At 70.2% G+C, this 57,671-nt stretch carries 46 protein-coding genes and 3 tRNA genes (1 of these 49 running past the window's edge); 19 read left to right on the forward strand and 30 right to left on the reverse strand.

All coding sequences use genetic code 11. The features are described from left to right. Window positions 1-280, reverse strand: a 280-nt coding sequence (locus AB0J39_RS04240; protein WP_363461666.1) for an HTH domain-containing protein, incomplete at its 3' end; no start/stop codon positions are given. Window positions 281-335: 55 nt separating this feature from the next. On the opposite strand from AB0J39_RS04240, the gene AB0J39_RS04245 reads away from it, so the two are divergent. Both AB0J39_RS04245 and AB0J39_RS04250 read left to right on the forward strand, forming a co-directional pair. Next, window positions 336-815 (forward strand): hypothetical protein, encoded by a 480-nt coding sequence (locus tag AB0J39_RS04245; RefSeq protein ID WP_363461668.1) that lies wholly within the window; start codon window positions 336-338, stop codon window positions 813-815. Window positions 816-933: 118 nt separating this feature from the next. Beyond that, entirely contained in the window at window positions 934-2,994 is a 2,061-nt protein-coding gene (locus tag AB0J39_RS04250; protein ID WP_363461670.1) for a cellulose binding domain-containing protein, read from the forward strand. 9 nt (window positions 2,995-3,003) lie between these two features. Here AB0J39_RS04250 and AB0J39_RS04255 read toward each other — a convergent pair whose 3' ends face one another. After that, entirely contained in the window at window positions 3,004-3,780 is a 777-nt protein-coding gene (locus tag AB0J39_RS04255) for a class I SAM-dependent methyltransferase (protein ID WP_363461672.1), read from the reverse strand. Window positions 3,781-4,260: 480 nt separating this feature from the next. Between AB0J39_RS04255 and AB0J39_RS04260 the strand changes: the two genes are divergently transcribed. Beyond that, the gene (locus AB0J39_RS04260) at window positions 4,261-5,625 is read left to right on the forward strand and encodes an MFS transporter (RefSeq protein ID WP_363461674.1); all 1,365 of its coding nucleotides are present in this window, start codon (window positions 4,261-4,263) and stop codon (window positions 5,623-5,625) included. Window positions 5,626-5,646: 21 nt separating this feature from the next. Here AB0J39_RS04260 and AB0J39_RS04265 read toward each other — a convergent pair whose 3' ends face one another. Both AB0J39_RS04265 and AB0J39_RS04270 read right to left on the reverse strand, forming a co-directional pair. After that, window positions 5,647-5,811 carry a hypothetical protein gene (locus AB0J39_RS04265; RefSeq protein ID WP_165900532.1) on the reverse strand — a complete coding sequence of 55 codons (165 nt, stop codon included), beginning with the start codon at window positions 5,809-5,811 and terminating at the stop codon, window positions 5,647-5,649. Window positions 5,812-5,813: 2 nt separating this feature from the next. Beyond that, complete coding sequence (locus AB0J39_RS04270) at window positions 5,814-6,965, reverse strand: glycosyltransferase family 2 protein (protein WP_363461676.1); 1,152 nt, start codon at window positions 6,963-6,965, stop codon at window positions 5,814-5,816. Window positions 6,966-7,186: 221 nt separating this feature from the next. Between AB0J39_RS04270 and AB0J39_RS04275 the strand changes: the two genes are divergently transcribed. Continuing rightward, complete coding sequence (locus tag AB0J39_RS04275) at window positions 7,187-7,852, forward strand: class F sortase (protein ID WP_363461678.1); 666 nt, start codon at window positions 7,187-7,189, stop codon at window positions 7,850-7,852. Window positions 7,853-8,121: 269 nt separating this feature from the next. Here AB0J39_RS04275 and AB0J39_RS04280 read toward each other — a convergent pair whose 3' ends face one another. Continuing rightward, complete coding sequence (locus tag AB0J39_RS04280; RefSeq protein ID WP_363461680.1) at window positions 8,122-8,280, reverse strand: hypothetical protein; 159 nt, start codon at window positions 8,278-8,280, stop codon at window positions 8,122-8,124. A 103-nt stretch (window positions 8,281-8,383) separates the two neighbouring features. Here AB0J39_RS04280 and AB0J39_RS04285 point away from each other — a divergent pair, with 103 nt between their 5' ends. Continuing rightward, window positions 8,384-8,914 (forward strand): SRPBCC family protein, encoded by a 531-nt coding sequence (locus tag AB0J39_RS04285; RefSeq protein WP_363461682.1) that lies wholly within the window; start codon window positions 8,384-8,386, stop codon window positions 8,912-8,914. 39 nt (window positions 8,915-8,953) lie between these two features. On the opposite strand, the gene AB0J39_RS04290 is transcribed toward AB0J39_RS04285, so the two are convergent. The 5 genes from AB0J39_RS04290 to AB0J39_RS04310 form a co-directional block, all read right to left on the reverse strand. Beyond that, a complete protein-coding gene (locus AB0J39_RS04290) occupies window positions 8,954-10,876 on the reverse strand; it encodes an adenylyl cyclase (RefSeq protein ID WP_363461684.1) in 1,923 nt (640 codons plus the stop codon). A 211-nt stretch (window positions 10,877-11,087) separates the two neighbouring features. After that, window positions 11,088-12,029, reverse strand: a complete 942-nt coding sequence (locus AB0J39_RS04295; RefSeq protein ID WP_363461686.1) for a pseudouridine-5'-phosphate glycosidase — start codon at window positions 12,027-12,029, stop codon at window positions 11,088-11,090. A gap of 10 nt (window positions 12,030-12,039) precedes the next feature. After that, entirely contained in the window at window positions 12,040-16,128 is a 4,089-nt protein-coding gene (locus AB0J39_RS04300; RefSeq protein ID WP_363461688.1) for an amino acid adenylation domain-containing protein, read from the reverse strand. Window positions 16,129-16,272: 144 nt separating this feature from the next. Then, a complete protein-coding gene (upp, locus tag AB0J39_RS04305; RefSeq protein ID WP_363461690.1) occupies window positions 16,273-16,956 on the reverse strand; it encodes a uracil phosphoribosyltransferase in 684 nt (227 codons plus the stop codon). Next, entirely contained in the window at window positions 16,953-17,645 is a 693-nt protein-coding gene (locus tag AB0J39_RS04310; RefSeq protein WP_363461692.1) for a phosphoribosylanthranilate isomerase, read from the reverse strand. Before AB0J39_RS04310 ends, upp begins: the two co-directional genes overlap by 4 nt. A 643-nt stretch (window positions 17,646-18,288) precedes the next feature. Between AB0J39_RS04310 and AB0J39_RS04315 the strand changes: the two genes are divergently transcribed. After that, on the forward strand, window positions 18,289-19,479 hold the full coding sequence (locus AB0J39_RS04315; protein ID WP_363461694.1) for an MFS transporter: 1,191 nt from the start codon (window positions 18,289-18,291) through the stop codon (window positions 19,477-19,479). Here the strand turns inward: AB0J39_RS04315 and AB0J39_RS04320 are convergent. Beyond that, window positions 19,476-19,967 (reverse strand): MarR family transcriptional regulator, encoded by a 492-nt coding sequence (locus AB0J39_RS04320; protein WP_363461696.1) that lies wholly within the window; start codon window positions 19,965-19,967, stop codon window positions 19,476-19,478. The genes AB0J39_RS04315 and AB0J39_RS04320 overlap by 4 nt on opposite strands. 51 nt (window positions 19,968-20,018) lie before the next feature. Here AB0J39_RS04320 and AB0J39_RS04325 point away from each other — a divergent pair, with 51 nt between their 5' ends. Continuing rightward, window positions 20,019-20,699 carry an NAD(P)H-binding protein gene (locus AB0J39_RS04325; protein WP_363461698.1) on the forward strand — a complete coding sequence of 227 codons (681 nt, stop codon included), beginning with the start codon at window positions 20,019-20,021 and terminating at the stop codon, window positions 20,697-20,699. A 74-nt stretch (window positions 20,700-20,773) separates the two neighbouring features. Here the strand turns inward: AB0J39_RS04325 and AB0J39_RS04330 are convergent, their stop codons facing one another. After that, window positions 20,774-22,048, reverse strand: coding sequence for a hypothetical protein (locus tag AB0J39_RS04330; RefSeq protein WP_363461700.1), 1,275 nt, complete (start codon window positions 22,046-22,048; stop codon window positions 20,774-20,776). Between the two features lie 162 nt (window positions 22,049-22,210). Between AB0J39_RS04330 and AB0J39_RS04335 the strand changes: the two genes are divergently transcribed. After that, window positions 22,211-23,053 carry a hypothetical protein gene (locus AB0J39_RS04335; protein WP_363461702.1) on the forward strand — a complete coding sequence of 281 codons (843 nt, stop codon included), beginning with the start codon at window positions 22,211-22,213 and terminating at the stop codon, window positions 23,051-23,053. A gap of 37 nt (window positions 23,054-23,090) precedes the next feature. Beyond that, a complete protein-coding gene (locus tag AB0J39_RS04340; RefSeq protein WP_363461704.1) occupies window positions 23,091-23,717 on the forward strand; it encodes a methyltransferase domain-containing protein in 627 nt (208 codons plus the stop codon). Between the two features lie 120 nt (window positions 23,718-23,837). On the opposite strand, the gene AB0J39_RS04345 is transcribed toward AB0J39_RS04340, so the two are convergent. Both AB0J39_RS04345 and AB0J39_RS04350 read right to left on the reverse strand, forming a co-directional pair. After that, window positions 23,838-24,758 carry an LLM class flavin-dependent oxidoreductase gene (locus AB0J39_RS04345; protein ID WP_363461706.1) on the reverse strand — a complete coding sequence of 307 codons (921 nt, stop codon included), beginning with the start codon at window positions 24,756-24,758 and terminating at the stop codon, window positions 23,838-23,840. 189 nt (window positions 24,759-24,947) lie between these two features. Then, window positions 24,948-25,619 (reverse strand): hypothetical protein, encoded by a 672-nt coding sequence (locus tag AB0J39_RS04350; protein ID WP_363461708.1) that lies wholly within the window; start codon window positions 25,617-25,619, stop codon window positions 24,948-24,950. Window positions 25,620-25,785: 166 nt separating this feature from the next. Between AB0J39_RS04350 and AB0J39_RS04355 the strand changes: the two genes are divergently transcribed. The 3 genes from AB0J39_RS04355 (at window position 25,786) to AB0J39_RS04365 (ending at window position 29,825) form a co-directional block, all read left to right on the forward strand. Further along, window positions 25,786-27,018, forward strand: a complete 1,233-nt coding sequence (locus AB0J39_RS04355) for a HupE/UreJ family protein (RefSeq protein WP_363461710.1) — start codon at window positions 25,786-25,788, stop codon at window positions 27,016-27,018. Window positions 27,019-27,129: 111 nt separating this feature from the next. After that, a complete protein-coding gene (locus tag AB0J39_RS04360; RefSeq protein WP_363461712.1) occupies window positions 27,130-28,659 on the forward strand; it encodes a metallophosphoesterase family protein in 1,530 nt (509 codons plus the stop codon). Between the two features lie 128 nt (window positions 28,660-28,787). Next, window positions 28,788-29,825: a hypothetical protein gene (locus AB0J39_RS04365; protein ID WP_363461714.1), complete on the forward strand. Its 1,038-nt coding sequence runs from the start codon at window positions 28,788-28,790 to the stop codon at window positions 29,823-29,825. Here AB0J39_RS04365 and AB0J39_RS04370 read toward each other — a convergent pair. Beyond that, window positions 29,801-31,921, reverse strand: coding sequence for a prolyl oligopeptidase family serine peptidase (locus AB0J39_RS04370; RefSeq protein ID WP_363461716.1), 2,121 nt, complete (start codon window positions 31,919-31,921; stop codon window positions 29,801-29,803). The genes AB0J39_RS04365 and AB0J39_RS04370 overlap by 25 nt on opposite strands. A 476-nt stretch (window positions 31,922-32,397) precedes the next feature. Between AB0J39_RS04370 and AB0J39_RS04375 the strand changes: the two genes are divergently transcribed. Further along, entirely contained in the window at window positions 32,398-33,312 is a 915-nt protein-coding gene (locus tag AB0J39_RS04375; protein WP_363461718.1) for an RNA polymerase sigma-70 factor, read from the forward strand. A 37-nt stretch (window positions 33,313-33,349) separates the two neighbouring features. On the opposite strand, the gene AB0J39_RS04380 is transcribed toward AB0J39_RS04375, so the two are convergent. From AB0J39_RS04380 to AB0J39_RS04390, 3 genes are all read right to left on the reverse strand, one after another. Continuing rightward, the gene (locus AB0J39_RS04380; RefSeq protein ID WP_363461720.1) at window positions 33,350-33,877 is read right to left on the reverse strand and encodes an EF-hand domain-containing protein; all 528 of its coding nucleotides are present in this window, start codon (window positions 33,875-33,877) and stop codon (window positions 33,350-33,352) included. A gap of 158 nt (window positions 33,878-34,035) precedes the next feature. Continuing rightward, the gene (locus tag AB0J39_RS04385) at window positions 34,036-39,588 is read right to left on the reverse strand and encodes a metallophosphoesterase (RefSeq protein ID WP_363461722.1); all 5,553 of its coding nucleotides are present in this window, start codon (window positions 39,586-39,588) and stop codon (window positions 34,036-34,038) included. A gap of 265 nt (window positions 39,589-39,853) precedes the next feature. Next, the gene (locus AB0J39_RS04390) at window positions 39,854-40,597 is read right to left on the reverse strand and encodes a hypothetical protein (protein ID WP_363461724.1); all 744 of its coding nucleotides are present in this window, start codon (window positions 40,595-40,597) and stop codon (window positions 39,854-39,856) included. Between the two features lie 136 nt (window positions 40,598-40,733). Here AB0J39_RS04390 and AB0J39_RS04395 point away from each other — a divergent pair, with 136 nt between their 5' ends. After that, window positions 40,734-41,195, forward strand: coding sequence for a TetR family transcriptional regulator C-terminal domain-containing protein (locus AB0J39_RS04395; protein ID WP_363461726.1), 462 nt, complete (start codon window positions 40,734-40,736; stop codon window positions 41,193-41,195). Window positions 41,196-41,361: 166 nt separating this feature from the next. On the opposite strand, the gene AB0J39_RS04400 is transcribed toward AB0J39_RS04395, so the two are convergent. After that, window positions 41,362-41,694, reverse strand: a complete 333-nt coding sequence (locus tag AB0J39_RS04400) for a hypothetical protein (protein ID WP_363461728.1) — start codon at window positions 41,692-41,694, stop codon at window positions 41,362-41,364. 53 nt (window positions 41,695-41,747) lie between these two features. Then, window positions 41,748-42,254, reverse strand: coding sequence for a redox-sensitive transcriptional activator SoxR (gene soxR / locus AB0J39_RS04405; RefSeq protein ID WP_363461730.1), 507 nt, complete (start codon window positions 42,252-42,254; stop codon window positions 41,748-41,750). 83 nt (window positions 42,255-42,337) lie between these two features. On the opposite strand from soxR, the gene AB0J39_RS04410 reads away from it, so the two are divergent. Beyond that, window positions 42,338-43,225 carry an NmrA/HSCARG family protein gene (locus AB0J39_RS04410; RefSeq protein WP_363461732.1) on the forward strand — a complete coding sequence of 296 codons (888 nt, stop codon included), beginning with the start codon at window positions 42,338-42,340 and terminating at the stop codon, window positions 43,223-43,225. A gap of 269 nt (window positions 43,226-43,494) precedes the next feature. On the opposite strand, the gene cphA is transcribed toward AB0J39_RS04410, so the two are convergent. From cphA to AB0J39_RS04425, 3 genes are all read right to left on the reverse strand, one after another. Next, window positions 43,495-46,227, reverse strand: a complete 2,733-nt coding sequence (gene cphA, locus AB0J39_RS04415) for a cyanophycin synthetase (RefSeq protein WP_363461734.1) — start codon at window positions 46,225-46,227, stop codon at window positions 43,495-43,497. A 44-nt stretch (window positions 46,228-46,271) separates the two neighbouring features. Beyond that, on the reverse strand, window positions 46,272-47,099 hold the full coding sequence (locus AB0J39_RS04420) for a cyanophycinase (RefSeq protein WP_363461736.1): 828 nt from the start codon (window positions 47,097-47,099) through the stop codon (window positions 46,272-46,274). 507 nt (window positions 47,100-47,606) lie between these two features. After that, window positions 47,607-47,768, reverse strand: a complete 162-nt coding sequence (locus AB0J39_RS04425) for an SEC-C metal-binding domain-containing protein (RefSeq protein ID WP_363461738.1) — start codon at window positions 47,766-47,768, stop codon at window positions 47,607-47,609. A 296-nt stretch (window positions 47,769-48,064) separates the two neighbouring features. On the opposite strand from AB0J39_RS04425, the gene AB0J39_RS04430 reads away from it, so the two are divergent. Further along, window positions 48,065-48,859: a hypothetical protein gene (locus AB0J39_RS04430; protein WP_363461740.1), complete on the forward strand. Its 795-nt coding sequence runs from the start codon at window positions 48,065-48,067 to the stop codon at window positions 48,857-48,859. 843 nt (window positions 48,860-49,702) lie between these two features. On the opposite strand, the gene AB0J39_RS04435 is transcribed toward AB0J39_RS04430, so the two are convergent. Next, on the reverse strand, window positions 49,703-51,202 hold the full coding sequence (locus AB0J39_RS04435; RefSeq protein WP_363461742.1) for an Ig-like domain-containing protein: 1,500 nt from the start codon (window positions 51,200-51,202) through the stop codon (window positions 49,703-49,705). Window positions 51,203-51,960: 758 nt separating this feature from the next. Further along, window positions 51,961-52,452: a hypothetical protein gene (locus AB0J39_RS04440; RefSeq protein WP_363461744.1), complete on the reverse strand. Its 492-nt coding sequence runs from the start codon at window positions 52,450-52,452 to the stop codon at window positions 51,961-51,963. Between AB0J39_RS04440 and AB0J39_RS04445 the strand changes: the two genes are divergently transcribed. After that, window positions 52,439-53,050: a tyrosine-type recombinase/integrase gene (locus tag AB0J39_RS04445; RefSeq protein ID WP_363461746.1), complete on the forward strand. Its 612-nt coding sequence runs from the start codon at window positions 52,439-52,441 to the stop codon at window positions 53,048-53,050. The genes AB0J39_RS04440 and AB0J39_RS04445 overlap by 14 nt on opposite strands. 400 nt (window positions 53,051-53,450) lie before the next feature. Here the strand turns inward: AB0J39_RS04445 and AB0J39_RS04450 are convergent. The 5 genes from AB0J39_RS04450 to AB0J39_RS04470 form a co-directional block, all read right to left on the reverse strand. Beyond that, window positions 53,451-53,527 (reverse strand) — tRNA-Phe (locus AB0J39_RS04450). Window positions 53,528-53,547: 20 nt separating this feature from the next. Then, a tRNA-Asp gene (locus tag AB0J39_RS04455) sits at window positions 53,548-53,622 on the reverse strand. A gap of 110 nt (window positions 53,623-53,732) precedes the next feature. Then, window positions 53,733-53,805: transfer RNA gene (locus AB0J39_RS04460), tRNA-Glu, on the reverse strand. Further along, window positions 53,806-55,425, reverse strand: coding sequence for a metallophosphoesterase (locus AB0J39_RS04465; protein WP_363461748.1), 1,620 nt, complete (start codon window positions 55,423-55,425; stop codon window positions 53,806-53,808). Window positions 55,426-55,482: 57 nt separating this feature from the next. Beyond that, entirely contained in the window at window positions 55,483-56,118 is a 636-nt protein-coding gene (locus tag AB0J39_RS04470; protein ID WP_363461750.1) for a TetR/AcrR family transcriptional regulator C-terminal domain-containing protein, read from the reverse strand. 68 nt (window positions 56,119-56,186) lie between these two features. On the opposite strand from AB0J39_RS04470, the gene AB0J39_RS04475 reads away from it, so the two are divergent. Continuing rightward, a complete protein-coding gene (locus AB0J39_RS04475; protein ID WP_363461752.1) occupies window positions 56,187-57,155 on the forward strand; it encodes an ATP-binding cassette domain-containing protein in 969 nt (322 codons plus the stop codon). After that, a protein-coding gene (locus AB0J39_RS04480) for an ABC transporter permease (protein WP_363461754.1) crosses the window boundary here: on the forward strand, window positions 57,152-57,671 show its 5' portion. The gene runs 311 nt beyond the window's last position; only the first 520 of its 831 coding nucleotides appear in the window; it begins with the start codon at window positions 57,152-57,154; the stop codon falls past the right edge of the window. The genes AB0J39_RS04475 and AB0J39_RS04480 overlap by 4 nt, the downstream gene beginning before the upstream one ends.

The following is a 57,671-nucleotide window of genomic DNA, read 5'->3' on the forward strand; positions in this document are numbered from 1 at the left end:
GGCCGAGATCCGCGGCCGGTCCCCGGAGCCCGGCCAGGAACAGCGCGCCCGCCTCCCCCTCGGTCAGGCCGGTTAGCCGGGTGCGGAAGCCGTCCATCAGGCGATAGCCGCCCTCGTGCCCGGCCTCGCCGTACAAGGGGATGCCGGCGGCGTGCAGCGACTCGACGTCCCGGTAGATCGTGCGGACGCTGACCTCCAGCTCGGCGGCGAGCTGCCGGGCCGTCAGCCGGCCGCGCGACTGCAGCAACAGGAGGATCGACAGCAACCGGGACGCGCGCACAGCGCCACGATTCCACTGACGGAAGGTGTCAGTGAAGCGGCCCTACCGTCCCCGCATGGCTTTCGCGGAGAAACTGCTGTTCGTGCCGCCCCCGATTCAGGTGAGCGGCTACCACGTCAAGCGCTACCACGTCACCGCCGACCCGGCCGGCATCGACCCCGAGGTCGAGAAGGCGGCGTACGCCGTCCTGCCCGAGCTGCTGCCCGAACCGGACGGCACGCCCCCGGCCGCCTTCGTCGTCCTCCACAGGGGTGGGGACGACGGGGCCTACATCAACGCCTACACCTGGGCGTGGGACAACGCCCTGCACTACGGCAACGCGGTGGCCGGTCAGCCCGCGCTCGGCTGCCCCGATCGGGATCCCACCCACTTCATCCGGCCGGAACGCCCGCTCATCGGCTGTGTCTGGGAGCTGCCGCCGATCCTGCACGAACGCGACGCGTGGGTGCGGCACGTGCTCGCCCCCGGCCGTCCCGACCTCGGCGCCTATCTCGCCGACACACTGCCCGAGGGCACGACGGGAGACCGCCGATGAAAGAACCATGCGCGCTGATCAGGGGTGATGCACCGCGCACTTGACCCGGGAGATCGTCACGAGTGATCGTCGAGGCCTGACTTCACGAACCGGTCCCCCTTCGACCCCGGAGCGATCGATGCGAACAGCCCTGGCCGTCCCGCTCGCCGCGGTCCTGGCCGCCTCCCTGCTCGCGGCGGCGGACCCCGCCCAGAGTCCGCCGCCCTCGCCGGGAGACGTCGTCGAGGTCTCGGTCGACGCGCACGCCGGGCTCGGCACCGTCCACGAGGCGGCGTACGGCGCGAACGCCGCCGTCTGGGACTCCCACATGAACGACCCGGAGGTGGCGCGGCTGTACAAGCGGGCGCGCATCGCCGCGGTGCGGTACCCCGGCGGGTCGTACGGCGACCTCTACCACTGGGAGACCCACACGGTGCCGGGCGGGACCGTGGCGCCGAACACGGAATTCGACGCGTTCATGGGCACGGTCAGGAAGGCCGGCGCGCAGGCCATCGTGATCGCCAACTACGGCACCGGCACCCCGGAGGAGGCGGCCGGGTGGGTCCGGTACGCCAACGTCACCAAGAAGTACGGCGTGAAGTACTGGGAGATCGGCAACGAGCTCTACGGCAACGGCCACTACGGCGCCACCTGGGAGGCCGACGACCACGCGGACAAGAGCCCCGCGGCGTACGCCCGCAACACCCTGGAGTTCGTCCGCGCGATGAAGGCCGTCGATCCCACGATCAAGATCGGGGCGGTGCTCACGATCCCGGGGAGCTGGCCGGACGGCGTGGTCGCCGCCGGCGACTCGGCGAACTGGAACCACACGGTCATCCCGGTGGTGGCGCCCGAGGTCGACTTCTTCACCGTCCACTGGTATCCGGGCACGAGCATCCCGGACACCACCGGCGACGTCGTCGGGCTGCTGGCCTCTCCGCCCCGGCTGGCCGAGATGCTGGCCCAGGTGCGGGGCGACGTCGCCGCCCTGGGCGGGCGCGACGTCCCGCTCGCGCTGACCGAGGTCGCCTCCAACATCGGGCGCAACACCCACGCGGCCGGGCTGTTCGCCGCCGACACCTACCTGACCGCGCTGGAGAACGGCGTCTTCACCGTGGACTGGTTCGACACCCACAACACACTGGAGAAGGTCAGCACGATCGACGGCGAGACCGACTACCAGGACATCGGCTTCCTGTCGCTCGGCCAGTGCGCCGACGGCGTCTGCGAGCCGCCGCTCAACACGCCGTTCCCCGCCTACCACGGCATCGAGATCCTCCAGACGGCCGCCGGACCGGGAGACAGCCTGGTCAGGGCCGGCTCCAGCCGGCCGAAGGTGGCCGTGCACGCCGTACGGCAGGCCGACGGCGACCTGGCCGTCGTGATGATCAACAAGGATCCGGGCACCGCCTATCCCGTACGGCTCCGCTACACCGGGTTCACCCCCTCCGGCCGGAGCCCGGTGACGCACACCTTCACCCGGGGGGCCACCGCGCTCGTCCGGGCCGAGCAGGGCGACGCGTACACACGGACGCTTCCGCCGTACTCGATCACGACGATGACGGTGCGGGCGGCGAAGGGCCCGAAGCCCGCTCCGGCCCCGGGCACGCCGACGGCGCGCGCCGTTCCCGGCGGCGTCACGGTGAGCTGGCCTGCGACCGGTCCCGCCGCGGACAGGTACGAGGTGTACCGGCAGACGGGCACGGACAGCGTCCCGCTGGGCACGACCCGGGGCACCTCGCTGACGCTGCGCGGCCTGGAGCCCGGCGCCTCCTACACGCTCAACGTGCTGGCCAGGGACCGGGCCGGACGGCTGTCGCGGCCGTCCGCGCCGGTGACCTTCACCGCACCCACGCCGCAGGACAGCGCCTGCGCGGTCCGCTACCGGGTGACGCAGGGATGGGGACGGGGCTTCACCGCCACGGTCACCGTCACCAACCGCGGCGCGGACGACGTGTCCGACTGGACGCTGGCGTTCCGCTTCCCGGCCGCCGGGGAACGCGTCAGCAGCGGGCAGGGCGGCACGTGGACATCAGAGGGGACATCCGAGGGTCAGGATGTGCGGGTCGTGCCCAACGAGCAGACCAGGACGATTCCGGCGGGCGGATCCGTCACCCTCGGATTCGTCGGCGCCAACGAGGGGGCCTACCCCTCCCCCACGGTCTTCCGCCTGAACGGCACGGTCTGCTCGACGCTGTAGCCACCGGTCTCAGCGTGTGACGCGTAGCTTGGACTGCTTGTGCCGAGTCCGCTCCCAGTCGTCCATGAACCTCGCCGTGAGGCCGTACCGCTCGGCGAGGTTCACGAGCGTCTCCGTCCGGTAGTAGAAGTCCTCACGCAGCACGTGGTGCTCGACCTTCTCCGTGCGGTCGAAGGTGAAGTCGAAGAACCCGTCCGGGTGCAGGATGCGGCCGACGTGCCGGAGGCACTCGTCGATCACCTCGATCGGGCTGTGGGAGAACACGCTGTGCGCGTGGATCACGGTGAAGTGCTCGTCGGGGAGGAAGGCGAAGGTGAGGTCGTCCACCACGGTCAGGTGCGGCAGCCGTGACTGCAGCCCGCGCCGGGCGACCGTGTCCGCGGCGGCGAGCAGGATCTCGGGCGAGATGTCGACGCCGTAGTAGTGGCCCGGTTCCAGATACTCGATCAGCCGCCAGCCGAGGCGCAGGTTGCCGCAGCCGATGTCGAGGACGCGGTCGCGCGGCGCGAGGCCGTGTGCGCGCAGGTAGTCGAACTGCATCTTGCCGATCCGCAGCCAGCTCTCCCTGCCGTGGCTGCCGATCGCACCGTCGGCGCTCATCTCCGCGATGTCGGCGCGCATGACCTCGCGGTAGTAGGACACGTGGTCGGCGGTCCTCGCCCTCAGCCGCGCGTCGCGGGTCATCCGCCGCAGGTGCGGCCAGACCTTGCCGGGGTGACGCAGAGCGTAGGTCAGCTGGTAGGAGAGGCGTGACCGCCGCCGTTTCACGTAGGGCTGTCGCTGCATGGCCCCAACCGTAGGGCGGCGCACGCGAGGTCATTCGCATTCACGCGGAGCCTCAAGAAGAATTTGCCCAGACGCGTTTCACCGGAACGGGAGTCCGGCGGTGACGCGTGCGGCCTTTTGTGTGATCAGGGCGGTTTGTTGCACCGGACCGCATCGAGCGTTTGACCTCGGTATGAAAGGCTTCGTGGCAAGCGCCTGCCATGTCAGGCGCAACCCCGCGGCTCATCGCCAGAAAAGCCGCCCGGTGTGGTTACGGCGAAAAACCGCTCGAAGCCCGCCCTCCTCGTCCGTCACGGCGAGGAGGGCGGTGCCCTTTCCGGATACCACTTCGTTCGGCGACTTCCCCTGGGTCATCAGCGGGCGGATGAACGATGAGCAGCACCACACGCCGGACTTATCATCAGATGCCGCTTTCCGGAGCCATCCGGACAGGGCGCGGCGGAAAGGTGGTTCCGGGGTGGTGGGCGTGGACGGCGGCGAGTGCGCCGTGAGACAGGCGAGGACACCCGGCGGGTCCGGACGATGAGCCGCGACCACTCCGGCGGACCGAAGTCCGGCCCGCACGGCATCGGGATCCTCGTCACCGGCAACCTGCTCGGCGGGGTCGCGGTCGCCTCCGGCTTCGCGGTCGGCGGGCTGCTCGTGGAGCGGATCGGCGGCACAGCCGTCGCGGGCCTGGGCCAGGCCGCGGGCGTGCTCGGCGCGGCGGTCGCCGCGGTGCCGCTGGCCGGCGTCGCGGCCCGGCACGGGCGGCGCCGCTCGCTCACCCTGGGGTACGCGATCGCCGTGCTCGGCGGCGTGCTGATCGTCACGGCCGCCGTCGTCTCCCAGCTCGTCGTGCTGCTGGCCGGGCTGGCCATGTTCGGCGTCGGCCAGGCGGTGAACCTGCAGTCCCGGTACGCCGCCGCGGACGGCGCGGCCCCCGGCGCCCGGGCCAGGACGATGTCGATCGTCATCTGGGCCACCACGATCGGGTCCGTGGCCGGCCCCAACCTCAGCGAGGTGGCCGACCGGCTCGGCAGACGGCTCGGACTGCCCGGCCTCGCCGGGCCCTACCTGGTCTCGGTCGTGTCCTTCGCCCTGGCGGGCGCGGTGGTCGCGCTGTTCCTCCGGCCCGCCGTACGGCCGTCCGCGCCGGCCACCGGCCCGGCCACCGACAGCTCCCGCACGGTGGGGGCGGCGACGGCGCTGCGGTGGGCGGCGGCCCATCCCGTGGCGCGATTCGCGGTCGTGCTCGTCGCGGTCGCGCACGCGACCATGGTCATGGTCATGGTGATGACGCCGCTCCACATGCAGCATCACGGCATGTCGCTGCGGCTGGTCGGCGTCGTGATCAGCCTGCACGTGCTCGGCATGTACGCCTTCAGCCCGGTCTTCGGATGGCTGGCCGACCGGCTCGGCGCGGTCCGGACCGCGTGCGCGGGAATGCTGATGCTCGTGGCGGCCGTCGTCCTCGGCTTCGTGGCCGCGTCGGCCCCCGAGGGCAGCGCACTCACCGCGCTCGCGCTGACCGTCCTCGGCATGGGCTGGTCGGCGTCGATGATCTCCGGGTCGGCGCTGCTCACCGGGGCAGCGCCGGACCACGTACGGGTGCCGCTGCAGGGGGCCACCGACGCCGGCATGAACTACGCGGGCGCCGCGGCGGCCGCGCTGGCCGGGCCGATCCTCGCCGCCGGCGGCTTCCACGCGGTCAACGTCGCGGCGGCGGTCATCCTGGTGCCCGCCGTCGCGACGGCCGCCGTCCTCCGCCGAAGCGGCTCCCCCGCCGCCGGCACCGGGACCGGAGTACGGCCCGAGCAGGCCGTGGGTCGCGGCGCCCACCCCGCCGACACCGGCTCCGGCTGACCGGCCGTCCCGCCCGCCGGGTCAGGCCTCCCGCTTCGGGATGATCCGCTTGACCGCCACGGCGGCCGAAACCAGTGTGAACAGGCCAAGGGCGATCCAGAGCGCGTTCCAGCCCATGAACGGGGCGGTCAGCGCCGCGCCGCCGAAGCCCGCTGCGACGCCGCCGATGGGTGGGTTGTTGTACATGTTCACCATTTCCTTTCCCGACGCCATGCGGCGTCCCAGAAGGCTTTCGCCTGTGCTAACTGCAGGAAGACATCGAAGATCATTTCCACGAACAGCAGGGCGGCGACAGCCATCTGCCTGGCGCCCCTGCTGCGGACGGTCACGATCCGCTCGACCATGAAGACGCCCGTGACCGCCAGCCAGAGCGGATGGAAGGTGAGCGTGCCCGTGACCGCGATCGACCAGGCGGTGGCGCCCAGGTACGCGAAGATCACAACGATCCCGACCAGCGACAGGAGCTGGCGGCCCCAGTAGGGCAACGTGACCCGCGTCCAGCCGTAGTCGGTGAGGTTCTCCAGCGCCCCCCGCTTCCATCGCAGCCGCTGCTTGAACAGGTCCTTCCAGGTCTCCATGACCTCGGTGGTGAGCGTGCACTCCGCGGGACACAGGATGCGGAACCTCAGGTGCAGCAGCGCCAGGGTGAGCTCGTTGTCCTCGGTCAGGACACGTACGTCGTACACCTGGTCGCGGCCGGGGAGGCGACCGCCCCGGCGGGCCCTGACGACCTCCTTGAGCGCGATCGCGCGGAAAAGCGTCGCCGTCCCGGTGAGCACCAGCGCCTTCCCGTGCAGCCGCCGCACGTCCCTGGCGTAGCGCGCGTACTCATTGCGCTGGAACATGCCCACCAGGCCGCCGCCCGGCTTGCCGGTGAAGGTGCCTCCCACCGCGGCCAGTGCGCCGGTCGCCAGCCTGAGGACGGCATGGTGGATGAAACCGGGATCGAGCGCCGAGTCCGCGTCCATGACCAGTACGGCGTGCCGGGACCCCAGCTGGGGCAGCAGGACTTCGAGCACCTGATTGAGGGCGCCCGCCTTCTTGTGGCGGTTGCCGATCGTCCTGATCACCTCGGCGCCGTGCGCGCGGGCGATGTCCTCGGTCCTGTCGGTGCAGTTGTCCGCGATCACGATGACGCGGTTGGGCCTGCGCCGCTGTGCGTGCAGCGACGTCATCGTCTCGGCGATCTGGGCCTCTTCGTCATGAGCCGGGACCAGCACGGTGACGTGCATGCGCGCGGGATCGACCTCCGGGAGGTCCCGCTTGCCGTCCGCGCCCTTCACAGCGCGATGGCGGCCCGTACGGATCTGCGCGAGGTCTCCCGGATGGACCGGCGTCACGGCGTGTCCGCGGCCTCGGGCATCGGGCGCGTGGCCGTACCCGGTCTCTGACGGCCTGGGCAGAATTTCTGACTGAACCACTTAAAACCGTCCAGCTCCCAGCAAACCGCCGCATATCGGTGACTACATCCGAGAGGTTACACGCGTGACGGGAGTGACTGGTTTACATCAAGGCGACGTAGGATGTGTTCCGAAGTTTTTGGCGCAGGAACGGTGATTATTTGGGCAGGGTTTCGGTCGCCGTCCTCCTAGTCCTGTCCGCGGCCGCGGCCGCCGTCACCGTCGCCGCCGGGCGCTCCGGCGACCGTCAGGCGGCGCCACCCGCGCCTCCCGTGAGCGTCTCCACCCCGCGGGCGCAGCCGAAGGCCACGGCACGCGCGCTGCCGTCGTCACCGCCGGTCATGCTGGAGATCCCGAAGATCGGCGTGCGGACCACGCTGATGACGCTGGGCAAGAACCCGGACGGGACACTGGAGGTCCCGCCCCTCGACAGGGTCGACGAGGCCGGCTGGTACCGGCTCGGCCCGGCGCCGGGCTCCCGCGGTCCCGCCGTCATCGCCGGCCACGTCGACTCGAAAGAGGGGCCCGGTGTCTTCTTCCGCCTCGGCGACCTGCGTCCGGGCGACACGGTGAGGATCTCCAGGAAAGACCGCTCCCAGGTGGTCTTCGAGGTGGACTCCCTGGAGCGCGTGCCGAAGGACCGCTTCCCCACCCGCAAGGTCTACGGGATGGTCGGGTTCCCCGGACTACGCCTGATCACGTGCGGCGGGGACTTCGACACCGCCCGTGGGCACTACCGCGACAACGTCATCGTCTACGCCCATCTCGTCGCCGGGAACCGCCCGCAGGACGGTGCCCTCTCCCGTCGATCGGCCGCGAAGGGATGACGCGACACCGGCCACGAGCGGCCCGAGGGCGGGGGCGCTCGCGTCCGGTCACCCGTGGACCTTCTCCGGCAGTGCATCCAGGAAGCCTTCGGCCTGCATCGAGAACAGGCCGGCGTCGCCCCGGCGTGATCTCGTCCAGCACCAGCTCGGTCGGCCAGGCCGTCACCACCGGCGCCGGCGCGGTCGGCAGCGTGAGCGTGACGCACACGGCGGTGAACAGCGGGCCGGCCTCCCAGCCGACCGCAGCGCGATGAGGATCTTCCGCATCGTCAGACCTTCTCCAGCGCGGCCGCCACGTTGTGCATCATCGTGTCGGACGCCCGGACCACTCCGCCGGGTTCCACGATCCCTATCGCGGGATAGCCCTTGACCTCCAGCGACGCGCACAGCGGCCCGCCGTGGAGGCCCTCCACGACGACGGTGGCCACCGGCTCCAGCGACGGCGCCGCACCCGAGGACCTAGCAGTTCGGCAGGAACGGCGGGCAGTTGGGCGGCGGGCGCTTCCCGGATCACATTGCGAAGTGGGACACATGTGCGATTACGTGGTCGCCGCGCCGATCAACCCCGGCGCCCACGTCGACCACCGGCACCGCGCGGGAGATCCCCCGGCGGGCGAAGGAGTGATAGCCGACATGCGGTTCGAGACGGGCGTCGACATCGACGCCTCCGCGGAGCAAGTTTGGCGGGTCATGGCGGACGTCGTCAGATGGCCCGAGTTCACGCCCACCATGACCACGGTGGAGCATCTCGGGGACGGCCCGCTGCGCCTCGGCGGCCGCCTACGGATCAAGCAGCCGGGGCTTCCCCCGATGGTCTGGCAGGTGACGGAGTTCACCGAAGGCCGGTCCTTCGCCTGGCAGGCGGCCGGCGGGGGCGTGACCACGCTTGGAACGCACGTGCTCACGCCCCGGGACGGCGGGGTGTCGGTCGTGCTCGGGATCGTCCAGTCCGGACCGCTGGCGCCGCTGATGGGCCTGCTGGTCGGCGGCCGCACCCGCAGGTACGTACGCACGGAGGCGGAGGGCCTCAAGCGGCGCTGCGAGTCCGGCGACGACCGGTGAAAGGGATGGGCCGGAGTCGCGGGGACTCCGGCCCACCGGCTACTTGGCGGGGTAGTCCGCGATGTACTGCGGCACGCCGACCTTGGTCGTGTCGGCCGCGTCGCCGACGCCGTTGACGACGTGGTCGATCGTCCCGGCGTTGAGGTTGACCGTCATGATGTGGTGCAGCCGCACACCCGGGGTCTGCGGGACCTCGAAGCCGTTCTCGGTGTGGATCTGCGGGTTGTTCTGGTTGAAGACGTAGACGCCCGCGCCATAGAGGTTGTGCCTCTTCACCCGGTCGCCGACCTTGTAGCCGGCGTAGCCCTCGACATTGCCGTTCATCCAGTCGGCCTGGGTGGGCGGGTCGTACGGCAGCTCGTTCTGGTAGAGGATCGTCGTGCCGTCCTCGCCGTTCCAGACCGTGTTGTAGCGCTGGAAGTGCTCGACGAACAGGCCGGTCGCCGTCACGCGGTCGCCGTTGATGACGGCGCCGTAGCGGCCGATGTTGGTGTTCCAGCGCTGCGTGTCGGTGAAGCCCTCGACGCCGTGGTCGGCGCGCCACACCCAGGTGTGGTCGATGAGCACGTTGTCGCTGTTGACCTCGAGAGCGGTCTCGGTCTTGCCGACGTGCGGGCCGCCGACCCGGAAGTACACGTCGGACAGGGTCGTCGGGTCGTCCGCCGGCGCCCGGTGGCCGCCGTGCTCACCGTGCTCCTTGCCCACCCGCAGCAGGACCGGCGACTTCTGCGTGCCCGCGTCGACGGTGACCCCCGCGACGACCACGCCGGGGACGTCGGCGACGTCGATCGGGACCGCACCGCGTACGGCGGTGAGCGTGGCGTGCCCGATGCCCAGGACCACCGTGCCGGGCCGCTTGACCTCGATGCTCCGCGCGATGTCGTACACGCCCGGCGTGAGCAGCAGGTTCTTGCCACGCGCGAGCTGGCTGTTGATGGCCTGCACCGAGTCGGACGGCTTCGCGACGAAGAAGTCGGACAGCGGCACCGTACGGCCCGGCGTCATGCCGTCGGCCCAGGAGACGCCGCGCGTGTTCTTCCTGGCGGCCGGCACACGGACCCCGAGCCTGCCCTGCGCGTCGGTGAACAGGTAGGGCTTCTCCCGGCTGAGGGGGGTGTTCTCGATCGTGGTGTAGGGCGGGTCCGGGAAGCCGGACTCGTCCGGCGCGCCGACGACGCCCGAGAAGACCTGGTTCCACACGCCGTTGGACCACCCGGCGACCTCGGTGTTGCGGGTCAGCCACTGCTGCTGGGAGCCGTTCGTGACGGACGGCAGCCGGGAGTCGGCGATGAAGCCGCCGCTGGCGTACTGCGGGCCGGCGGTGCAGTAGTCCATCAGCGACAGGGTGCCGCCGGTGACGTTGAGGCGGCGCATGGAGACCGCCTGGGAGACGGCCCAGAAGTTCGCCGACTGACGGCAGCCGTCCTGGCCCGCCGCGTTGACGTTGATGGAGAGGTTCGACAGCGTGCGCCAGAAGTTGACGAGCGCGAGGCAGTTGCCGGTGCCGTTGTTCTCCAGGCAGCGGTTGTAGACCTCGATCTTGCCGTTGACGACGACGTCGGTGGGCGAGGCGCCCAGACCGGCGATCTCGGTGTAGTAGCCGACCTTGATCTGGAGCGGGCGCTCGGCGGTGCCGTACGTGCCGGGCTTGAAGAGGTAGGCGTGGCGCTCAGTGCCCATCTCGTTGTCGACCTGGGCGGCGTGCGCCGCGTCCAGGGTCGCCTGGATCTGGTCGACGGGCATGCTCGGGTCGAAGACGGTGACGTTCGGCCCGAGGTCGACGGCCCCCGGGTTTCCGTGGTTGCCGTGGTCTCCATGGATCGGCGCGGCGGTGGCGGCCGTCGCTCCCGCCGTCACGACGGCGGTCGTCAGCACGAGACCGGCCGTGAACGCGCGGCCGATAAGCCGGCGGCCGGGGCGCCGCCCGGTGGGACTCCCAGTGCCAGGAGTCTGGGTCGTCATACGGGTCGTCCTTTCCGCTGCGGTACGCAGCGAGAGAGCGCTCTCTCCGTGGGCTCGACTTACATCAAGCCCTGAAAAATGTGTGGGACGTTTCTATCGCGCGAACCGGCTCCGGCGCTATGCCCCGAGCGCCATTGATTTCCGGTTCGTGCGGCCCCGGCACAGCGGACCGCCCCGGAGCCTTCGGGGCTCCGGGGCGGTCTCCAGCGGATCAGGCGGTCTCCCGCAGGTACCGCGCGTGGGCCGCGGCCAGCCGGCCGCCGACCTCGGCCGTGCTGACGAGCACGGACATGTTCGCCCTGGACGACCTGCCCTCGGTGGCCGCGTCCACGGCGCGCATGAGGTACTTCGTGATCGCGTTGCCGCGGACGCCGTCCCGGTCGGCCGCGGCCATCGCGCCGGCGATGGCGGCGTCCACCTCGGACGCGTCGATCGCGTCCTCCTCCCGCACCGGCGTGGTGATCAGGAAAGAGCTGCGGTTGCCCAGCGCCCAGTGGTTCTCCACCGCCCGCGCGATCACCTGCTCGTCGTCCAGCCGCTGCGGGCTGCGGAAGCCGCTGGACACGCAGTAGAACGCGGGGAAGTCGTCCGACCGGTACGACACCACCGGCACGCAGTGGGTCTCCAGGAACTCCAGCGTCAGGCCCAGGTCGAGGATGCTCTTGGCCCCGGCGCAGACGACCGCCACCTTCGACCGGGTGAACTGGATCAGGTCGGAGGAGACGTCCATCGTCTTCTCCGCGCCCCGGTGCACGCCGCCGATGCCGGCCGACGAGAAGAACGGGATGCCGGCCAGCTCGGCCGCCACCACCGAGCTGGCCACCGTCAGCGCGCCGAGCCCGCCCTGGGCGAGGATCACCGGCAGGTCCCGGCTGCTGACCTTGGGGATGCCGGGGGTCGAGGCGAACCGCTCGACGTCCTCGTCCGTCATGCCGACCCTGAACCGGCCGCCCTCGACGCAGATCGTGGCCGGGACCGCACCCCCGGCGCGCACCGCGTCCTCGACCTTCCGCGCGGTGGCGGCGTTGTCCGGATAGGGCAGGCCGTGCGTGATGACGTTCGACTCCAGCGCCACCACCGGCCGGCCCTCGGCGAGGGCGTCCGCGACCTCCTCGCTGTAAACCAGCGGGATGCGTCCGTGCTCCCTGGTCATCGTCGGCCCCTCAGTTCGCCGCGGCCGGGCCGTAGTTCGGCAGCTTGTTCAGTTTGTGCTTCTGGTTGAGGATCTCCGGGATGTAGACCTTCTCGTCCCACTGCTCCTGCGCGACCGGCTCCAGGATGATCGACACCGAGCCCTCCTCGCAGCCGAAGGCGCTCGTCATCGCCTTGGTCACGGCCGCGACCAGGTCGGAGTGCTGCTGCTCGGTGAGGGGGACGGGAAAGTGCTTGATGCTGACGTGCGGCATGATGATCTCCTTACGGTGGGTCCCGAGACGATCCCCGATGGCTCCGGCCAGCTCGTCGATGTCCGGCTCCTTGAGCAGGCCGTAGTGATCGGCTTCCAGGTCGACGACGACCGGGGGCGTCGCCGAGTAGCCGCTGCTGTTCTCCAGGAACGAGTAGTCGTCGCCCCTGGCCTTGAAGATGGTGATCGGCGCGTCGATCCGGCGCCGGGCCAGCTCGCGGAAGGTGTAGCTGAACTCGAAGGTCTCAGCCACCACGCGCATGATCCGGCGCACCAGGTCGATGTCCAGGTCGGGGAAGCTGCGGTGGACGAAGGCCGCGAAGCTCTCCTCGTCCACGGCCTCGGCCAGGCACCGCTCCAGCAGCGGCCCGGTGATCGTGCCCGCGAAGACCGAGAAGAGGATCGTCACGTACGCCTCGTTGCCGAAGCCGGCCTCGCGCTCGTGCCCGGGCGCGGCGGCGGAGCGGACCTTCGGCGAGCCCGGCGCGATCAGGAACAGGTGCTCCACCCGCTCGCCGGCCTGCTCCAGCTGGTAGGCGGCCTCGAACGCGACGCGCGCGCCGAAGGAGTATCCCCACAACGTGTACGGCCCGGACGGCTGCACCCGCCGGATCGCCTTGACGTCCTCGGCCGCCATCTCACTGATGGTCGCGTACGGAATCTCCTCGGGGTTGATCCCGTACGCCTGGACGCCGTAGAAGGGCCGGGCGGCGCCCATCCTGGCGGCCAGCGTGCGCAGGTTCATCGTGTAGCCGCCGAGGCCGGGCCAGCAGTAGACGGGCCGGCCCGCGCCCTCCCGCTGCAGCGGCACCAGCCGGGAGCACGCCTCGGAGTCGCGTCCGTCGAGCCTGCGGGCGAGCTTCTCGATCGTGGGGCACTCGAACAGCACCTGGAGGGGCAGCGAGCCGCAGAACTCCCGGTTGATCTTGTTGATCAGCCCGACGGCGATGAGTGAGTTCCCGCCGGAGGCGAAGAAGTCGTCCTCCACCGAGACGGTCTCCCGCTTCATCGCCTTCTTCCACAGGTCGGCGATCCGGCGTTCCGTCATGGTCCGCGGTGCGACGTACGGCCGGTCGTCGTTGTCCACGTTCGTCGCCTCGGACCCGGCCAGCGCCTTGACGTCGATCTTGCCGTTCGCCGTGAACGGGAGCCGGTCCAGCACGACGACCTTGTTCGGGATCATGTAGTCCGGCAGGAAGTTGATCAGGTCGTCCCTGATCATCTCCGCCGGCCCCTTCATGTGAACCAGGTCCTCCTTCATCCCCTCGCTCAACCGCTGCTCGTCGCTCACGCGGCCGCCGATGAAGAAGTAGGACGGCCCGGTGGGCCGGCCGGCCGAGCGCAGGATGCCGTCGATCCGGCGCGCCGAGGGCAGGGCGTCGCCGGACTTCGAGCTGTATCCGGACGACATGAACCCGATGTTGACGTCGTTCATCGACAGGTGCTGCAGCGTGCGGCCCAGGTCGATGTAGCGCAGCCAGTCCTCGTCGTTCCTGCTGACCACCGAGACGCCGATCGAGGCCCGGTCGTAGACCTGCTGATTGATCGCGATGACCTGCTTCTTGAGGATGAGCTCGTCGGAGATCAGGCGCAGCCGCCCGTTCTCGTAGGCGTACTGGCCCGCCTGCAGGTCGGGGACCCTGCCGGGATGCGCCTGGACGTAGAGGTCGACGTCGTCCGGGCGCGGCCCCGCGTACGGGACCAGCTCGAACGTGCCGAGGTAGTGGTCCTCGTCGGCGCAGTCCAGGTGGTCCTTCGTGGCCGGCGCGTACTCCAGGGCCCTGATGTCCAGGCCGTGCGCGGGCAGCACCTCCTCGAACAGGCCGACCATGTGGCCGGTCTCGATCTCCAGGACCTCGCGGATGTTGTTCTTGTAGACCGGTTCTATCGCCCGCTTCTTGCCGACGAAGTGCACCTTCACCCGCGGCTGCGGCCCTTCCGCGGCCGGCCCGATCAGCACGAGCCGGTGGAGCACCGGGTGGTGGTAGTAGTAGCCCGGCCGCAGGCCGTCCAATCCGGTGATCTCGAGGTACAGCTGGGTCGCGTACAACGCCCCGGGCGAGGCGTACGCGTACTTCGGCAGCAGGCGCTCCTCGCTGATGTGCTGCCCGAAGTGCCGCAGGATCTCGCCGAGCTCCGCCAGGCCGAGGGTGTCCAGGCCGCGGGAGTCCGCGCCCTCGGCCCGCCTGGCCAGCAGCTTCAGGATGTCGCCCCGGCCGACCTCCCCGCCCTCGTAGAACCGGTAGGTCTTGCGGGCGAAGGCCAGCGCGCGTTGCCGCGCGGTCGCCTGCCTGCCCGGCAGGTCGACGACCGGCCTGCCGTCGAGCTCCGCGGCGTCCCGGACCCCGGGGTTGGACAGCTGCGCCCTGACCTGGAGCCTGCTCGCCTTGGACTGGTGGTGGGCGCCGTGGTTGCCCTGGTCCATCAGCGCCGCTTCCTTGGGATTCAGCTCGACGCAGGCGATCAGGTTCTGGAATCCGGTGCGTGGGTCGTCCTTGACGATGACCGCGGCGTGCTTGACCCAGTCGTGGGTCTCGATCGCCAGCTTGATCTCGTCCAGCTCGACCCGGAACCCGCGCAGCTTGATCTGGTTGTCCGCACGGCCGACGAACTGGACGGTGCCGTCGGTGTTCCAGTACGCGAGGTCGCCGGTCCTGAACAGCCTGCCCTCGCCGAACGGGTTGTCCACGAACCGCTCCGCGGTCAGCTCGGGCCGGTGCAGGTAGCCGCGGGCGACCTGGACGCCGCCGATGAACAGCTCGCCGATCTCGCCGACGGCCACCGGCGACCCGCCCAGGTCGAGGATGTGGTAGTCGGTGTGGTCGACCGGCGCGCCGATCGAGATCGCGTGCGGGCCCTCGCCGACGGTCGCCCGGTCCACCGTGTACGCCGAGGAGTTGATCGTGCATTCGGTGGGGCCGTACAGGTTGACCAGCTCGCACCCCGGCAGGGTGTCGAAGAAGCTCGTCGCCAGCGTCTTGGACAGGACCTCTCCGCCGGTGAAGACCTGCGTCAGCGACGTGCAGCCGTGCAGCTCCTCGGTGTCCACCAGCGCGGTCAGCAGCGTCGGGACGCACTGCAGCGTGGTGACGTCGTGCGTCCTGATGACCTCGATCAGCCGCTCGGCGTCCCGGTAGACCCCCGGCGGGCCCACGACGACCACCGAGCCGCAGACCGGCGCGAGGATCTCCCACTGCGCCGCGTCGAAGCTCATCGGCGTCTTCTGCAGGACGGTCTTGTCGTGGCCGATCCCGTAGCCGGCCCGCAGCCACCGCATCTGGCTGACGATGCTGCGGTGCTCGATCATCACCCCTTTCGGCTTGCCCGTGCTGCCGGAGGTGTAGATGACGTACGCGAGGTTGCCCGGCCGGAGGCCCGGGTGACGGTCGCCCCCGGGCGAGCCCGCGGGCCGCGCCGCGTCCTTCAGGGTGACGATCCTCGTCCCGGCGGGCGCCAGCTCGGTCAGCCTGGCCACGAGCTCGTCCTGCGTGACGACGACCCGCACGCCGGCGTCCTCGATCATGTAGCGGAGGCGCTCTTCCGGATATTCGGGGGACAGCGGAAGGTAGGCGCCGCCGGCCCGCAGGATGCCCCACACCCCGACCATCAGGTCGATCGACGGTTCGACGAAGAGCCCCACACATTCGTCGAGGTCCACGCCGAGCTCCCGCAGGTGCCCGCCGAGGGCCGCGCCGCCCTCCGCGAGCTCGCGGAAGCTCAGCCGCCGGTCCCCGCAGACGACCGCCGTGTCGTCCGGGCGTGTCCGGGCCTGTGCGTCGAGCAGATCGGGAAGACAGACGTCCTCGGGTGATTCCCGCCTCGCCTCAGTGACTGGAGTGGTGGTCATTTCCTCCCCCTGCGATGAGCGGACAAGAGTTGGTGGGAAGCCGCGGCCCTCGGCGCCGTAGCGGCCACGGCCGCGCCCGGCGCGGCCGTGGGCCGGATTACCGGCAGCGAGACGCCGGCCGCGCCGATCACGCGGCGCCGGCGTTCATCGTGTGATGTCGGTGCCGAAGTACCGGTCGCCGAAGTCGCCGATGCCGGGGATCATGTAGGCGTTCTCGTTCAGACGTTCCTCGATGGCCGAGGTCACGATCCGCAGGTTCGGGTGACGCGCGTGGACCGCGTCGATGCCCTCCGGCGCCGACAGCAGGGTGACGAAGACGATGTCGTCCACCGCGACCCCGTGGCCGAGCAGCACCTCGACGGCGGCCAGCGCGGTCCCGCCGGTGGCCAGCATCGGGTCCAGCAGCAGCACGCTCCGCCGGTCGATGTCCGCGGGCAGCGCGGAGTAGTACAGCCGCGGCAGCTTCGTCACCTTGTCGCGCTGGATCAGGATCTTGCCGATCCGCACTCCCGGCGACATCGCCCGCAGCTCGTGCTCCATGCTCTCCCCGGCGCGCAGGACGGACACCCCGCAGATCCCCGTGGCCGGCCGCAGGCCGTGGTAGGTGCGCCCCACCGGGGTCTGCACGTCGAACGGCTCGTACGGCAGGAGGTCCAGGGCCGTCTCGATGAGCTGGCGGATGATCCGGCCCGACGTGGTGACGAAGCGCTCCGGGTCGGCGTGCCGGTCCCGGATGATCGTGTGCAGTGCCCGGAGCTGCCTGGTCTGCGGCAGCAGGTGCACGGTGTCGAGCGCCGGCCCGGTCGTGGTCGCTGTCGTGATCGTCATGCCTTCTCACCCGCCTGCAGCTCGGCGAAGGCCCTGCGGGCCTCGTCGACGAACTTGCGCACCTTCAGCCGGTCCTTCCGGCGGGTGACCGGGTCCTCCAGTCCGGTGTGCGCGTCGACGGCGGCCGGGCGGACCTCCGCGATCGCGGCGGCGACGTTGTCCGGGTTCAGCCCGCCGGCGAGCATCAGCGGCTTGGGCGAGATCCGGACCAGTTCCGCGCTGATCGACCAGTCGTGCAGCAGACCGGTGGCGCCCTTGGCACCGGTGGCCGGGTTGAAGGTGTCGGTGATGAACATGTCGACCCACTCGGCCGCCTCGTCCACGATCGTGGCCAGCTCGTCGAGGTTGTCCTGCTTGACCACGAGGCTCTTGAGCACGTACAGGTCGGGGGCGATGCGCCGCAGCTTCCGCAGTTCCTCGCCCGTCACGTCGCCGTGCAGCTGGATCGCGGTGACGCCGAGCTCCGCGCAGAAGGTCTTGATCTCCTCGGCGTCGGTCAGGTAGGTGATCACGACACCCCTGTGCTCCGGCTGGATCTCCTTGACGATCGCCGCGGCGTCCTCCTCGGACAGGTCCTCGTTCTTCGCCGGCAGCCGCAGGGCGAAGCCGAGCCAGTCCGCGCCCTCCTCGCGGATGAGGTCCGCCTCGGCCTGGTCGATGACACCGGCCACCTGAATAAGTCCCTGCATGTTGACCCGCCTTTCGAACCGGCCTTAGCGGCCTCGGTCGGAAACGAATTGCAATCGGCCACGAACGATGGCATTGAGCTGCCCGCGACAGTTCGGCCTTTCGCGCTCGAGTAAGCTGCGGCGCGAATACTCTGGCCTGGCGGGGCGTATTCAGAATTGGCCGCGGCGCGCTTTTCTCACAACCCCTAGCAGCCCCATAAGCATGTCAGGACAATCCGGGACACCTGCGGACTTTTCGGGTTCCCCAGAGCCGGGCGGGGAAAATGCGGCGGGCAACCCCACTCGACCCCTACCGGAAAACGGCCCGCCCCGCATCGTGGGCGACTTTTGTTGACCCGGCGGAAAACGCGGAACTAGCCTCCGTTTCGGAGTGCCCAGAGCACGCGCGAGAAACGGCGGTGGTGACAATGCGCCACGGACAATCGCTCTCCCCGGGTCATCCGCCGGCGCGGCTCCCCGCCCTCCGGCGCGCGATCGCCGGATCGCGCGCCCGTCCATGCCGACGGGGCGCCGCCACCGGCCCCCCTGGTCAATCGCTTAGCACTAAGCTAAAGTCACTTAGTGCTAAGCGAAGTTGCCCAGCCGACGCACGAACGTCCGCTCTCCCCTGCCCGGACCGGGCCACGCGCACAGGAGGAACCAGATGACCGTCATCGAGTCCGTCTCCGCCGAAGCCGGCAGACCGGATCGCGTGCCCATCAAGAACTGGCTCGCGGTGATCGCCGTCGCGCTGGGGACCTTCCTGGTGGTGACCGTCGAGAACCTGCCCATGGGCCTGCTCACGGCCATCGGCGGCGGCCTGAACGTCACCGACGGCGAAGTCGGTCTCATGGTGACCGTGTCCGGTCTGGTCGCCGCCGTCACCGCCCCGCTGCTGCCCGTGGCGATCCGGGGGCTGGACCGGCGGGTGGTCCTGCTCGGCCTGATCCTGCTGGCGCTGGTGGCCAACGTCGTGTCCGCGCTGACCCCCACGTACGCCGTGCTCATGGTGGCACGGCTGTTCGTGGGCGTCAGCATCGGCGGGTTCTGGGCGCTCGCCGCGGGCCTCGGCGTCCGCCTGGTCCCCGAGGCGCACGTAGCCAGGGCCACCTCGCTGATCTTCTTCGGCGCCATGGCCGCCAACGTCCTCGGCGTCCCCGCCGGCACGCTCGTCGGCGAGCTCACCGGCTGGCGCGTCGCGTTCGGCGTGGTCGCCGCGATCGCGCTCCTGCTGGTGATCGCGCTGGCCGTGCTGCTGCCGCGGATGCCGGCGACCGAGCCCGTCCGGCTGCGCACGCTGGGCGAGCAGTTGCGCACGCCCGCCGTCCGGGTCGGCGTCATCGCCACGTTCCTACTGGTGTCCGGGCACTACGGCGCCTTCACGTTCGTCAGCCCGATCCTGCAGGACGTCTCCGGTGTGGACGCGACGTTCGTCGGCCCGCTGCTGCTGGCGTACGGCGTGGCCGGGATGGCCGGCAACCTCATCGCCGGCTCGTGGGCGGGCCGCAACGTGCGCGGCACGATCGTCGTGGTCAGCGTCGCGCTCGCGGTCATCCTGGCGGCGTTCCCGTTCCTCGGCGGCAACGCGGTCACCGGGTCGATCCTGTTGATCGCGTGGGGTTTCGCGTTCGGCGGCCTGCCCGTGAGCGTGCAGACCTGGATCATCAAGGCGGCGCCGCAGGGCATCGAGGCCGCCACCGGCCTCAACACCTGCATGTTCAACCTGGCGATCGCCCTGGGAGCGCTGTTCGCCAGCCTGATCGTGGGCGCGGTCGCCGTGACCGGGGTGCTGTGGGTCGCCGCGGGGCTCGTGGTCCTGACGTCGCTCGTGGTGTCCGGCGCCAAGCGGATCTAGGACGCCCGCTCGTCGCCCAGCGAGACCAGCAGTTGCCTGAGAGTCTCGGCCAGGTTCTCCCGCTGGGCGGGGGTGAGCCCGGCGAGCAGGCGCCGTTCGGTGTCCACGTGGTCGGGCAGGGCGCGGTCGATGAGCTCGCGGCCCGCCTCGGTCAGATCGACGTGGACACCGCGGCCGTCGACGTCGCTCGGCGTCCGGGTCACCAGGCCCCGCGCCTCCAGCCGGTCGAGGCGCTGGGTGACCGCCCCGGAAGTAATCATGGCTGAGCGCATCAGCTCGGCCGGGGCCTGCCGGCCGCCACGGCGGAGGGTGGCCAGGACGTCGAACGACGAGGGGTCCAGGTCGTGCTCGGCGAACGTGCGGCGCAGCTCGGTGGTGACGAGCTGGGTCAGCCGCGACAGCCGGCCGAAGACCGCCATCGGAGACACGTCCAGGTCGGGGCGGGCATGGGCCCACTGCTGCAGAACGTGGTCCACATGATCGGGCACACCGCAAGGTTACCGCCACGGCAACCACCCGGATCGAGAGGGAGTAACAGCATGCGCATCACGGTGTTCGGCGCGACGGGGAACGTGGGCAGGCGTGTGGTCGCCGAGGCCGTGTCCCGCGGACACGAGGTGACCGCCGTGGCCAGGACCGCGGTGCGCCTCGCCGGGCTGCCCGGCGGGGTCGACGGCGGGGTCGACGGCGGGGTCGACGGCGGGGTACATGGCAGGGTGCGCGTGCGTACCGGGGACGCGACCGACATGGACGACGTCGTCGCGTCGATCGCCGGGCAGGACCTGGCGATCACGGCGACCTGCCCGGCCCCCGGCGCCGAGGGCGAGCTGGTCGCGGTCGCCACCACGCTGCTCGCGGCGTGCGCCAAGACCGGCGTGCGCCTGCTGCTCGTCGGCGGCGCGGGCAGCCTGACCGTCGAGGGCGGCGGCCCGCTGATGGACCGGCCGGGCTACCCGTCCTTCCTGCTGCCCATCGCGTCGGCGTGCGTCGCCCAGCTGGCGGCCTGCCGGGCCGACACCACCGCGGACTGGGCCTACCTGAGCCCGGCCGACGTGCTCGTCCCCGGCGCCCGGACCGGCCGGTATCGCGTGGGCGCCGACGAACTCGTCGTCGACGCCGACGGCGAGTCCCGCATCTCGATGGAGGACCTCGCGGTGGCGCTGCTGGACGAGGCCGAACGGCCGCGCCACCACCGGACCCGCTTCACCGTGGCGTACTGATCCGCCTCCCACCGGCGGCGCAGTGTTGCGGAGGCGCCGGGTGAAAGCTCAGGTGGCCGGCGACCGGCGCTCCCTCAGGCTCGCCCGTCGTCCCCGCGGCGGCGGAGCGCCCGCTCGGCGATCCCGCTGGAGAGCTTGCCCGTCACCGATCTGGCCCGGTCGAGGGTCTCGTTACCGAGCTGCCTGGCGACATCGACGCCCTCCGCTCCCGTCTCGAGCACCTTGTCCCGCACCTCCGCCCCCGTCTCGAGCACCTTGTCCCGCGCCTCGGCGGCCGCGTCTGCCCATCGTCTCGCTTCCAACGACCGCCGGTCGCGCTCGATCCCGAGCCGCCCGTGGAAGTCGACGACGGCGATCGCGACCTGGTCGCTCGAATGCACCACGGCCCGGGACGCGGTCGGATGCAGCAACACCTTCGCGTTGGCCGTGCCGGCGGCCGCTTCCATGCGGGCCATCAAACGCCCGGTGCTCCGTGAGATGAGATCCAGCCGGTTCCGCCGTGCGGCCCGAAGCCCGAGGCGATGCCGGTCCAGCTCCTCCGGAGACGTGTCCAGCACCCGGTCGAGTTCGAGCACGGCGATCGCGTCCTGCAGCTGGAAGCAGCGAGCCAGGACGGCGAGCCACTCCTGAACCTTCGACTCGGCCTCCTTGGACGTCTTGGCGAGATCGCCGATTCTGGTGTTGTGCTCCGTCTTCTCCGCGAGCGCGTCGAGCTGACGCAACGCGTACGCCTGGGTCCGTGCGATCGTCACCGACGTGGCCTGCACCTTCGACCACGTGACCTCGGAGACCCGGCCCACCTGCTCCCGGATGGTCATGGCCTCCTCGATGACGAGGTCCACTCCGATCATGTCCGCCAGCACGGCGTCCTTCTGGGCGCGGAGCACGTCGTCGACCTTCTCGTCGATGGCGGCGAGATAGTCGGTGATCTCGTCCATGGTCTGTCGCATCGCGAGCTGAGCCATGATCCCCGCGGCTCCGGCCAGAACCGCCGGGTTGCTCAGAACCGATCGGGGCCCTTTCGCGAATTCGACGAATCCCTTGATCTGGCCGCTGTTCCCCTTCAGCACACCGGTGCTGAGACCTGACTTCGAGCTTGTCCTCAGCCCGTACTTGTCGACAAGCTGCGCGGACTCCTTGGTCAGCTTCACCCAGCGGCCTGAGTCGGCGGCGATCTCGGAACCTGCCCGTGCGGCTCCGGCCCCGATATTGAGAACAGGTCTGAGCCGTTGCAGTCCGAGGTCCTTCGACGGCAGTCCCTCGGAGACCAGGAAGCGTTCGACAGCCGTCGGATTCCCGATGACCGCCAGTCCGTCGCCGTCACTGATCAGCTGAATCTCGTCATCCATCGTCGGCTCCTGAAGCGTGGGCAGGGAAACGGCTCTCCGCACATTTCACCCGGCGCGCGGGGTGTGCAGCTCACCGCGAATCGAAGCCCTGCCGATATCGAGATCGATTCGTGATTCGAAGCCGACAGGATTTCCCGGCGTGCTTCCAGCCCAGGGGGGGATATGAAGCGTTTCGCGGTCGCCGGTGTTGTGCTCGGTATGCTCACGGCGCTGTTCTCCGGCGCCGCGCACGCCGATTCGCCCACTCAGCCGGTCAAGGCGCTCGGGCAGCAGTTCGCGCCCGGACGTGGAGTGCTGGTCTCGGAAACGGCCCGGGTGACTTCCAGCAGTTCCAAGCAGACCTACGTCAGCCACACCACCGGCTCGATCGGATTCGGAAAATCCGGAGTAACCGGCTACGACCTCACCTCCAGGCTGGAAATCACCCCCGCGCTCCAAGCCAGCACTCCTCGCGAGCAACTGGACGACCTGCGCGACCCGCTCCGCGTGGTCAACGTGGGGCCCGACACCTATGTCCAGGGTTTCGGCTGGGGTCCGATGCCCGCGGGGAAGACCTGGACCAGATTCGGCAGGAACACCGCGACCTGGGGAGATTACGGCCGGCGCGGGGACCAGGTCGTCGACGTGCTGAGCCCCGCGAGGCTCAAATTCGTGATCTCGAAGGCGGTGGTCCACCGCCCGGGCGAATATCGCGGCACCCTCAGGACGCAGGATCTGTACGCGGAGCAGGGTCCCATGAATCCGGACAAGCACAAGGTCTCGTTCAGGCTGTTCGTCGGTGAGAACGGATTGCCGATTCGCCTGGTCACGCGGTGGGAGGAGAAGGATTACGAGTTCACCCGCGACGACGAATGGGTCAGCACCGTTTACGCCAACGTCGTGGACACGCGGTATCACCACTGGGGTGCGAAGGTGAGGATCACGGCCCCTCCGGCATCCCGCGTCGTCGTCTTCGACGGCCTTCTCGAGAACGTGTTGAATCGCAACGTCGTCACCATTCGGTGAACCATCCGCGAGATCGCCCGTTGGGTAGGGTCGATTCATGCGGGCCACCACGGATGACGACGTACGCCGTGTGTTCGACCGGCTGGCGGATCGATACGACAGCCAGATGCTGACCTGGGAGCGCCGTCTTCTCCCGGGCAGCCGGGAGTGGGCCGTCGGGCAGGCGCGCGGTCACGTCGTGGAGATCGCGGTCGGCACCGGGCTCAACCTCCCGCTGTACGACGCCGGCACCACGGTCGTCGGGATCGAGCTGTCCGAGCGCATGCTGGAGCTCGCGCGTCGGCGGGCGGCGCGGGCCGGCCTCGGTGAGCGGGTGGAGCTGCGGCAGGGCGACGTGCAGCGCCTCGACCTGGCCGACGGCGTCGCGGACACCGTGGTGTCCACGTTCACGATGTGCACGATCCCGGACCCCGCGGCCGCGGCGCGCGAGGCCCACCGGGTGCTCCGGCCCGGCGGGCGCTTCGTGCTGGCCGAGCACGGGCCGTCGAGCAACCCGGTGATCCGGGCCGGGATGCGGCTGGCCGAACCGCTGTTCGTGCGGTCCGCGGCCGACTACCTCACCCGCGATCCCCGGCCGTTCCTGGAACAGGCCGGTTTCGAGCTCGAGTCGGTGACGCGGACGACACGTGGGATCGGCTTCCGGGTGCTGGCCGTCCGGCCGTGACCCGCACGTCTCCGTGACCCGCACGTCTCCGTGACCCGCACGTCTCCGTGACCCGTGCGGCTCCGGGCCCCGTCCGCGTACGGTCCACCGACCGGCCGGCGCGGGGCCAGGACCGCGCGCTCAGCGGGTGAGGTTGTCCCGCACGCGGGGCACGACGTCCTCGGCGAAGCGCTTGACCTGGTCGGCCGACTGCTCCTCGGGCCAGAAGACGAAGGCGCCGAAGGGCTGCTCCGTGCCGAGGCGGGTCAGCTCGGCCACCCACGTGTCGGCGTCGGCGCGCAGCGGGTCGGCGCCGGTGCGCAGGAGCGGCGTCGTGCCCGGCCGCCCGCCCGCCGTGACCACTCCCGGGATCTGGGCGATGCGCAGGATCGAGCGGGGGTCGCGTCCGTGCTCCACCGCCTCCCGGTCGACGATCTCGTTGCACGACGGCCAGCGCTCGTACGGCAGGTAGGAGGGGATCGGCGCCGCCCAGCCGTCGGCGATCCGCGCGGTCTGGGCGAGGCTGCGCGGCCCCTGGGCCCCGAGCCAGATCCGTACGGGGGACGGCCCGGGGTCGGCGCCCTGGATGCCGGAGACGTCGTAGTACTTGCCGTGGAAGGTCACGCTCCGGCCCGGGCTCCACAGGCCCCGCATGATCGTGACCGCCTCCTCCAGCGCGTGCAGCGCCTCGGCCGGAGAGCGCCGCGGCACGCCCATCGCCGCGATGGCGTCCCAGTAGCCGCCGGCGCCGAGGCCGAGCTCGAACCGGCCGCCCGAGAGCAGGTTGAGCGCGGCGGCGGTGCGGGCCAGCACGGCCGGCGGGCGCAGCGGCAGGTTCGCGACGTCCGGGAAGATCCGGATCCGCTCGGTGTGCGCGAGCAGGTCACCGATCACCGCGAAGGCGTCCAGCAGCTGCGCCGCGTACGGGTGGTCCTGCACGCCGGCGAGGTCGAGGCCGTGGCGCTCGGCGGTGACCGTGAGCTCCCGGACGAGCGCCACGTCGGGCGTGGGCGTCACGGAGACGCCGAACATCGGCTGAGGCGGCTGAGTCGTCTGCGACAAGGTCTACTCCCGATCGAAACGGCCCGGCGCGCGTGGTCCGCGCGGGGCGAGGGCTGGTCCGTGGTGCGGGTGACGCTGGTGCTCGGCGATGTCGAACGCGGCCGGGGGCGGCCGATCGGCCGCCACCGGTCATGATCGGATGCTAATCGCTGGGCCGCCGCTCGTCCCGCCGCCGGCCCCCGAACGGCCCTAATCGAGCAAGATGACGATGCCGGTCATGCCGGTGAGGACGGCCGCGACGCCCGCCCGTACGGCACGCCCGGCCCGCTCGGGCGTGAAGCTGGCCGGGTCGTACGTCGAGGACATGCCGAGGCCCTCGCCGCGGAACGACGCACCGGCCCAGTCGGCGGCGGTGACGTTCGCGGTGGGCTCGGCCAGCTCCGCGCCGACCACGAGGAACTGCCGGTCGAGGTGGTTGGGGGTGACCAGGGCCAGGGGGTCGACGAGATCGTCGCCGGCGCTCACGATGAGATCGGGCTTCATCTCCATCGCCCTGCTGATGCTCGCGACGAACTGGTCCGGCCGCGTGGCCGTGACGGTCCTGAGACTGACGCGCGCCTCCTCGGCCCACGCCGTCACCGCGTTCACCAGCGTCCTGGTCTGGCGGTCCTCCCCCGCGGTGAGCAGCACCACGCGATAGCCCTCCGGCGGGCGGACCCCGTTCCAGGAGCCGGGCCCGGGTGTGATCGTCGCCTCCGGCGCGGGTGACGTGGCCGGGAAGAACCCGGGGCCGGGGGTGCCGACGGCGGTGGGCTTCGCGTGCGGCCGGGACCAGTCGTCGCCGGAGCCGCATCCGGCGGCCAGCAGGGCGGTCGCGACTGCCGCGGCCAGGGTGCAGGCAGGCAGAAGCCGAGAGCGCATGGGGATCGTCCTTCGAAGGGCTGCGGGGTACTGCGCCTATTTCCTACCTCATGTCCGATGCGAAGACTGCGTCCGCCGAACGTGATTCGCCGTCGGTTCGTGCCCGATATACCGCTCGTTCACCTCAATCGACCAGATTTCGTACGCCAAAGCCAAAAGGAGTCATATGTCCCCCGCCGCTCGGCGTCGTGTCTGTGCTGTCATCGCCGCCGCAGCCGTGGCCGTCCTGTTCAGCGCCCTCTCCGCCGCGCTGGGCGCCCCGCCCGCTCTCGCCCACGGGTTCACCTCGACGGTTTACGTCAACCTCGCCTCGCCCGCGACCGGGCACGTCCGCGCCGAACTCCAGCTGGAGTACGACCTGCTCGTCGTCTCCGCCGCCGACTACGAGAAGGACGACCCGCTCTTCCGGGCGGGCACCGCGGCGTTCGAGGCCGGTGACGCCGCGCGGCAGGCCGCCGCGCTCGACGCCCACGCCGGCCCGGTCGTCGCGTACGTGACCGAGCGCTTCGGCGTCACCGCGGGCGGCACGGCGTGCGCCCCGGTCAGGGACGGCGGTTTCACTATCGGGCGGCGCGAAGGCGTCCCGTACGCGCGCCTGGTCCTCGACTACCGGTGCCCGGAGTTCGCGGAGGCGCACGAGGTGCGCAGCGGGCTGTTCGCCGGCTCCGAGGGGTATGTGCGCGACAGCAAGACGATCGTCACCTACGACCTCGACCTGAGGTCCGGAAGCACGGCCCTCGACGCCCAGCATCCGTCGTTCTCCACCCAGCAGTCCTGGTTCGAGCGGTTCTGGGAGTTCTTCCGGCTCGGGGCCGAGCACCTGCTCGGCGGACTCGACCACATCCTGTTCCTGCTGGCGCTCATCGCCGGGTCACGCCGCCTGCGCGAGATCGTGCTGGCGGCGACGACCTTCACGCTGGCCCACTCGGTGACCTTCGTCCTCGCCGCCCTCGGCCTCGTGGAGGTGCCCGCGGCCTTCGTCGAGCCCGTCATCGCCCTGTCGATCGCGATCGTCGCCGGCTGGCACCTGTGGCGGATCCGGCGCCGCCGCTCACACGCCACGGAGCTCGAGACGACCGGTCATGGCCGCCTCGGACTGGACCGCGCGGGGCGGACGCGGCTCGCGGTGGTCTTCTGCTTCGGCCTCGTGCACGGCCTCGGCTTCGCCTCGGCACTGGGCATCGACCAGGCCTGGTCGTGGACGCTCCTGTGGTCGCTGCTCGTCTTCAACGTGGGCATCGAGGCCGTCCAGCTGTCGATCATCGTCGCCGTCTTCCCCCTGCTCGCCCTGCTGCGTCACCGGCGGCCGATCGCGGGGCTGTGGGCGACCGGAGCGATCGCGGCGGGTGTGGCCGCGATGGGCCTGGTGTGGTTCGTGCAGCGGGTGCTCGGAACCTGAGATCACAACTTCCGGCAAGCGCAACGGTCCGCCTGCCCCACGTTCATCTCCGCGACATCAACTGCCGAAATCGTGCAAATCGCTCCAATTCCCCCACATGGATGGAAAAGCATGAAGCTCGACAAGGGGACACATAACCCCGGGCTCGTCCTGCGCCGCGTGGCCCTCGGCGCCACCGCGGCGGCACTCGCCGCCGGCGCCGTGTTCGGCGGCGGCCTTGCGACCGCGGCCCACGCCGGCAGTGTGACGCTCACCGGCGTCGTCCTCGGCGTCGGCGCTGACGAGACGCAGCGCGTCGTGTCGTGGTACTCCTCGGCCGGCACCGCGCAGGTGGTCCAGGTGGCGCCGGCGTCCAAGGTCGTCGACGGCCGGTTCCCCGCGAACGCCGTCACCTTCCCGGCCACGGTCACCGCGAACGTCGTCAACGGCGGCTACAACGCCCACGCCACGATCGACAGCCTGAAGCAGAACACCGCGTACGCCTACCGGGTCGGCGCCGAGGGCGACTGGTCCCCGACGTACTCCTTCACGACCCAGAACTTCAACGGCAACAACCTCGACTTCCTGTTCTTCGGCGACCCGCAGATCGGCTCGTCCGGCAACGTGGCGAAGGACGGCGCCGGGTGGGCGGACACCCTGGACGTCGCCCTCGCCGCCAACCCGAAGGCCGAGCTGCTCGTGTCCGGCGGCGACCAGGTCGAAAGCGCCAACAACGAGACGCAGTGGAACGCGTTCCTCGCGTCCGACAAGCTGCGCCAGTATCCGTGGGCCGCCACCATCGGCAACCACGACGTCGGCGGCAAGGCGTACGAGCAGCACTTCTGGACGCCGAACACCGACCGGTCCACGCCGTATTACAACGGCTCCGCGGCCACCCGCTCGGGCGGCGACTACTGGTTCAAGTACAAGAACATCCTGTTCATCGACATCAACAGCAACGCCTACGCCAGCGGCTCCGACGCCGCGCACATCGACTACATCTCCAAGGTGGTCGAGGAGCACGGCGCCGACGCCAAGCACACGGTGCTCATCTACCACCACGCGATCTACTCGCCGGCCAGCCACGCGAACGACGGCGACAACAAGGTGCGCCGTCAGGACTTCCCGACGGCCTTCTCGAAGCTCGGCGTCGACCTGGTCCTGCAGGGTCACGACCACAGCTACTCCCGCAGCTACGTGATCAAGAACGGCCAGAAGGCGAACAAGGACGAGCAGCCCGGCGCCACGCAGGTGTCCAAGGGCCCGGGCGGCGTCATCTACGTGACGGCCAACTCCGCGTCGGGGTCGAAGTACTACGACCTGACCGCTCCGGACACGACCAAGGACCCGAACTACGGCCCCGACCCGCTGAACCCCAAGAGCCACTGGGCCAACTCCGTCGAGAACCAGGAGCACGTCCGCACGTACGTGCGGGTCCAGGTGCGCGGCAACAAGCTCGTGGTCGAGAACATCCGCAGCGGCACCTGCGCCGCCCCCAACGCCGCGGTGGAGCTGGGCCAGGAGTCGTGGTGCGGCCCGGACAACGGCGCGAGCGCCGCTCAGCCGGTCGGCTCCCTCGTCGACCAGGTCGTGATCCACACGAACGAGGGCAAGGGCGGCGAGAAGACGCCGGCCGCGTCCGAGTCCGACTGGCTCCAGTAGACGACCGAGGGTGATGCGGGGCCTCTCACGACGAGCCGCCCCGATCGGCCGTGGGGTGGACGCCGTCACGGCGCCCGCCCCGCGGCACGTCGTCCGTCCCCGCCCGAGAAACACCGAGGACCATGCAGATGAACCGCCCGCTCAGACCTCCTGCGACGACCGTGGCAGGCTCCCTCGCCCGGGCCGTCGTCGTGGTGCTGCTCGCCACGCTCGGCCTCCTCGACGCGGGGGCGGCCTCCGCCGCGGCGGCGGACGGCGAGACCCCCTGGACGGTCACCACCGCCTCCGGCGACTTCGGGTCCGGCCGGCGGAACTACAGCTACACCCTGGACCCGGGCGGGCGGCTCCGGGACGGCATCGTGATCGCCAACCACGGCACGACCCCGCTCCACCTGGCCGTGTACGCCGCGGACGGGTTCACCACGGAGCAGGGCCGGCTCGACCTGCGCGGCAGGGACGCGAAGCCGGCCGGGGTGGGTGCGTGGGTCCGCACGGACCGGCCCGACGTGACGGTCCCGCCCGGCGAGTCGGCCGAAGTGCCGTTCACGGTCGCTCTTCCGCGGGACGCCGAGCCCGGCGAGTACATGGGCGGCGTCGTCACCTCACCGGCCTCGGCCGGCGCGGCGGACGGGCGCCGCCTCGGCATCCGCGTCCGTCTGCGCGTGGGCGGCGAGCTGAAGCCGGGCCTTTCCGTGCGGGACCTGGAGGTGCGCTACTCCGGCACGTCCGATCCGCTGGGGAAGGGCGACGCCACCGTCACGTACACGATCCGCAACACCGGCAACGCCGTCCTCGCCGCCCGGCAGACGGTGGCCCTCTCCGGGCCCTTCGGGCGCTGGGGCGGCCGCGCGGCGCACGTCGACGATTCGCCCCAGTTGCTTCCGGGCGACACCTGGAAGGTCTCCGTACCGGTCCACGGGGTGACTCCCGCGCTGAGACTGACGGGGACGGTCACCCTCGTCCCGCTGCTCACCGACGCGGCCGGCTCGGTCGCCCCGCTCGCCGCCGTCGAGAGCACCACGCACGCGTGGACCCCGCCGTGGGCGCTGCTGCTCGTCCTTCTCGTCGTCTGCGGGCTCGTCGTCGCGGCTGTCGCCGCCCGGCGCCGCCGTAGGGCCGCTAGCCGCCCGGAGCGGGTTCCTCACCGTTCCGCGGCCGTCTCGTGAAGACGTGCGGCCGCCCATGCCGGTGACAGGCCGGTGTGCTCACCGGCGAAGGCCAGGATGTCCGCGGTCAGGGCGCGCTCCTTGCTCGCGGGCGAGGCGGCGTGGGCGGTGTCGGGTTCCCTGCGCATGAGGATCGGCCGGTCACCGCTGGTGGCGTGCTGGAGGGCCGCGCACATCTTGGTGACATGGGCCTCTCCGGTCTGCAGATCGGTCACCGCGCCGGTGAGCAGGAACGCGGGATAGCGGACGCCGGGCGTGACGTGGTGATAGGGCGAGTACCCGAGCAGCCACTGGAGCTGTTCGGGCCGGGAGGCGCTGCCGAACTCGTCGGTCCAGGTGCATCCCAGGCCGAACCGCTCGTAGCGCACCATGTCGCACAGCGGGCCTTCGGCGACGACCGCGGCGTACAGGTCCGGCCGCCGCATGGCGGCGGCGGTGACCAGGAGACCCCCGGCTGACTGGCCGTATATCGCCAGCTGGCCGGCGGTGGTCGCGCCGGTCTCGATGAGCCAGGCCGCGGCGTCGACGAAGTCGCCGACCGCGCGGTGTTTGTGCGGCCCGCGACCGGCGTCGTGCCAGCGCTGGCCTTCCTCGCCGCCGCCGCGCACGCAGGCGACCGCGTACGTCCCGCCGGCGCCGACCCATGCGGCCGCCAGAGGGAAGAACCACGGGCGCATCGGCATGCCGAAGCTGCCGTAGCCGTACAGGAGGGTGGGACGGGGGCCCCGGTCCTCCTCGTCCGCGGTGAACAGGAAGAGCGTTATCGCGGTGCCGTCACCGGCCCGGCAGCGGACCCGGCGGCTGTGGATCGCGGGCGTCTGCCCGGCCGTCGCCGCGCCGGCTTCCCGTTCCGTCCTCCCCCGGACGGCGTCGTACCGGTAGATGGTCGGGGGCGTGCCCGCGTCGCAGTAGCTGAACCACGCCCGGTGCCCATGCGGGACGCTCGTCCGCAGGGACGACACGATGCCCGCGCCGGGAAGGGGCAGATCGGCGAGCGGCAGGCCGTCTGCCAGGTCGTGCAGTGTCAGCGTGGAGGTGCCGTGACGGGCGCGCGCCACCAGCAGGAGCGGCCGCGCGAGCGCCGGGCCGTCCAGGACCACGCACTCGTCCAGGGGAGCCTCGGGATCTTCGGCCACCAGCGTGCGCCAGGCGGCCGGGCCGGCATCGTACCGATCCGCCAGGCAGACGCGGCCGCACGGAGCCTGGTAGTCGGTGACCAGCAGCAGGCGGCCGTCCGCGAGGAAACGCGGGAGGACCCGCGCGTGTACGGCGTCTCCGTCCACGACCCTGACGAAGCGCGGGGCTCGCGGATCGGCGAGTTCGGCCACGTACACGTCGTTGCGCGGGGCGGGCCCGGCCGCCGCGGTGACGGCCAGACGACGGCCGTCGGGGCTGAGCGTGAGCCCGTAGTAGTGGTCGGGCGCGTCCTCGCCGCCGAACACCACCGTGTCGGCCTGCCAGGGCGTGCCGATCCGGTGCAACCGCACGCGCCGGTGCAGCCGCAGGTCGCCGGAGGCCAGCTCCTCGTCGGGAACACGGCTGACGTAGTAGAACGCGTCCCCTCCCGGCAGCCAGGCGACCGAGGTGTTGCGGGCGCGCGGCAGGGGACCGTCCACGATCTCACCGGTGCGCACGTCCAGCGCGATGAGGTCGCTGCCGGGCTGCTCGGCGACCTCCATCTGCACGGCCACCCGTTCGCCCTCACGGGACGGCCACCAGGCGTACAGCCCGGTGTGGCCGGACGGATCGGCCTCCATCGGGTCGACCAGCACCCGCCTGCCTCCGGCGTCGACGACGAGCAGGCGCCGCTGTTCGTCCCCGCGCCGCTGCTCGGCGAGGAACATGACCGGACCCCGCACCATCGGGGGCTCCAACACGCCGAAGGAGGACACCTCGTCCACCAGGGACGCCCAGGATTCCTTGTCACGCCATTGCTCTCGGTGGGCGCGGAAGAGACGATCCTGGGCCGCGACCCACTCCCGCACGCGCGCGTCATCGCCGTCTTCAAGCCAGCGATAGGGGTCGGGCACGGGATTTCCGAACAGATTCTCCACCACGTCGTCGCGCCGGGCGGCAGGGTAGAACAATCGCGCCATGGACGTCCCCCGATACGTCGTGTGATATGTCGAGGCACTGCGGCCCATACGCGCCGCAGCACCTCGATCCACTCAGCTACGACTCGCCGCGGAGAATGTCCGCCTGCCAGCCGCGTACGCCCCCGATACGGGCGGCGGGAGTGGAATCGCGATACGGCAGGTATCCAGTCATGTCAGCCTCCTGGATCCGTCGATTTCGCCCGAATTGGGCGATTACGACGCCGACCATCCCCGCGCCCGGGATCGATAAACACCGGCCTCATCTCGGGCCCCACGACTCACGGGAAGCGACATGCGGTCAATCACCTTCCCGTCAAATCCACCGAAAAAACGAAGGCGTACGAGAATGCCCGTGGAGATCGATCCATACGACGGCGATTCCGAGAAGGACCGGCCCCGATCGCCCATCCCCCGCCGAAGCCCCCGGACGGGCAGGTGGAAAGCTGTAGGGGTCCGTCCGCCGGAGGAACGGGGCCATGACCATGGTGGATGTCGGTGCGGGGAGCCATCGCAGCGGGACCGAAGACCTCGACCAGGCGGCGGCCATCTTCGAGAGCGTGCGGCCACGCCTGTTCGGAATCGCGTACCGGATCCTCGGCAGTTCCACCGAGGCGGAAGACCTGTTGCAGGACGTCTGGCTGCGCTGGCAGGCGTACGACCGCGGCATCGTGGCCGACCCGGCGGCGTTCCTGGCGACGGTGACCACGCGCCTCGCCATCAACACCCTGCAGTCCGCTCGGGTGCGCCGCGAGACGTACGTCGGACCATGGCTGCCCGAACCCGTCGACACCGGTGACGACCCTCACCTCGGCGCCGAGCGGGGCGAAGCCCTCGGCTTCGCGGTCCTGCTCCTGCTGGAGAAACTCTCGCCCACCGAACGCGCGGCCTACGTGCTGCGAGAAGCGTTCGACTATCCCTACCGGCAGATCGCCGAGATCATCGAGACGAGCGAGGTCGCGGTGCGGCAACTCGTCAGCAGGGCGCGCAAACACATCGTCTCCGAGCGCCGGGCACCGGTTACCCGGGCCGAGCAGCGCAGGCTGCTCACCGCCTTCGTGACCGCCGCCCGCTCCGGCGACCTGGCCGCGCTGGAGGACCTGCTCGCCATGGATGCCATCAGTTACTCCGACGGCGGTGGCGCCGTCCGGGCCTCGCGCATCCCCGTGATCGGCGCATTCCGGGTCGCGAAGTACGTCAGAGCGTTCGCGGACCGGTTCTGGGCCGGGGTCGAGGTGGAATGGGCCGACGTGAACGGGCAGTCCGCCGCTCTGCTGCGCCGCGACGGCGAGTTGTTCACGGTCCTCACCGTCAACGCCTCCGACGAGGGCATCGACCAGGTGCTGTGGCTGATGAACCCCGCCAAGATCGCCGCACTGTCGGCCGCGAGCTGACCCGTCCCCTCGCGCCGTGTCCGCGGCGGTGCCGTCGTCACTCCACCAGTGCGCCGAAGACGTAGGTCCCGGGAGCGTTGGGGTCGTCCCCCGCCCAGAACTCCGTCCAGTGGGTGCGGAACTCGTCGCGGGTGAGGTGGCCGTCGCCGTCCAGGTCGAGACGGGGGAAGACCTCGTCGATCGCCGTCGGCGTCCCGTTCCACGTCTCGATGAGCGCGCCGTACTCCGAACGGGAGATCAGCCCGTCCCCGTCGATGTCGACGGCCTCGAACATCGCGTCGGCGGTGGCGGAGACGGCGTCCGCCCGGTCGCCGAGGCCTTCCACGACGAGGAGCACCTCGTCGATGGTGACGGCGTCGCCGCCGTCCCGGCCGGAGGCGGCCCGGAGCACCGGCCACCAGCCGGTCATGACGGAGGCGAGCCGCTCCGGATCGGCGGATCCGGCGACTGCCGTCCAGCGGCAGGCGAGCGCCTGGAAGTCGGACTCGGTCAGCCGGCCGTCGCCGTCCACGTCCATCGCCCGGAAAACTCCGCTGACCTTCTTCCGCTGGAACTCACTGGCCACATCCGTCTCCGTTCTTCGGGGGACTCAATGCTGCCGAGAGGTCACTTTGGGTGACAGTAGACAATGAGTGACTGTTCCGTTACGGCGATGGCGCCCGCGGCCGGGGGCGCCATGTGTTCGGGATCACCGGAGCGTCTGGCACGTCTCCGGCCGGTAGGTCACGGAGTGACGGTAACCCGGACCGCCGGGGCCGCGCCGATCCGTACGTCCAGGGTGACCGGCCTGCCGGCGAGGAGGGCGGCTCGGGCCTCGTCCCGGAGGTCGAGCTTCAGACCCCTGGTCCTGCCGGGCTGGAGCGTGACCTTCTTGGTGTCGAGCATCTGGCCATCGTGGGAGACGGCGACCTGCTCCTGGCACTTGTCCGCACCCGCGCAGGCCAGGGTGATCGTCACCTGGGCGGGGGCGTTCCCCTTCGTCTTGACCGTGGCGGTGACGGTGTCGTCGAGCACCCTCATCGCCGGGGTTCCGGGCGTGCCCGGGAGGAGCGAGGCGACGTGGCGCGGCGTGTCGCCCGAGGTGTTGAGCGCGAGGGTCGTCCCGTCCGCCCGGTCCGGGAGCACGGTCAGCGTCGCGTTGCCCTGCTCGTCGAGAGGTGCCTCTCCGAGGTAGGCGATGTCGTCCTCGGCCGGAGCCGACGTCGAGGCGCCGGCCTCCAGCAGGAGGAACGACAGCTGCTCGGCCGCCGCCGCGGTCCCGGCGGACACCGTCACGGTGACGGTGCCGTCGTCGTTCACGACCGCCTCGTGGCGGATGCCGCCGGTCTCGACGACCTGGGCCGCCGCCGTAACCGCGGCAGTGGACGCCGTAGTGGGTGCGCTGGCGGACGCGCTGGCGGACGGGACGGTCCGCGCCGCCCCGGCCTCGGCGCCGGTCTCCGGTGCGACCCCCGATCCGGCCGCCGCCTCGGCGGCGGGCGTCGCCGGCGCCCCGGGTGCGGCCATGCCGCGCAGCACCGGCCGGCCCAGGCCGGCGTCCCACTGCCAGACGCGCTCGAAGTCGAAGCCGAGCTTGCCCGCCCAGAACGCCTGGGTGGCGGCCTCGTCCCGGGTCGCGGTGGCGCCGTTGAGCGTGGCCGGGCCGATCGCGGTCTCGGTCTGTGACTTCGCCTCGACGGTCTCGGCCGCCCAGTTGTTGCTCAGCGTGGCGACGTTGTTCGCCAGCACCCGGCCCAGGAAGCGATGCGCCCAGGACGGCGCCGTCACCGCCGGGTTGAGCGCGATCGAGTCGCGGATGGTCGTGCCGGTGTAGCCGTAGCCGGCCACGCCGCCGTCGTTGCGGCTGTCCGCGGTGACGGCGCCGGTGGCGAAGACCCGCTCCGTGGTGGAGCCGGCCAGGGCCACGCCGATCACACCGCCCGCCTCGGTGCCGCGTACATGCACGTTCGCGGCGGAATAGGCGTCGCGCACGATGCCCTGCGAATCGCCGACGAGACCACCCGCGCGCGAGCCCGCGGTCACGGACCCGGACACCTGCACGCGCTCGACGGTGCCGGTGCTGCCGCCGGCCAGGATGCCGGCGCGAGCGATGGTGGTGTCCACCGTGGCGTCGAGGACCGCGAGATCGTGGACGTGCCCGGAGATCTGGGTGAACAGACCACCGGTGGTGGAGGTCAGGCCCTTGATCGTGTGGCCCGCGCCGTCGAGTTCGCCCGTGAACGGCCCCGGCAGGCTCGTGAACGGCGTGCCGGTCAGGTCGATGTCGGCGGCGAGCACGTAGTCGTAGGACGGGTGCTTACCCATCAAGGCCAGCTCCTCGGCGCTGCCGACCTTGTAGAAGCCGCGCTCGTCGGCCGGCAGCCCGGGGGCCGGGACCGGTTCGAGCGTCTCGGGCGCCATCCGCAGGGTCGGGCGCCTGGCGACGTCGTTCCACTGCCAGACGGTCGCGAAGTCCCAGCCGCGCTCCTCGTAGAAAGCCTGTCTCTGGCTCTCCGCGGGCGCGACCACGTTGCCCTTCTGGTTGTCGGCCGCGGGCGGACCGGTCAGCGACTGCCCGCTGACCGGCACGGACCGGCTGACGTGGTTGTCCTCGAGCGTCGCGGTCTGCCCGGTGTAGACGCGGCCGACGATGGCGTGCGCGTAGCTCGACGCGGAGACGTTCGCGTTCAGCGCGACCGTGTGGCGCACCTGAGTGTCGGTGTAGCCGTAGGCGGCCACACCGCCCGCGGACGCGCCGTTCGCGACGACGGCCCCGGTGGCCAGCACGTTCTCGGTGACCGACCCGCCGACCGAGACGCCGACGACCCCGCCGGCGTACTGGGTCGTGGCGCGCACGTCCACCGTGGAGACACTGTCGCGAACGGTGCCGAAATGGTGGCCGGTGATGCCTCCGACGTAGCTGTTCGCGGTCAGCGACCCGTCGACGCGGACGCGCTGGATCGTGCCGTGGTTGGCGTCGGCGACCAGGCCGGCGGTGGAACGGTCGGTGGTGACGTCGCCCTGGACCACCAGGTCCTCGATGGTGCCCTGGTTGTCGGCGAACAGGCCCGGCCCCTGGTCGGGCAGGGCGGCCAGCCCGGAGATCCGGTGCCCGTCGCCGTCGAAGACGCCCGTGAAGGTGGTCGCGCGGCCCATCTGGGTGCGGGCGAGACCGGTCAGGTTCAGGTCGGCGGTCAGCCGGTAGTGCCCGGCCGGGTCGTTGTCGACCTTGGCCAGGTCGTCGGGCGAGTCGATCAGGTACGGCGACTGCTCGCTGCCCTCACCGGCCAGGCCCTCGCGCAGGGTCACGGCAGGCCGGAGCGGCCTCCCCGACCCCAATGAGTCCCATGTGAAGAGCTTGACCGTGGAGCTCGGGGCCACCGGCAGCGGCGTGCCGAACCGCACGTACTGCTCGCGACCACGGTGGTCGAGCGTGACCTCGACGCTGCGCACGTCGAGCATCCGCTGCTGCGCGTTGTCGTACGTCGCGGCCATGACGGTGACCTTGTCCAGGCTGCCCGGGGAGGACAGCAGACCCACGCCCTTCAGTTCACGATCCTCGATCTCGGCGGAGGAGACCTTCCAGGAACCGTGCGGTTTCGCGACCGTCACCTCGTCGACCAGGCGCCCGTCGATCGTGTACGTCGACAGCCGCAGCCCGGCGTCGGTCACCGTCAGGACGCCGCCCATCTGGACGTTCTCGTCGAAGACCTTGTCGTCCCACCAGAACTTCTGGTTGTCGTAGAACTTCGGGCCGGACGACCCCATGGTCACGAACGTGGTGCCCGCGACCTCCTCCTCGGGGGTGGTGGCCAGGCGCCCGTCGTAGATCGTGGACCGCTTGTAGACGTGGTCGTGCCCGCCGACGTACAGGTCGACGCCGAGCCGGTCGAGCACGCGCGTGACCTTGTCGCGGTCGATGTCCATGCCGCCGTCGTCGGCGTGCTGGCCGCCGTAGTAGGAGAAGTGCCCCACGACGACGTTCCACGTCGCGTCCGAGGCGCGCACGTCGTCGACCAGCCAGTCGAGCTGCTCGTCGAAGCGCGCGTTGGAGTTCAGCACGGAGAAGTGGACGTCGCCGCGGTCGAAGGAGTAGTTGCTCTCGCCGATCACGCCGTTGTCCGGCAGCGCGAACATGTTGGTGAAGATCGCGCCCGGCTGCCTGCCGACCGCGTCGTAGTCGAGGTCCTCGTAGGTCTCGTGGTTGCCGGCCAGGCCCACGTACTGCAGGTCGAGCCTGGACAGGAAGGCGTTGTGGATCTCGGCCCACTTCTCGCCCCGGCCGCCGCGGTCGACGAGGTCGCCGACCTGGAGCACCGTGCCGCCGCCCGGCGCCTGGCTCTTCAGCCGGTCGAGCACCCGCCCCGGCAGGGTGAGCTCGTCGGCGTCGCCGTCGGGCACCTGCACGTCGCCCAGGATGTAGACCGGCTCGCCCTTGGCACCGCCGGCGCGGAACCGGCCGCGTACGCCGGTCCAGGCCGGCGCGTCGCCGGCGGCGGGCGCGCGGCCGTCGCGGGCCACGCCGAACCGGAACCGGTAGGTCGTGCCGACCTTCAGCCCGGTCAGCCGGAACTCGTGCGAGCGCAGGGTCTGGCCCGTGATGGAGTGCTGGTAGACCGGCTCGTCGTTGCCGACCGTGTTCACCTCGTACGGCCGGTCGTTCGTGGACGTGAGCACCTCGGCCGTGGACCAGTCGTCCGAGCCCTCGGGCAGGATCTGCGCGTAGACCCGCTCGACGGCCCGGTCGGTGGTGACCGCGACACCGGCGGAGCCGGGCTTGTCGCCCACGGTCGCGTTGCTGCCGAAGCGGAAGACGCCCGCGGGGTCCGGCTCCGTCTGGGAGACCCGGACGCGCAGCAGCTCGGCGTTGGTGTCGCCGAGGTCGTCCGTCGCCTTGACGACCACGAACGCGTCGTCGTACGAACGGATGCGGAAGACGCCGCCGGAGACCGGCACCTCGCCCGCGGAGTCGAACACCTCGTAGGTCACCGCGGGTCGGGTCCCGGAGTCGTCGGTGGCCGTCGCCCGGGGCAGCGTGACCGTGTCGCCGTACCGCGCCGTGGCGGGGAAGTCGCCCGGGACGGTGATCTTCGGGGCGTAGTTCGCGCCGCGGGTGGTCTTCCCGACCCAGATCGGCGCGGAGACCAGGAAGTTGCCGTCGGCCTGGTCGGCGCGGACGTAGTAGAAGTCGCCGTCCCGGACGTTCAGCTTCGTCTTCAGCGTGAGGTCGTTGCCGCTGATCGCGCCGAAGTCGTGGGCGACGGCGCCGCCGTTCGTGATGAGGCGCGCGGAGGTGAAGGAGTCCCCGGCGTCCGGGTCGGCGAGGCGGAGCTCGACGTCCAGGCCGGTGGTGTCGCCCGGCAGGATCGAGCCCATGAGGCTTCCATTGCCGCCGAACCCGAGGACCGCGTTGGTGTCGCCGGTGGAGTAGAGGCTGCGGTCCCGCATCGCCGCGTACAACGCGTCGAGGGAGTGCTCCTTGGCCCATACTCCGGTGATCGACGGGTTCCCCGACACCCAGGTCGCGGAGTGCTCGTCGCCGTTCCACGTCGGGGCCAGGTGCCAGCCGGCGTCCAGCGCCTTCTGGAACTCGCCCACCGCGTCGGCGGACTTCACCTCGATGAGGTCCATCCGGTCGTCGGCGACGGGGTCGAGGCCCTTGAAGCCGAAGAAGTCGCCCTTGTCCTTGGTGGACGGATGGTTGAACTGGCCGATCGCGTCCGGGTCCTGCTTCAGACGGGCCAGGAACGTGAAGTAGTCGTACTTCATGTCGCCGGTGCCGAACGCGTTGCCGTAGCCGTCGACGCTGCCCTTCTCGGTCGCCCGCGCCGTCACGTGCCAGTCGGTGCCGAACACGTTGATGTGGCCGGTGCCGTCGTACCAGGTGTTCTCGATCGACGGAACGGCGATCAGGTCGTCCTGTCCCGCGTTGAATCGGGCGGCGCTCTCGTGGAGGTAACGCCACTCGGCGGAGTCGGCGTCCCGCCAGTCCTCGACGAAGTCGTCACCGTTGCGGATGTCCCACATGACGTCGTGCTCGGTGACCGCGAAGAAGTCCGCGTCGGTCTCGTCGTGGACATGGTTGTAGGCGTCGGGCGGCAGCTGGACGCCGTCGCTCACGGAGGTGTGCGCGTGGAACTCGCCGGTGTACAGGGTCCTGCCGAGGAAGGCCGGCCGGTCCTCGCCGGCCGCCGAGACCGGGGAGGCCGGGGCGCCGATGACTGCGCCGGCCGCGAGTGCGACGGCGGTGATGGCGCCCGGCCAGGTGGATGTGCGTGGTGCGCTGCTGCGCGTCATGTTTCTACCGTTTCAATGGTTCAAGCGTGCCGATCATAGAAATCAGGGCAGGTGAAACGGTCCGCCTCGCACGTGTGTCGTGAACGTGAACGAGCGAATAAACCTGACAAATGTCGCTTTTTGGGATTCATTGGGACGCTGGCGTCGCCGGCGCGGCGGCCACCGCCGCCACCGGCGGATCACCAGGCCCGGCGCACCCCATGACACACCGCAGGCGCCCCGGGTGCGGGGAACCGTCCTTTCGGCGCCGCGCCGGGACGGCCCGTCACTCTTCGCCGGGCAGCAGGTACCGCCAGGACAGCACGAAGACGGTCCCCGAGCCGGTCCTGAAGAGCGACCGGCCATACTCCTGCCCGGCGGGAACCGCCTTGGTGACGGCACTCGCCGTCTCCCCCTCGACGTCCTTCTGCCAGACCGGGTCCACCGCGCCCGAAGGCTCCGGAACGCCCTCGGGCCACGGCGACGGCTTGCCCTCCGCCGACGGGGCCTCGTCGGCGACCAGCCGGACACGGCCGGCGACGTAGTCGGCGCCCTCCGCGGCGGCCCGGGTTCCCAGGTCGTCCATCAGCTTCTTCGCGTCCAGCAGCTGCTTCGGGTAGAAGTCCGCGAGCTGTTCCAGAGCCGGGACCCGGACCTCCAGCATCTTCCCGTCCTCCCCCCGTACGGCGAGGACGGTGTCCGGCACGTCCGTCACCGACGGCGCACCCGGCTTCGGCGCGGCCGTCGGCGGCTGCCCACCCAGGTATTCCCGCATCCGCGCGACCACCTCGCCCGTCTCGGCATCGGGAAGCGTCAGCTGCTTGCTCGCGTCGGCGATCACCAGGCCGTCGCCGTACAGCACCACCCTCGGCGGACGCAGCACGTTCATGGTCGCGGTCACGAATCCGCCTTCCGCGCCCCACGAGGCGACCGGCTTCGCCGGCCCGTCGTCAGCCGCGGCCGCCGACGTGTCGGGTTCCACTCCTCCGCAGGCCGCGGTCAGCGCCGTCACCGCCATAAGCAGGATCATTCGTAGTCTCATGCCTCACACCACGTAATCACCCTCGCCTCGGTTCAACCCGCGAATCGCCCGGTCGGAGGTCGGGGGATGCCCCTTTCTTGATCTAAGCGCGACAGACCTCCTGGTAGCCCGGGTCCGTTCCCACGTGCTCGCGCCACTCCTCCCGGGCGAGCGGGCGCCCCGCCCGCGCGCACACGGCAGGGACGGCTTTCGCGGGGTCGACCGGCAGCTCCTGGAACGCGCCGTCCTGCCCGTCCGTAGCGCGATCATCGAGATGCTGCCCCTGGACGACGAGCGGCGCACCGAGGCCCGGATCGCGCTGGCGTTCCTCGCCCGGTCGGCGGTCGAGCCGGTGTACGCCGCGACCCTGCGCGAGGGATACCCGTACCATGCCGTTTTCTTCGCGGAGCAGATCCGGCGCGCTCAGCAGAACGGCGAGGCTCCGGCCGATCTGGTCCCCGAGCGAGAGGCCGTGATCCTTTTCGCCATCACCCAGGGGCTGGTCAATCCGACCCTGATCGGCCACTACACCGAGGAGACCGTCGTGGACGCCGTCGACCGCCACCTGGACCGCATCTTCCCCGGCACAGGACGCCCCGGAGCGTGACCGCCCGTCACGTTCGGGCTGCCGGAACCACCTCCGGAGTCGACGCCCGAGCGCGCAGGCACCGCTGCACACGGCGCCTGCGCCTACGGCTCCTACAACGACCATGCGGAACCGGACGTCACGCCCGGCTCGCGACCGTCTCCCGTATGCCTGTCGTCCCGCCGGCTCAGCGGTTGGTCCACAGGTGCCAGAACCAGTCGCCCTCGGAGCACGTGTAGTGCTCCCAGTGGCCTCGATCGATCCCTCCCTGGCCCGCCGCCACGCACTTGGAGTGGCTCGTGTACCAGGTGCGGTACACATCGTCTCCGGCGGGCAGCCGGGGAGCGCCGTTCTGCGCGGCTGCACCCTGCGGCGGTTGCGCCGGCAGGGTGGCCGCCGTAGCCGGCAGGCCGACGGCGCCGACCGTCAGGACCAGGGCGGCGGTACCAGCCAGGCGGCGGGCGAGAGCGGGAACGCTGGACAGCGTCAAGAAGGCCTCCTCGGCAGTTGTGGTGGTCACCCCAGATCCTGCTACTACTTCCCGTGTTGCTACAACTACCCAGAGTGACACAGTCAACTGTCGGCCGCCGGTGCGCGCTCGGGACTGGGCGCAGGCGCCGGATATCGCCTTGGCGGCAGGCGTCGCGCGCCCGGGCCTTCGCGTCCCAGCACGTCGCGTGGATTGGTCAGATGGCAGGACCGCAGCGACAGGCAGCCGCATCCGATGCACTCGGTGAGGTCGTCGCGGAGCGCCTGCAGGTGCGCGATGCGTGCGTCGAGCTCGGTTCGCCAGCTCGCGGACAGGCGAGCCCAGTCGTCGGGGGTCGGAGTGCGCTCACTCGGGAGTTGATCCAGGGCCTCCCGGATCGCCGCGAGCGAGATCCCGACGTGTTGCGATGCCCGGATGAAGGCGACCCGGCGCAGCGTGTCGCGGCTGTATCGCCGCTGATTGCTCGTCGTCCGGGTACTACGGATGAGGCCTTGGCGTTCGTAGAAGTGCAGCGCGGAGATCGCGACGCCGCTGCGGTCGGCGACCTGTCCGACGGTGAGTTCATGGAACGTGGTGCGGGCCCGAGACACGGGCCGACCCTAACACTTGACCTCAACAAAGGTTGAGGTCAAAGAATCGGCGCTGTCCACGAGTCGCCGCAAAGGAGCCCTTCATGGCCACTGTTCTCGTCATCGGCGCCACCGGGAAGCAGGGCGGCGCCGTCGCCGAGCTGCTGCTCGACCATGGCCACGAGGTCACCGCCTACGTCCGGTCGCCCGAGGCGCCGTCCGCGCGGGCATTGTCCGCTGCCGGAGTCCGGCTCGTCCCCGGCGACCTGGCCGATCCGGAGGCCCTCGCCGGCGCCGCCCGGGGCGTCGACGCGATCTTCGGCCTCTCGGTGCCGTTCGGATCCGGCGGGAAGGACGAGGAGGTTGCCCAGGGTCGCCTCCTCGTCGATGTCGCGATGCGCGCCGGCGCGCACCTGGTGTACTCCTCGGTCCGCGGCGCCGACCGGCTCACGGCGACCGACATCGACCATGCCGACAGCAAGCAGCTTGTCGAGGCGTATCTGCGCGAGCAGGAGGTACGGGCGACCGTCCTGGGGCCCGTGTACTTCATGGAGAACGTCCTCAACGTCGGCTTCAGCCGCCTCCGCGACGGCGTCCTGGCCAACCCGCTGTCCGCAGCCAAGCCGCTGGACCAGGTGACCGTCCGAGACATCGCCGGCCTCGCCGTACACGCCATCGAGCACCCGGACCGGTTCGTCGGCGAGCGGATCGACGTCGTTTCCGACCGGGTGACCGGCGAGGAGGCGGCCCGGATCCTCAGCGACGTCCTCGGCCGCGAGATCCCGTACCACCGACTGCCGTTGGACCAGGTCCGCCAGTGGGCCGGCGACGAGATCGCCGACATGTTCCAACGGTTCGAGGAGAACACCGACTTCCTCGACGTCGACGGGCTGCACGCCGCGTACCCGGACGTGGCCTGGCACAGCTATGCCGATTGGGCCCGGACGGTCGACTGGGACGCCGTCCTCGCAGACCGGACGATGGCGCGATAACCCGCGATGACCAGACGACGTCCGCTCAAGCGGCGTCGTCCGGCACCACGAATCAAAACGCCCCGGAGCGTGGTCGCTCGGGGCGTTCGGGCTGTCCGAGGGGTCACCCCCATGAGCAGTCGCGACGGTCACCGCCGGGGGCTCACGTCTCCATACGGCCTGGCAGACGATCAGGCCGTCTTGTCCGTAACCGGTTCTTGCACAGGCTCGAAGCGTTCCGAGAATGCTCGGCGGCTCATCCCTTCGCCTTCATCCCCCGGAGGGGGCTTTCAGTCATCCGTGATTGCGGCGTCTCGATGGAAGGAGCAGGCGGGACCGGCGTCGGCGGGTGCGGGCGGGACTGCGCCGGCGGGCCAGGGGCGGGCGTTCAGGGCCTCGAGGGCCTGGCGGGCCATGGCTAGCTTCTCGTAGACGAACAGGACCGGGTGGCCGGCGGCCATCGTGACCGCGATGCGCAGGGCGGCGTGCGGTCCTTCGGCGGTGGCGAGGCCGATGCCAGGCCGGGCCCGGCGCATGGCCGCCATGATCAGGCCGGTCATCTCACCGGGGCGGCGCCCGCGCTTGTCGGCGTCCTCGTAGACGACGACCCGGCCGAACCACGCGGCGACGGCCTCGGCCGAGCGGGCCACCAGATCGTCGCGGCGGTCGCCGGGCAGCGTGATCGCGGCCACGGGCTCGCCGCCCCAGACGTCGCTGATCATGCGACCGGTCGCGTCGAGCGCGGCGGCATTGTGGCCGTAGTCCAATATCACCGGGCCGCCGTCAGCCAGGTAGACGTTGCCGCGCCCCGGGTTCGACTCGCCCGGTGTGAACGTGCCCAGCGCGCGCCGGATGTCCTTGGCGCTGACCCCGAGCCCGCGGCAGGCCGCCACCGCGGCCAGCGCGTTCGCGATCACGTGCGGGGCGAGCCCGCCGAACGCGCCGGGCAGCTCGGCCACGCTGAGCAGTGCCCGATCCCGGTCCGCATCGAACTCGACCAGCTCGCCGTTGCGAAGCTCGTAGGCCAGGCCGCCCGCCTGCCGATGCCGTTCGATGACCGGGTTGCCGTTCACCAGGCTGAAATACCTGATCACGGACGCGTTCCTGCGCACCCGCGGCCGGTCGGCGAGCGCGGCGACCAATGGGTCGTCGGCGTTCAGCACCACGGTCCCGCCCTCGCGAACCTCCTCGGCGACCAGCGCCTTCACCTCGACCAGCTCGTCGAGATCCTCCACGCCGTCCGCGCCCAGGTGGTCGGCGGTGATGTTGGTGACCACGGCCACGTCGGCCTGGTCGTAGCCGAGCCCACCGCGGATGATCCCGCCGCGCGCCGTCTCCAGCACCGCGGCCTCGATGCTGGTGTCGTCGAGCACCATGTCCGCGGACCGCGGGCCCGAGGCGTCGGCGTCGTAGACCAGCCGGCCGCCGGAGTAGACCCCGTCCGTGGTGGACATCCCCACCCGCATCCCGGCCTTGCTCAGGATGTGGCCGATCATGCGAACCGTCGTGGTCTTCCCGTTGGTCCCGGTGACCGCCACGACCGGGACCCGAGATGGGGCACCGGGCGGGTACAGGCTGTCGATCACCGCGCCGGCCACGTCCCGCGGCGCCCCCTCGGCCGGGGACAGGTGCATCCGCAGCCCCGGGCACGCGTTGACCTCGATCACGGCGCCAGGCTCGGCCCCGCCGTGACCGGCCCCACCGCATCGCATCGGTGCCGCGATGTCGGCCAGCCGCACGTCGATGCCGCAGACGTCCAGGCCGACCACGGCCGCGGCCCGGCGGCACATGGCGGCCACGTCCTCGTGCACCAGGTCGGTCACGTCGCGGCTGGTTCCGCCGGTGGACAGGTTCGCGTTCCGGCGCAGGGTCACGAGCTGGCCGCGGGCCGGGACCGACGCCGGGCCTAGGCCCTGGGCCTCCAGGTGCGCGAGCGCATGCTGATCCAATTCGATCTTGGTCAGCTCTAGGGAGTGGCCCTCGCCCCGGCGCGGGTCGGCATTCACCATGTCGACGAGTTGGGTGATGTCAGAGGCACCATCGCCGATCACCGAGGCCGGCCGCAGCTCGGCCGCGGCCACCACCTGGCCGTCGACCACCAGCACGCGGTAGTCGGTGCCGGACACGAACTTCTCCACGATCACGCCCTCGCCGTCGGCCGCCGCCTGAGCGTATGCGGCGGCCGCGGCCGCGGCGGTGGTCACGCCGACGGTCACGTTGGCACCGTGGTTGCCGTGGAGTGGTTTGATCACGACCGGCCCGCCGAGCCGGCCCAGCGCCCCGGCGGCGTCGGCCGCGCTCCAGGCCACCACTCCGTCGGGCACCGGGATGCCCGCGTCGGTCAGCAGCTGCTTGGCCAGCATCTTGTCGGCCGCGATGTCCACACCGATCACCGACGTCTGCTCGGTCAGCGCGGCGCACACCAGCCGGCGATAGCGCCCGTAGCCGAGCCGCAGCATGCTCAGCAGGCCGACCCGGCGGATCGGTATCCCCCGGCTGCGGGCCGCGCCCGCGAGCGCGGCCGTGCTCACGCCGAGGCGCTCCCGCTCCACGATCCGAGCGATCCTGTCCAGTTCGAGCGGTAGGTCGGGGATGCGTTCAAGGAGAATGTGCTTGACCGTGGTGATGGCCAGTTCCAGCAGCTCGGCCGGCACCGAGGACTGCGCGGGCTCGTCCTGCGGGCACTCGGTCATCACGTCGTAGCGGCCGTCGGCGCCGGCCCACATAGTCCGGCCCAGGTACACGTCGCGGCCCACCAGGCTGGACAGCTCCAGCGTCACGTGCTCGGTGACGTGGCCGAAGTAGGTGCCCCGGGCCATCGCCTCCAGGAACCCGCCCGGACGCCCGGCCGCGCAATGGTGCTCGGCCAGCCCGGGCAGGGCCGCGGTCAGCCGCCCGGCGAAGCCCGGGTACTCGGTGGTGTTCCGGCCGGTCAGCTCCTCGAGCTCGAGCCGCGCGATGGTGACCGGCCGGGTGCTGAATGAGTTGGGTCCGCTCAGGTGACGCAGGTCGTCGAGACGCACGTGCCACTCCCCAAGGGTCGGGCGGATGGGCGGGCTGGCGGTGATCAGTACCGGTCGTGGGCGGGCCCGATGGTGGCCTCGCGGGTCGCGATGTCGAAGACGCACCCGGCGGGCAGCAGGTGCAGCCGGACGCCGAACAGGGTGATCGGGTCTTCGTCTCCGACGGCGTGGATGACCGTGGCGTTCCGCCCGTCAGCCACCGTGGCCACGCCGGCGCCGAGCACCTCGAAGCGGGTGCCTTCGACCAGGATCCCGGTGTTCTCGCCGATGCCGACGCCCAGGTACTCCAGGTCGAGCGCCATGGCGCTGAGCAGCCGGGGGAGCCGGCCGCGCTCGCTGAAGTGCGTGTCGATGATGAGCGCCTTCGGGAGCAGGCCGAGCCCCGGGCCGGTGCGGACCGTGGCGGCGGACACGCCGGGGCCCTCGCCGCCCAGGATCATCGTGCGGCCCATCGCGGTGGCGCCGGCGCTGGTCCCGGCGACGACCGCGCCGCCTGTGCGCAGCCGGTCGCGCAGGATCTCGTTGGCCCGTGAGCCGACCAGGGCGCACAGCCGCGACTGGTCGCCGCCGGAGAAGAACACGCCCGTGGCGTCGTCGAGGAGCTTGGCTGCGTTGTCGCCGTCGGCGTCGGAGCGCCCACGCAGCCGCAGTTCCCTGGTGTGGTCCACGCCGAGCTTGCCGAACACTCGCTCGTAGTCGGCGTGCACCTCCTCGGGCGCCCCGGTGGCCATAGTGACCAGCACGATCCGGGCCGCCTCGCCGCCAGACAGCTCCACGAACCGCTCGAGCAGGCCGGAACCGCGGCACTCGGCACCCCCGATGACAAGCAGGCGGCCCGGATCACCAGGCTTATCCCCTTCGTCCGCGTCCATGCTCCCTCCTCGGCCAGTTGTTACCCTTAGGCGTCGAATATCATCCGAGAGCAACTTCGTCCCGTATGGGCCGGTTTGGGAGCGCGGGTGCTCGCGTGACTCGGAGCGCAGGGCGCCACGTGCCGGCCGCGCCCGGGGCCCGGAGCAGTGCCTGGACAGCTCCTCGGGCAGCTACAGCGCACCCTGCCCGCACCATCATCGACCTCAGCGCCTATACGCGCCCCGGCGGTGCGGAGTAGGAGCCGTACGCCCTAGCCAGGAGACGTTGTCGTCAAAGCCAAACAAGAACGCCCCGAAGCGTGATCGGTCGGGGCGTTGAGGCTGTTCGATAATGGTGGTCAGGGGCAGGGTCGAACTGCCGACCTTCCGCTTTTCAGGTGTCGCGGTCGCCCTGTCGCCCATCGAAGACCTGGGGGTCGAGGGTGATCGACGGTGCCCGTCGTGTGTGCGTGGTGCCCGACGTCGCCGTCAGCGTTGCCGTCGCACATCCCGCGAGGCGATACCGCATCAGGAGTCCGAATCGGCACCATGACAGTGCTTGAACTTCCTAGGCGAACCGCTCGGACACGCGGCGTTACGATCCCGATCGCCGTATTGGACGAGCGAATTCGGCACCGGTTCCGGCATCGGTTCAGCCCTGCTTCCTCGGGGACGACGTGTCGCCGCCATTGAGGAGTCTCGGCGCTATCGGTTTTATGAACGCCACCATGTCTGCGGTGTTGCCCCGTCCTCTGACGCCGAGACCAGCTTGACAGAAAGCCGGGCTTTGCCCGGACGCCTGCTGCGCGTGAGCAACGCCACCTACCGATTCCGGCACCGTGAACTCCAGGACTTCCTGACCACTCCGATGCAATAACCCCCGCCCTGCTGCGGACGCCGATTATGACGCGACCAATTCTTGGCACGAAGGTAACAGTTTCCCAACTAGCGTTCGCCTGAGGTCGTCGAGGCGCGACCCTGGAGCCATGTCGAACGCAGGGGGAGGGCAGGAGCGAGCGCCCGGTTCGCGGCTGTGGCGGACAGTGATGATCGCCGCGATCGTGGTGTTGACGGTCTCGATGGGGATGGGGCTGGCCTGGTTCTTCGCTGACCCGCTCCATGTGCCGGAGGACGTGCTGGAGGTGCTGGATCAACGGGCCAGTGTGATCGGCATGTTCTCCAGCATGTTGATGGGCGCGACCGGGCTGGTCGTCGCGATGCTGGGGTTGCGCCCGGAGTTACGGAGCCGACCCGTCGACGACATCGCATCCACTACGGGGACGCCGGGGCCGGGCCAAGCGGAGCCCGCCCACGCCCGCGGCCCGCGACGTCGTACGGTCCTGCTGGTCGCGGCCGTGCCGGCCGTCGTGGTGACCCTGATCGTCCTGGCCGCCATACGGGATTCGGGCCCGATCCGCTACGAGGCCGAGGACGGCATAGCCCACAATGCCAGGGTCGTTCAACCTGTCATCGGTACATCGAACAACGCTACGATGGGCTATTTGAACTTCCCGAGCAGCTGGGTCGAGATCCGAGTGGAGGCGCCCAGGACCGGCACCTTTACGGCGCACGTACAGTATTCCGCCGGCGATGGCGACGCGCGGCAAATCGTGAAGGTGAACAACTCGACAGAGTACGTAGTGCTTTATACCGCCTACGGATGGAAGACCTTCAAACAGGTGTCGTTCAAGCTGCACCTAGTCGAAGGATGGAACACGCTGCGCTTCCAGCACGACGACGGACGGTTCGCCGCCGAGCTGGACTACGTCGAGATCGCCTGATGTGGCCCGTTCGGCGCGCACACACGGGTTCCGCGAGGTCGTGCGGGGCCGGTTCACGTTGAGAGTCGCGCTGGGTCCTCAAGCTCTTGGACGACCTTGTCGTGTCCTTCGTGCCATCGCGTTTCACCGGCCGACTGGGGCAATCCAGTGGGCGCACCATCGATGTTCGTTGTCTCACTCAGGTCCCTGACCAAGGCGGGTGGTACTGGCTTGAGAGCGGCGGCCGGGCTCCCGTAGGTGGCTTTCATTCCCGTGCCGATTCCCGTGCCGGGCATCACCAAGCCAGACAGCACGGCTGCGTGAGGGTTGTCGTCAACCCCAAACAAGAACGCCCCGGCCGTGATCGGCTCGGGGCGTTTGGGCTGTTCAAGGATGGTGGTCAGGGGCAGGGTCGAACTGCCGACCTTCCGCTTTTCAGGCGGACCAATCAACCTGGTCGGGTAGCGGAGAGCATGGTCAGAGAGTGGTGGACGGTAGCCGAAGTGAGCCCGTGTGCGGGGACGTTGCTGTCAACGCTGCTGTCATCTGGACAGCCGACAGATGACGGAGCGTCCCAAATCGGCCAAGCCATTTGGGACGCTTATTCGCGGCGTGCTGCGGTCAGGACAAGATCTCCGCTCGTAGCACCTCGTCACGCAAAGCGCGGTGAACCTCAGGCAGCGATCTTAACTCGTCGATTCTGAGATCATCAGACAGACACTCAGCGCACGATCCGGTTTGTTGTTTCGCCCCGAATCGTGCGCTAGGTCGCCCTTTCGTGTCACCTCTGGTGATAGCCAGCAGCCTTTGAGGCGTAGCACCGAGGTCAGCCATGACTTCAGCGGTTGGGCGAGGGCAGTGTCGCTATTTGGCGGCGGTCGCCACCGAGACCGAGGCCGTGGCCTGCTGTCCCAGGTTATTGGTGGTGGTGTAGGTGAAGGTGTCACAACCAGAGAAGCCCGCGCGCGGGGTGTAGACGACCTTGTCATTTTGGATCACGGCGGTGCCGTTCGCGGGCTGGGTCACGCTTTGGATCTGCAGGCCCTGGGGCGTGGACGAGCCGGCGTTGTTGTCATTGGCCAGAACATCCACTGTCACCGGCGAACCCTGTCGCGTCTTCTCCGCGTCGTTGCGCGCGGTGGAGGTCTGGGGGACCTGAGTGCTGCCGTAGTAGGCGAGGATGACGTAGGCGTTGCCCTGGCTGACGAGCTGCAGGCTTTGCGACTGCGAGCCGCTGTAGGGCGCACCGGAGACCGTGGTGCCGTTGAGGGTCAGTGCCTGGTTTGAGTAGGTGTTGCGGATGCCGGTGCTGCCGTCATTCTGCGCGACGATGGTGAAACTCTGGCTGGTGACGCCCTGGTAGGGGGCGCTGGTGACGGTGGCGCCGTTCATGGTCAGCACGCTGGCGGTGCCCTGATTGCGCAGGCCCCAGCTGCCGTCGTTCTGCTTGACCAGGGTGAAGGTCTGGGCGGCGTTTCCCGCCTGGTAGGGCGCGCCCGTCACGCTGGATCCGTTCACTGTCACCGCGGTGCCGGTGATCGGGCCGGGCTGGGCTTGCTGGTTGATCGCGCCGGTCGCCACGTGGGCGGTCACGGTCGAGGTCTGGTCGAACTCGTCGGTGACGGTGTAGGTGAAGCTGTCGCAGCCGGTGTGGCCGGCGTTGGGCGTGTAGACGACCTTGCCGTTTTGGATCGCGGCGGTGCCGTTCGTCGGGGCCGTCACGCTGGTCACCTTCAGACCCTCGGAGGTGGGCGTGCCGGTACCCGAGTCGTTGGCCAGCACGTCCACCGTCACCGGGGACCCGGCTTCAGTGACAGCCGCGTCACCGAAGGCCTGCGGCTCCTGCGGCAGCCGGTCGCCGCCGTAGAAGGCACGGATGCCCCAACTGCCGTCGGCCTGCTTGACCAGCTGGAAACTCTGCGGCTGGGTGCCCTGGTAGGAGGCGCCGGTGACACTGGAGCCGTTCATGGTCAGGACCTGAGCGGAGTACTTGTTACGGATGCCCCAGCTGCCGTCGGCCTGCTTGACCAGATTGAAGCTTTGTGGCTGGGTGCCCTGGTAGGGGGCGCCGGTGACACTGGAGCCGTTCATGGTCAGGACCTGAGCGGAGTACTTGTTACGGATGCCCCAGCTGCCGTCGGCCTGCTTGACCAGATTGAAGCTTTGTGGCTGGGTGCCCTGGTAGGACGAGCCGGTGACACTGGAGCCGTTCATGGTCAGCACGTTGGGTGGGGCGGCCGCCTGTGCGAAACCCACGCCCCCGCCGGCGAACGTCACGGCGAAGGTGGATATGACGGCACCTGCGACGGCTATGCCGATATGCCTGCCTGGAACTCGAAACATTTCTCTGCCTTCGTCAGTCATGGTGATCTCAGGCCATGAAGACAGCACCCCTCAAGGACCGCAGGGGCGCTGTTCCTGGCCATGCCATGACAGCACAGATATCACTTTGAGTGGCGGATCTAATACGCATAGTGATCTCGCGCCTCGTGTGCGTATCTGAGGTCCTCGTAGTAGCACTGGCCGCAAATCCGATGAAACTATCTCTAACCTGCAACGTCTCCCGGTCGAAGAGCGTCGAGTAAGGCCGTCGCACCGACACAGATCGTCCCGTCGCCGTCGTCCCATGGCATGGACCTGTCGAACCTCTCTCCGAGTAGGCGAGGCCGCCTATAGGGAGCAATGGCGGGCGAAATGCCGCTGGCTTAGCGATGGGGAAGCAGTCTGGTTCGATGGCAAGTGGACCCGGAGCGCAGGGCCGCTAGGCCCGAGCACCGGAAGCCGCGCGGCAGCCGATCGCCCCAACCAGGGTGGCGAGAACCGTAGTGAGCGATCGTCACGGTCTTCGGTGGTGACTTCTGCCGACCTTGCGGGCGCGCGGGGCGGTGCGCGCCCGGACCGGCCGAAGAGCCGCAGCCGGGCACGCTTGCCGACCGGCGCGCCCGGCGGGCCGCACAGCGGGCCGCCTTTAACGACGTAGAGAAAATCCTCATCGAGCACGAGTAGGGTCGCGGACCCGGCGAAACTGCTCCTGCTCTTCAAGGATGCCGGGAGGGCTGAGGCCTGCTGTCCGGCTACCCGATCAGCTCTGCTGGCGCGTAAAGCCGGTGTTCGGCGCCGGCCTACAACGTTGCCCGTGCCTGGGGAACGGTGAGGCCGCGGTTCACCTTGTACTTCGGGACGGGCACCTTGACGAGCTTGGCCGCATTGCGCGGGATGATCTCTTCCCGTACGGCGCACTCCAGCGCGGCCTGCTGCCGAAGCTCAAGGTCGGGGCCGGCCGCGCAGACGGGTACGAGTTCGTCACCGCCGAGCGGCTCGCTGAGCTGCGCCGCGAAGGCCGGCTGCTGCTGGAGACCCACCGGTACGGCAACGCGTACGCCGTCGACCGCCGGCACATCGAGCACATGACCGCCGCCGGACAGGTGCCGGTCGCGCACATAGGAAACATCGCCGACCTGCGCCGCCTCGTCGGCCGCGCCCCGGACTCTTGGCTGCGTGTGCTGCTGTGGGTTCCCCGCGAGGTCACCGAGCAGCGCTCGAAAGGCCGCGGAGACGCCGACACCGCCGCTCGTCTTCCCATCGCTGCGCGGCACGCCGATGGAGCCGGACAACCTGCGGCGAAGCTGGGGAGCGATCCGCAAGGCGGCTGGACTCGGCGACATGCGGTTTCACGACCTCCGCCACACCTGCGTGACGCTCCTGCTCAACCTCGGCGTCCCGCCCCAGGTCGTCCGCGACATCGTCGGCCACAGCGACATCGAGGTCACAATGACGATCTACGCCCACGTCTCCCTCGACGACAAGCGCCGCGCCCTCGGCAAGTTGGGCGACACCCTCAGTTTTATAACAATTTGCTATAGATGGCGGTCCGGATCAGCTAGCCGGACCGCCTTATTGCTGTTGGGCACAATCAATGCCCACGTCAGACCTCGACGTCGAATTACTGGAGGACGAAACCGAGCACGTCAGTCGATCAGAGAGATGCCCCGCAAGAGCGGCAACTCCTCTAACATGGGCCACAAGTCGCACAGCGCGGAAACCCGCAAGCAGCATCGCCTTCACCCTCAGACGTTCGGGTGCCTGGACGTCCGGCACTCGATAGGGAGGAGGTGGTATGAGTGCCAGGTAGGCACAGGCGGGAAACCCGCAACGTGCGCGCGTGGGTGGTGCCCGCCCTCAAGGTCGCTTCAGCTTTGGTCGGCGTCGTAGCGACTGCCCTGCGGCTCATTCACGAACTGCAGTAAGGGGGGCACCCACGGCGGTTGCGGCCGGCTCGGCATCCAGTCGAGTCGGCCTCAACTACTAGCGCGTCCACAAACACGCTTCTCTGAGTGAGTAGCTTAACGCGCGTCTGCGGACTTGCACAGTTTGAACGCCCGTTTGTCGCGCAGTCTTCCCACGCGCCGGTTCTCTCGTACGGTCTTCCCACGCGCCGGTTCTCTCGTACGGTCTTCCCACGCGCGCGTTCTCTCGCGCGGTCTTCTCCCGTAGGGGTCTTCGTGGCGCCGCCGTACAACTGCCCGAGGCTAGTTGCTGTCAGCGTTGCTGTCACTGGAGATCAAAAACGCCCCGGCCGTGATCGGCTCGGGGCGTTTGGGCTGTTCAAGGATGGTGGTCAGGGGCAGGGTCGAACTGCCGACCTTCCGCTTTTCAGGCGGACGCTCGTACCAACTGAGCTACCTGACCTCGGCTACTGCCGCTGTACGCGGTCCTGACGGGACTTGAACCCGCGACCTCCACCTTGACAGGGTGGCGAGCACTCCAAACTGCTCTACAGGACCTTTATGTCCGGGGGAGCTTTCGCTTCCCCGTGTTGTTCGGCTCGCCTAGCTTACCAGCTTCCGGGAGGTCTTCGACCTTCCGTCATCCGGTGCGCTCGACGCGCTCCACGTGCCCCCAACGGGATTCGAACCCGTGCCGCCGCCTTGAAAGGGCGGTGTCCTAGGCCGCTAGACGATGGGGGCTCAAGGCTTCCGCCCTGTTCCGTGACGCCTTCCGTCGGAGACCTCTGAAGCATAGGGGACGTTTGCCCCTGATGCCAAAGCGACCGGCGACGGCGAGCCGCTGCCGGTTGCCGTCGGCGACGGCGCCTGCGGCGACTCGGGAAAAATTGTACGACCAGGGTCCGGCTCGATATGACGCTCGCACTGGATCCACTGCTCGCCGAGGCCGCCGACGGTGATGTCGTCCCAGGCCTCCAGGCGGTGGCTGCTCTTGCCGAAGTAGAGCACCGAGGCGGTCAGCGGGGTCGGCTCGTCGTGCTCCAGGCCGCGCAGGCCGGCGCCTCCGGTCGACCCCTGGATCATCAGCCGGGTGCCCGAGGGCATCAGCTCGGTGGACCGCGCGTGGACGTGTCCGCTGAGCACGAGCGGCACGTACCCGGACAGACCCCGGCCCACGGTCGGGTCGTGCACCGCAACGATGTCGGCGGCGATCTTGTCCGGCGCCGAGGTGGAGGCGGACCTGGGCCAGTCACGCGGCGCCAGCTTGCCCGCGTTGGCCCGGCCGAGGTCGAGGAGGCTCTTGCTCTCGTCACCCGCCGCCTGGACGGACTTGTCGGGGGTGAACCTCGGGTCGCCGATGCCGTAGACGCTGAGCCCCTCGACCGTGGCGGCGGCTCCGTCCAGCACGATCGCGTTCTTCTGCTTCGCGACCGCCCGCTGGGTCGTCATGGAGTCGTGGTTGCCGCGCACGTAGACATACGGGACGCCGAGGGAGCCGATCTCCTTGACGTACTCGTTCTCGGCCTTGGTCCCGTGGTCGGCGATGTCGCCGGTGTCGATGATCAGGTCGACCTTGAACTGCTCCTTCAGCGACTTGATCATGTTCCATGCCAGCGGGTTGATGTGCAGGTCGGAGACGTGCAGGACGCGGATGGTGTCCGGGTCGGGATCGAAGATCGGCAGGTTCGACCCAGCCTCGTACAGCTGGGACACGTTGGTCACCAGCTTGGCGAGCTGGCCGCGGTATTCGGAGAACTTGGTCACGATCGACTGGGCGCTGCCGACCAGGGACGGCACGCCCGTGAGCAGCCCGGTGTACCGGGGCTCGGCGATCGAGCGCGGGTTGAACGTCAGCGCGGCGACGCCGCCGAGGGCGACGACCATCGCCAGCGAGCCGGCCGCGGTCCAGGCCGCCCGGGACAGCCGGCGGAAGGCGAGCAGGCCGGTGAGGAACCCGGCGGCGACGGCGAACAGCACCGCCCGCACGACGAGGCTCCGCAGCCCCGAGATGACGTCTGCCTCGATCGTCGTCGGGAGCCGGTCGGCCCACCGGGGGTTCTTGAGGATCTCCTCCGCGACCTCCGGGTGCACCGCCTCGATCGACAGGTCGAGCCGCAACGGGCCGCTGTGGCTGTCGAAGCTGAGCGTGCCGAGAGGCCGTACGTCGATGACGGTCTCCCCGCTCCAGGACGGGGTCAGGGACATGCCGATGTCCGCGGGCCCGACCGGTGTGTCCACCTTGGCGCCGAAGGCCATGCCGAGCCATCCGCCGACCACCGCCGCCAGCACGACCGCGAGCACACGGGCGAACCGGCTGCCGACCGTTCTCCGGGCGAGCGCCCGCAACCGCGAAATCTCCATCCCTTCCTGACTACCCGAAGATGCGGCCTTTTTGGTTACCGGAACACGGTGTTCCGGTTACCGACCGTCCGCCTGAGTCTCCAGAAGCGCCCGCATACCGGACAGAATCAGCGCCATGCCGTGCTCGAAGGACGCGTCCGTCTGCGGGCCGCCGGTCTCGGCCATGACGGCGCGCACGTTCGGGTAGGGCGCGAGGCTCTCCAGCGCTCCCTCGAACAGGGCGGGGTCGTTCGTTCCCCGCTCCTGGTCGGATTGCTCCTCCAGCACGAACCCGCCGAGGAAGCTCGCGAGCGTGCCCAGACCCCACATCGCGTCCGTACGGGTGAACCCGGCCCGCAGCAGCGACTCCAGGATGGTCTCGACCGTCCGCAACGTGGCCGTGCCGGGGTGCGTGCCGGCGGTCAGGCGCGCGGTGTCACGGTGCGACTTGAACACGCGGCGCTGGCCTCGCAACCACTCCGCGAGCCACTCCTCCCACGACTCCCCCTCGGCGAGCGGAGCCAGCGGTTCCTGCACGGAGATCGCCTCGGCCATCTCGTCCAGGAGCTCCTGCTTGTTCCTGAAGTGCCAGTAGAGGGCGGGCGCCTGCACGCCCAGCTCGGTCGCCAGCCTGCGCAGGGTCAGCTTCTCCAGCCCCACCTCGTCGAGGAGCCGGATCGCGGTCCTGACGATCGTGTCGCGTTCGAGTGCCACGATTGACAGCTTAACGGCGTTCAGTGCATCCTTAACACTGTTAAATTTAACTGCGTTAAGGAGATGCCGTGATCCTTGCGGAGGGAGTGCGCAAGCGCTTCGGCACGACCGAGGCGTTGCGGGGCGTCGACCTCGACGTGCCGGGCGGTTCGGTGTGCGGCCTGCTCGGGCCCAACGGCGCGGGCAAGACCACGATGGTGCGCATCCTCACCACGCTGCTGCGCCCCGACGGCGGCCGGGCCCGGGTCGCCGGGTGCGACGTGGTGCGGGACGCCGAACGGCTCCGCTACCGCATCGGCCTCGCCGGCCAGCACGCGGCCGTGGACGAACTGCTGACCGGACGCCGCAACCTGGAGTTGTTCGCCCGGCTCTACCACCTGCCCCGCCGTACGGCCCGCGGCAGGGCCGAGGAGTTGCTGGAGCGGTTCGGCCTCACCGAGGCGGCGAACCGGCCGGTGCGGACGTACTCGGGCGGTATGCGCCGCAGGCTCGACCTGGCCGCCAGCCTGATCGTCGCCCCGTCGGTGCTCTTCCTGGACGAGCCGACCACCGGCCTCGATCCCCGCAGCCGCCTCGCGCTGTGGGACGTGCTGCGCGGACTCGTCGCCGAGGGGACCACCCTGCTGCTCACCACGCAGTACCTCGACGAGGCCGACCACCTGGCCGACCAGATCGCGGTCGTCGACGCGGGACGGGTGGTCGCGTCAGGGTCGCCGGCCGCGCTCAAGGCCACGGTGGGCGGCGACCGGGTGAGCGTCGCCTTCCGCGAGGCCGGTGACGTGGCGCCGGGCGTCGAGGCGGTCCGCCGCGTGCTGCCCGGCGAGCCCGAGATCGACCTCGCCGGGCGCAGGCTCGTCATGCCCGTCCCGGACGGCGCCGCCTCCCTGGTCAGGGTCGCCGCGGCCCTCGACGCCGCCGGGGTCGGCGTGGAGGACCTGGGGCTACGCCGGCCGACGCTGGACGAGGTGTTCCTGGCGCTCACGAATGCGCCGGTCAGGGAGACGGAGGCTCGCGCTCGGAAAGGCAGGGCGGCGTGATCACCGTGGAACCTCCCGCGACGGGGACGCAACGGCTGCGCCGGGCCCTGAGCGACACGTTCGTCATCGCGGGCCGCAGCTTCGCCCAGCTGCGCGCCCAGCCCGGCCAGATCGCCGCCGAGCTGGTCGCGCCGGTCATCATGACCATCCTGTTCGGGTACGTCTTCGGCAGCGCGATCAGCCTGCCCGGCGGGGGCGACTACCGGGACTACCTCATGCCCGGCATCTTCATGCAGGTCATGGCGTTGTCGGCGGTCGCCTCCGCCACGTCGGTCGCCGAGGACATGGCCCGTGGCATCATCGACCGTTTCCGCGTCCAGCCCATCGCCCGCGGCGCCGTACTGGCCGGGCGCAGCCTCGCGGACCTGTCCAAGGACTGGCTGTCGCTCGCCACGATGACCGCGTGCGGCCTGCTGATCGCGGGCTGGCGCCCGCGCGGCACGCCGCTGGAGACGCTCGCCGGTTTCGCGCTGCTCGCCCTGTTCGGGTACGCGATGATCTGGCTGGGCACGTACA

The organism is Microbispora sp. NPDC049633 (assembly GCF_040675265.1).
Lineage (GTDB): Bacteria > Actinomycetota > Actinomycetes > Streptosporangiales > Streptosporangiaceae > Microbispora > Microbispora maris.

What these genes read in the sequence shown, in the direction of transcription:
- AB0J39_RS04245 (WP_363461668.1), top strand. Translation starts at nt 336, where the DNA reads ATGGCTTTCGCGGAGAAACTGCTGTTCGTGCCGCCCCCGATTCAGGTG.
- AB0J39_RS04250 (WP_363461670.1), top strand. Translation starts at nt 934, where the DNA reads ATGCGAACAGCCCTGGCCGTCCCGCTCGCCGCGGTCCTGGCCGCCTCC.
- AB0J39_RS04255 (WP_363461672.1), bottom strand. Translation starts at nt 3,780, where the DNA reads ATGCAGCGACAGCCCTACGTGAAACGGCGGCGGTCACGCCTCTCCTAC.
- AB0J39_RS04265 (WP_165900532.1), bottom strand. Translation starts at nt 5,811, where the DNA reads ATGTACAACAACCCACCCATCGGCGGCGTCGCAGCGGGCTTCGGCGGC.
- AB0J39_RS04285 (WP_363461682.1), top strand. Translation starts at nt 8,384, where the DNA reads ATGTGCGATTACGTGGTCGCCGCGCCGATCAACCCCGGCGCCCACGTC.
- AB0J39_RS04290 (WP_363461684.1), bottom strand. Translation starts at nt 10,876, where the DNA reads ATGACGACCCAGACTCCTGGCACTGGGAGTCCCACCGGGCGGCGCCCC.
- AB0J39_RS04295 (WP_363461686.1), bottom strand. Translation starts at nt 12,029, where the DNA reads ATGACCAGGGAGCACGGACGCATCCCGCTGGTTTACAGCGAGGAGGTC.
- AB0J39_RS04300 (WP_363461688.1), bottom strand. Translation starts at nt 16,128, where the DNA reads ATGACCACCACTCCAGTCACTGAGGCGAGGCGGGAATCACCCGAGGAC.
- upp (WP_363461690.1), bottom strand. Translation starts at nt 16,956, where the DNA reads ATGACGATCACGACAGCGACCACGACCGGGCCGGCGCTCGACACCGTG.
- AB0J39_RS04310 (WP_363461692.1), bottom strand. Translation starts at nt 17,645, where the DNA reads ATGCAGGGACTTATTCAGGTGGCCGGTGTCATCGACCAGGCCGAGGCG.
- AB0J39_RS04315 (WP_363461694.1), top strand. Translation starts at nt 18,289, where the DNA reads ATGACCGTCATCGAGTCCGTCTCCGCCGAAGCCGGCAGACCGGATCGC.
- AB0J39_RS04325 (WP_363461698.1), top strand. Translation starts at nt 20,019, where the DNA reads ATGCGCATCACGGTGTTCGGCGCGACGGGGAACGTGGGCAGGCGTGTG.
- AB0J39_RS04330 (WP_363461700.1), bottom strand. Translation starts at nt 22,048, where the DNA reads ATGGATGACGAGATTCAGCTGATCAGTGACGGCGACGGACTGGCGGTC.
- AB0J39_RS04335 (WP_363461702.1), top strand. Translation starts at nt 22,211, where the DNA reads ATGAAGCGTTTCGCGGTCGCCGGTGTTGTGCTCGGTATGCTCACGGCG.
- AB0J39_RS04340 (WP_363461704.1), top strand. Translation starts at nt 23,091, where the DNA reads ATGCGGGCCACCACGGATGACGACGTACGCCGTGTGTTCGACCGGCTG.
- AB0J39_RS04350 (WP_363461708.1), bottom strand. Translation starts at nt 25,619, where the DNA reads ATGCGCTCTCGGCTTCTGCCTGCCTGCACCCTGGCCGCGGCAGTCGCG.
- AB0J39_RS04355 (WP_363461710.1), top strand. Translation starts at nt 25,786, where the DNA reads ATGTCCCCCGCCGCTCGGCGTCGTGTCTGTGCTGTCATCGCCGCCGCA.
- AB0J39_RS04360 (WP_363461712.1), top strand. Translation starts at nt 27,130, where the DNA reads ATGAAGCTCGACAAGGGGACACATAACCCCGGGCTCGTCCTGCGCCGC.
- AB0J39_RS04365 (WP_363461714.1), top strand. Translation starts at nt 28,788, where the DNA reads ATGAACCGCCCGCTCAGACCTCCTGCGACGACCGTGGCAGGCTCCCTC.
- AB0J39_RS04370 (WP_363461716.1), bottom strand. Translation starts at nt 31,921, where the DNA reads ATGGCGCGATTGTTCTACCCTGCCGCCCGGCGCGACGACGTGGTGGAG.
- AB0J39_RS04375 (WP_363461718.1), top strand. Translation starts at nt 32,398, where the DNA reads ATGACCATGGTGGATGTCGGTGCGGGGAGCCATCGCAGCGGGACCGAA.
- AB0J39_RS04385 (WP_363461722.1), bottom strand. Translation starts at nt 39,588, where the DNA reads ATGACGCGCAGCAGCGCACCACGCACATCCACCTGGCCGGGCGCCATC.
- AB0J39_RS04390 (WP_363461724.1), bottom strand. Translation starts at nt 40,597, where the DNA reads ATGATCCTGCTTATGGCGGTGACGGCGCTGACCGCGGCCTGCGGAGGA.
- AB0J39_RS04410 (WP_363461732.1), top strand. Translation starts at nt 42,338, where the DNA reads ATGGCCACTGTTCTCGTCATCGGCGCCACCGGGAAGCAGGGCGGCGCC.
- AB0J39_RS04420 (WP_363461736.1), bottom strand. Translation starts at nt 47,099, where the DNA reads ATGGACGCGGACGAAGGGGATAAGCCTGGTGATCCGGGCCGCCTGCTT.
- AB0J39_RS04425 (WP_363461738.1), bottom strand. Translation starts at nt 47,768, where the DNA reads ATGGCGGCGACACGTCGTCCCCGAGGAAGCAGGGCTGAACCGATGCCG.
- AB0J39_RS04430 (WP_363461740.1), top strand. Translation starts at nt 48,065, where the DNA reads ATGTCGAACGCAGGGGGAGGGCAGGAGCGAGCGCCCGGTTCGCGGCTG.
- AB0J39_RS04435 (WP_363461742.1), bottom strand. Translation starts at nt 51,202, where the DNA reads ATGACTGACGAAGGCAGAGAAATGTTTCGAGTTCCAGGCAGGCATATC.
- AB0J39_RS04445 (WP_363461746.1), top strand. Translation starts at nt 52,439, where the DNA reads ATGGAGCCGGACAACCTGCGGCGAAGCTGGGGAGCGATCCGCAAGGCG.
- AB0J39_RS04465 (WP_363461748.1), bottom strand. Translation starts at nt 55,425, where the DNA reads ATGGAGATTTCGCGGTTGCGGGCGCTCGCCCGGAGAACGGTCGGCAGC.